Origin of the sequence: Clostridium tunisiense TJ, assembly GCF_000300195.1 — a bacterium.
GTDB classification, from domain to species: domain Bacteria; phylum Bacillota; class Clostridia; order Clostridiales; family Clostridiaceae; genus Clostridium_J; species Clostridium_J tunisiense.
Map to the genome: position 1 here is coordinate 173,014 of NZ_AMQH01000004.1, position 47,617 is coordinate 220,630.

53 protein-coding genes (1 of these 53 cut by a window edge) are annotated in these 47,617 nt (G+C 30.5%); 41 read left to right on the top strand and 12 right to left on the bottom strand.

The genetic code is table 11. The annotated features are described in order from the left end of the window. The 11 genes from C661_RS0103550 to C661_RS0103600 form a co-directional block, all read left to right on the top strand. A protein-coding gene (locus C661_RS0103550; RefSeq protein WP_017413921.1) for an ATP-dependent helicase crosses the window boundary here: on the top strand, positions 1–193 show its end. 1,295 nt of this gene lie to the left of the window's left edge; only the last 193 of its 1,488 coding nucleotides appear in the window; the start codon falls outside the window, past its left edge; the stop codon is at positions 191–193. A 158-nt stretch (positions 194–351) separates the two neighbouring features. Then, complete coding sequence (locus C661_RS21240) at positions 352–789, top strand: helix-turn-helix domain-containing protein (protein WP_017413922.1); 438 nt, start codon at positions 352–354, stop codon at positions 787–789. A 118-nt stretch (positions 790–907) separates the two neighbouring features. Continuing rightward, positions 908–1,444, top strand: a complete 537-nt coding sequence (locus tag C661_RS0103560) for a hypothetical protein (RefSeq protein WP_017413923.1) — start codon at positions 908–910, stop codon at positions 1,442–1,444. A 37-nt stretch (positions 1,445–1,481) separates the two neighbouring features. Beyond that, positions 1,482–1,643, top strand: coding sequence for a hypothetical protein (locus C661_RS23550; protein ID WP_017413924.1), 162 nt, complete (start codon positions 1,482–1,484; stop codon positions 1,641–1,643). Continuing rightward, positions 1,594–3,102 carry a recombinase family protein gene (locus tag C661_RS0103570; RefSeq protein WP_157785673.1) on the top strand — a complete coding sequence of 503 codons (1,509 nt, stop codon included), beginning with the start codon at positions 1,594–1,596 and terminating at the stop codon, positions 3,100–3,102. Before C661_RS23550 ends, C661_RS0103570 begins: the two co-directional genes overlap by 50 nt. Further along, the gene (locus C661_RS0103575) at positions 3,071–4,696 is read left to right on the top strand and encodes a recombinase family protein (protein ID WP_017413926.1); all 1,626 of its coding nucleotides are present in this window, start codon (positions 3,071–3,073) and stop codon (positions 4,694–4,696) included. The genes C661_RS0103570 and C661_RS0103575 overlap by 32 nt, the downstream gene beginning before the upstream one ends. A gap of 152 nt (positions 4,697–4,848) precedes the next feature. Beyond that, positions 4,849–5,400 (top strand): hypothetical protein, encoded by a 552-nt coding sequence (locus tag C661_RS0103580; RefSeq protein WP_017413927.1) that lies wholly within the window; start codon positions 4,849–4,851, stop codon positions 5,398–5,400. A 131-nt stretch (positions 5,401–5,531) separates the two neighbouring features. Then, positions 5,532–5,996, top strand: coding sequence for a hypothetical protein (locus C661_RS0103585; protein ID WP_242825974.1), 465 nt, complete (start codon positions 5,532–5,534; stop codon positions 5,994–5,996). Further along, complete coding sequence (locus C661_RS0103590; RefSeq protein ID WP_017413929.1) at positions 5,989–6,807, top strand: BRCT domain-containing protein; 819 nt, start codon at positions 5,989–5,991, stop codon at positions 6,805–6,807. The genes C661_RS0103585 and C661_RS0103590 overlap by 8 nt, the downstream gene beginning before the upstream one ends. Positions 6,808–6,910: 103 nt before the next feature. Continuing rightward, positions 6,911–7,471 carry a histidine phosphatase family protein gene (locus C661_RS0103595; RefSeq protein WP_017413930.1) on the top strand — a complete coding sequence of 187 codons (561 nt, stop codon included), beginning with the start codon at positions 6,911–6,913 and terminating at the stop codon, positions 7,469–7,471. Between the two features lie 185 nt (positions 7,472–7,656). After that, a complete protein-coding gene (locus C661_RS0103600; protein WP_017413931.1) occupies positions 7,657–8,373 on the top strand; it encodes a hypothetical protein in 717 nt (238 codons plus the stop codon). A gap of 112 nt (positions 8,374–8,485) precedes the next feature. Here the strand turns inward: C661_RS0103600 and C661_RS23555 are convergent, their stop codons facing one another. Continuing rightward, positions 8,486–8,656 carry a hypothetical protein gene (locus C661_RS23555; protein WP_017413932.1) on the bottom strand — a complete coding sequence of 57 codons (171 nt, stop codon included), beginning with the start codon at positions 8,654–8,656 and terminating at the stop codon, positions 8,486–8,488. A gap of 194 nt (positions 8,657–8,850) precedes the next feature. On the opposite strand from C661_RS23555, the gene C661_RS0103610 reads away from it, so the two are divergent. From C661_RS0103610 to C661_RS0103625, 4 genes are all read left to right on the top strand, one after another. Continuing rightward, entirely contained in the window at positions 8,851–10,515 is a 1,665-nt protein-coding gene (locus C661_RS0103610) for a recombinase family protein (protein WP_017413933.1), read from the top strand. Then, the gene (locus C661_RS0103615; protein ID WP_242825970.1) at positions 10,496–11,317 is read left to right on the top strand and encodes an ABC transporter substrate-binding protein; all 822 of its coding nucleotides are present in this window, start codon (positions 10,496–10,498) and stop codon (positions 11,315–11,317) included. Before C661_RS0103610 ends, C661_RS0103615 begins: the two co-directional genes overlap by 20 nt. Positions 11,318–11,441: 124 nt before the next feature. Then, positions 11,442–11,597 (top strand): hypothetical protein, encoded by a 156-nt coding sequence (locus C661_RS23885; protein ID WP_017413935.1) that lies wholly within the window; start codon positions 11,442–11,444, stop codon positions 11,595–11,597. Positions 11,598–11,721: 124 nt separating this feature from the next. Further along, positions 11,722–12,504 carry a hypothetical protein gene (locus tag C661_RS0103625; protein ID WP_017413936.1) on the top strand — a complete coding sequence of 261 codons (783 nt, stop codon included), beginning with the start codon at positions 11,722–11,724 and terminating at the stop codon, positions 12,502–12,504. 294 nt (positions 12,505–12,798) lie between these two features. On the opposite strand, the gene C661_RS0103630 is transcribed toward C661_RS0103625, so the two are convergent. Next, on the bottom strand, positions 12,799–13,551 hold the full coding sequence (locus C661_RS0103630) for a hypothetical protein (protein WP_017413937.1): 753 nt from the start codon (positions 13,549–13,551) through the stop codon (positions 12,799–12,801). Positions 13,552–13,631: 80 nt separating this feature from the next. Continuing rightward, a complete protein-coding gene (locus C661_RS0103635) occupies positions 13,632–14,489 on the bottom strand; it encodes a fascin domain-containing protein (protein WP_017413938.1) in 858 nt (285 codons plus the stop codon). Between the two features lie 350 nt (positions 14,490–14,839). Here C661_RS0103635 and C661_RS0103640 point away from each other — a divergent pair, with 350 nt between their 5' ends. The 3 genes from C661_RS0103640 (at position 14,840) to C661_RS0103650 (ending at position 16,324) form a co-directional block, all read left to right on the top strand. Further along, positions 14,840–15,382, top strand: a complete 543-nt coding sequence (locus C661_RS0103640; RefSeq protein WP_017413939.1) for a GNAT family N-acetyltransferase — start codon at positions 14,840–14,842, stop codon at positions 15,380–15,382. Between the two features lie 95 nt (positions 15,383–15,477). Beyond that, complete coding sequence (locus tag C661_RS0103645) at positions 15,478–16,047, top strand: hypothetical protein (protein WP_017413940.1); 570 nt, start codon at positions 15,478–15,480, stop codon at positions 16,045–16,047. Positions 16,048–16,132: 85 nt separating this feature from the next. Next, on the top strand, positions 16,133–16,324 hold the full coding sequence (locus tag C661_RS0103650) for a hypothetical protein (protein ID WP_017413941.1): 192 nt from the start codon (positions 16,133–16,135) through the stop codon (positions 16,322–16,324). A gap of 151 nt (positions 16,325–16,475) precedes the next feature. Here the strand turns inward: C661_RS0103650 and C661_RS0103655 are convergent, their stop codons facing one another. Next, positions 16,476–17,057 carry a sigma-70 family RNA polymerase sigma factor gene (locus C661_RS0103655; protein ID WP_017413942.1) on the bottom strand — a complete coding sequence of 194 codons (582 nt, stop codon included), beginning with the start codon at positions 17,055–17,057 and terminating at the stop codon, positions 16,476–16,478. Here C661_RS0103655 and C661_RS0103660 point away from each other — a divergent pair. The 3 genes from C661_RS0103660 to C661_RS0103670 are packed head-to-tail and all read left to right on the top strand — an operon-like array spanning position 17,045 to position 17,619. Then, positions 17,045–17,224 (top strand): hypothetical protein, encoded by a 180-nt coding sequence (locus C661_RS0103660; protein WP_017413943.1) that lies wholly within the window; start codon positions 17,045–17,047, stop codon positions 17,222–17,224. The two genes, C661_RS0103655 and C661_RS0103660, sit on opposite strands and share 13 nt — an antisense overlap. Position 17,225: 1 nt before the next feature. Then, positions 17,226–17,381 carry a hypothetical protein gene (locus tag C661_RS23560; protein ID WP_017413944.1) on the top strand — a complete coding sequence of 52 codons (156 nt, stop codon included), beginning with the start codon at positions 17,226–17,228 and terminating at the stop codon, positions 17,379–17,381. A gap of 16 nt (positions 17,382–17,397) precedes the next feature. Further along, positions 17,398–17,619, top strand: a complete 222-nt coding sequence (locus C661_RS0103670; protein ID WP_017413945.1) for an N-acetylmuramoyl-L-alanine amidase CwlD — start codon at positions 17,398–17,400, stop codon at positions 17,617–17,619. A 948-nt stretch (positions 17,620–18,567) separates the two neighbouring features. Here C661_RS0103670 and C661_RS0103675 read toward each other — a convergent pair. Next, positions 18,568–19,785 (bottom strand): hypothetical protein, encoded by a 1,218-nt coding sequence (locus C661_RS0103675; RefSeq protein WP_017413946.1) that lies wholly within the window; start codon positions 19,783–19,785, stop codon positions 18,568–18,570. A gap of 261 nt (positions 19,786–20,046) precedes the next feature. Here C661_RS0103675 and C661_RS23565 point away from each other — a divergent pair, with 261 nt between their 5' ends. After that, positions 20,047–20,190 carry a hypothetical protein gene (locus C661_RS23565; RefSeq protein WP_017413947.1) on the top strand — a complete coding sequence of 48 codons (144 nt, stop codon included), beginning with the start codon at positions 20,047–20,049 and terminating at the stop codon, positions 20,188–20,190. Between the two features lie 441 nt (positions 20,191–20,631). On the opposite strand, the gene C661_RS0103685 is transcribed toward C661_RS23565, so the two are convergent. Next, positions 20,632–21,885, bottom strand: coding sequence for an MFS transporter (locus C661_RS0103685; protein WP_017413948.1), 1,254 nt, complete (start codon positions 21,883–21,885; stop codon positions 20,632–20,634). 574 nt (positions 21,886–22,459) lie between these two features. On the opposite strand from C661_RS0103685, the gene C661_RS0103690 reads away from it, so the two are divergent. The 3 genes from C661_RS0103690 (at position 22,460) to C661_RS0103700 (ending at position 25,026) form a co-directional block, all read left to right on the top strand. Continuing rightward, positions 22,460–23,413 carry a GNAT family N-acetyltransferase gene (locus C661_RS0103690; protein ID WP_017413949.1) on the top strand — a complete coding sequence of 318 codons (954 nt, stop codon included), beginning with the start codon at positions 22,460–22,462 and terminating at the stop codon, positions 23,411–23,413. A 399-nt stretch (positions 23,414–23,812) separates the two neighbouring features. After that, on the top strand, positions 23,813–24,574 hold the full coding sequence (locus tag C661_RS0103695) for a threonine/serine exporter family protein (protein WP_017413950.1): 762 nt from the start codon (positions 23,813–23,815) through the stop codon (positions 24,572–24,574). Beyond that, a complete protein-coding gene (locus C661_RS0103700) occupies positions 24,571–25,026 on the top strand; it encodes a threonine/serine exporter family protein (protein ID WP_017413951.1) in 456 nt (151 codons plus the stop codon). The genes C661_RS0103695 and C661_RS0103700 overlap by 4 nt, the downstream gene beginning before the upstream one ends. A 247-nt stretch (positions 25,027–25,273) precedes the next feature. Here the strand turns inward: C661_RS0103700 and C661_RS0103705 are convergent, their stop codons facing one another. Continuing rightward, positions 25,274–26,557 carry a M28 family metallopeptidase gene (locus C661_RS0103705; RefSeq protein ID WP_017413952.1) on the bottom strand — a complete coding sequence of 428 codons (1,284 nt, stop codon included), beginning with the start codon at positions 26,555–26,557 and terminating at the stop codon, positions 25,274–25,276. 139 nt (positions 26,558–26,696) lie between these two features. Between C661_RS0103705 and C661_RS0103710 the strand changes: the two genes are divergently transcribed. Together C661_RS0103710 and C661_RS0103715 are read left to right on the top strand one after the other, a co-directional pair. Next, on the top strand, positions 26,697–27,020 hold the full coding sequence (locus C661_RS0103710) for a hypothetical protein (RefSeq protein WP_017413953.1): 324 nt from the start codon (positions 26,697–26,699) through the stop codon (positions 27,018–27,020). Positions 27,021–27,089: 69 nt separating this feature from the next. Next, entirely contained in the window at positions 27,090–27,449 is a 360-nt protein-coding gene (locus tag C661_RS0103715; protein WP_017413954.1) for a cupin domain-containing protein, read from the top strand. Between the two features lie 72 nt (positions 27,450–27,521). Here the strand turns inward: C661_RS0103715 and C661_RS0103720 are convergent, their stop codons facing one another. Further along, entirely contained in the window at positions 27,522–28,838 is a 1,317-nt protein-coding gene (locus C661_RS0103720; protein WP_017413955.1) for a pyridoxal phosphate-dependent aminotransferase, read from the bottom strand. 333 nt (positions 28,839–29,171) lie between these two features. Here C661_RS0103720 and C661_RS0103725 point away from each other — a divergent pair, with 333 nt between their 5' ends. From C661_RS0103725 to C661_RS0103740, 4 genes are all read left to right on the top strand, one after another. Next, entirely contained in the window at positions 29,172–29,870 is a 699-nt protein-coding gene (locus C661_RS0103725; RefSeq protein ID WP_017413956.1) for a response regulator transcription factor, read from the top strand. Beyond that, positions 29,871–30,806, top strand: coding sequence for a sensor histidine kinase (locus C661_RS0103730; protein ID WP_017413957.1), 936 nt, complete (start codon positions 29,871–29,873; stop codon positions 30,804–30,806). It abuts the gene before it with no gap. A gap of 155 nt (positions 30,807–30,961) precedes the next feature. Beyond that, positions 30,962–31,885, top strand: coding sequence for an ABC transporter ATP-binding protein (locus C661_RS0103735; RefSeq protein ID WP_017413958.1), 924 nt, complete (start codon positions 30,962–30,964; stop codon positions 31,883–31,885). 4 nt (positions 31,886–31,889) lie between these two features. Further along, a complete protein-coding gene (locus tag C661_RS0103740; protein WP_278243990.1) occupies positions 31,890–32,573 on the top strand; it encodes an ABC transporter permease in 684 nt (227 codons plus the stop codon). A gap of 98 nt (positions 32,574–32,671) precedes the next feature. On the opposite strand, the gene C661_RS0103745 is transcribed toward C661_RS0103740, so the two are convergent. Beyond that, positions 32,672–33,916, bottom strand: coding sequence for an MFS transporter (locus C661_RS0103745; protein ID WP_017413960.1), 1,245 nt, complete (start codon positions 33,914–33,916; stop codon positions 32,672–32,674). A gap of 735 nt (positions 33,917–34,651) precedes the next feature. Between C661_RS0103745 and C661_RS0103750 the strand changes: the two genes are divergently transcribed. From C661_RS0103750 to C661_RS0103770, 5 genes are all read left to right on the top strand, one after another. Further along, on the top strand, positions 34,652–35,137 hold the full coding sequence (locus tag C661_RS0103750) for a cysteine hydrolase family protein (RefSeq protein ID WP_017413961.1): 486 nt from the start codon (positions 34,652–34,654) through the stop codon (positions 35,135–35,137). A 243-nt stretch (positions 35,138–35,380) separates the two neighbouring features. Continuing rightward, on the top strand, positions 35,381–36,343 hold the full coding sequence (locus C661_RS0103755; protein WP_017413962.1) for an alpha/beta hydrolase: 963 nt from the start codon (positions 35,381–35,383) through the stop codon (positions 36,341–36,343). A gap of 206 nt (positions 36,344–36,549) precedes the next feature. Beyond that, positions 36,550–37,104 carry an RNA polymerase sigma factor gene (locus tag C661_RS21245; RefSeq protein ID WP_017413963.1) on the top strand — a complete coding sequence of 185 codons (555 nt, stop codon included), beginning with the start codon at positions 36,550–36,552 and terminating at the stop codon, positions 37,102–37,104. Then, positions 37,097–38,488: a DUF4367 domain-containing protein gene (locus C661_RS0103765; RefSeq protein ID WP_017413964.1), complete on the top strand. Its 1,392-nt coding sequence runs from the start codon at positions 37,097–37,099 to the stop codon at positions 38,486–38,488. Before C661_RS21245 ends, C661_RS0103765 begins: the two co-directional genes overlap by 8 nt. Before the next feature lie 542 nt (positions 38,489–39,030). Continuing rightward, the gene (locus C661_RS0103770; RefSeq protein WP_157785674.1) at positions 39,031–39,288 is read left to right on the top strand and encodes a hypothetical protein; all 258 of its coding nucleotides are present in this window, start codon (positions 39,031–39,033) and stop codon (positions 39,286–39,288) included. Positions 39,289–39,461: 173 nt separating this feature from the next. Here the strand turns inward: C661_RS0103770 and murC are convergent, their stop codons facing one another. After that, positions 39,462–40,883, bottom strand: a complete 1,422-nt coding sequence (gene murC / locus C661_RS0103775) for a UDP-N-acetylmuramate--L-alanine ligase (protein WP_017413966.1) — start codon at positions 40,881–40,883, stop codon at positions 39,462–39,464. A gap of 476 nt (positions 40,884–41,359) precedes the next feature. On the opposite strand from murC, the gene C661_RS0103780 reads away from it, so the two are divergent. Beyond that, a complete protein-coding gene (locus tag C661_RS0103780) occupies positions 41,360–41,764 on the top strand; it encodes a MerR family transcriptional regulator (RefSeq protein WP_242825972.1) in 405 nt (134 codons plus the stop codon). 123 nt (positions 41,765–41,887) lie between these two features. Then, on the top strand, positions 41,888–42,688 hold the full coding sequence (locus tag C661_RS0103785) for an EFR1 family ferrodoxin (RefSeq protein WP_017413968.1): 801 nt from the start codon (positions 41,888–41,890) through the stop codon (positions 42,686–42,688). A 362-nt stretch (positions 42,689–43,050) separates the two neighbouring features. Here the strand turns inward: C661_RS0103785 and C661_RS0103790 are convergent, their stop codons facing one another. Further along, complete coding sequence (locus C661_RS0103790; protein ID WP_017413969.1) at positions 43,051–43,755, bottom strand: DUF421 domain-containing protein; 705 nt, start codon at positions 43,753–43,755, stop codon at positions 43,051–43,053. 185 nt (positions 43,756–43,940) lie between these two features. On the opposite strand from C661_RS0103790, the gene C661_RS0103795 reads away from it, so the two are divergent. The 3 genes from C661_RS0103795 (at position 43,941) to C661_RS23065 (ending at position 46,643) form a co-directional block, all read left to right on the top strand. Beyond that, the gene (locus C661_RS0103795) at positions 43,941–44,156 is read left to right on the top strand and encodes a FeoA family protein (protein ID WP_017413970.1); all 216 of its coding nucleotides are present in this window, start codon (positions 43,941–43,943) and stop codon (positions 44,154–44,156) included. Between the two features lie 395 nt (positions 44,157–44,551). Next, positions 44,552–46,498, top strand: coding sequence for a ferrous iron transport protein B (feoB, locus tag C661_RS0103800; RefSeq protein ID WP_017413971.1), 1,947 nt, complete (start codon positions 44,552–44,554; stop codon positions 46,496–46,498). A gap of 1 nt (position 46,499) precedes the next feature. Beyond that, positions 46,500–46,643, top strand: a complete 144-nt coding sequence (locus C661_RS23065; protein ID WP_017413972.1) for a FeoB-associated Cys-rich membrane protein — start codon at positions 46,500–46,502, stop codon at positions 46,641–46,643. A gap of 342 nt (positions 46,644–46,985) precedes the next feature. Here C661_RS23065 and C661_RS0103810 read toward each other — a convergent pair whose 3' ends face one another. After that, on the bottom strand, positions 46,986–47,303 hold the full coding sequence (locus tag C661_RS0103810; RefSeq protein ID WP_017413973.1) for a hypothetical protein: 318 nt from the start codon (positions 47,301–47,303) through the stop codon (positions 46,986–46,988). Between the last annotated feature and the right edge of the window lie 314 nt (positions 47,304–47,617).

Below are 47,617 nucleotides of genomic sequence, written 5' to 3' on the forward strand. Positions count from 1 at the left end.
ACAAGTGATTATCTTTTCAGATGACTTTAAATTACACTGGAATAGAGACAAAAATGAACATTATGTTGCAACGACGAGAGGAAAAGAAAAATTAATTATAATATTAAATAGTGAAGAATACATTCATAACTTAAAAGTGGTTGCCAAAAAATGTAATTTTGATACAATAGATAGAATAATAAAGATTATTTAAGAATAAATTTATATAGGTTTTTAAATATAGTATATAATAAGTAAGTTAGCTATGGATAATTTGCCAAATGTAATTTATAATGAAATAATTAATTTATGTGAGACTTTGTATATTAAAAAAATACTTGTCCATAATTTATTATGGAGGGGTGATCATCCATGATATACAAAGTCTTTGGAGAAAAGGTGCGAGAATATAGAAAGAAAAAAGATTTAACAACATTAGAATTATCTGATCAATTAAACATTTCTTCAGGATTATTAAATAACATCGAGAATGGGAAGTCGGATTCTTTTCAGCTTGAACTATTAAATAAAATGGTACAAGTTTTAAATATTCCACTAAATGAAGTACCTATATTTTATGATTATAATGGTGAGTTAACAGTAGTTCAAAATGATGATAATCTATGTATTAAGGCTAATCTAAGCAATATAAAAAGTAAGGAATCTTTCCAAAACTTCTTAGAAGAATTTATTAAGATGTATATAGAATTTTTACCTAGGGTGAAAGATGAAAAAGAATTTAATAAGTTAATGTTAAATCAAATAAAGCTAAATATAGAAACTTGCTTTAAAGTGAAGCAAATAAAGTAATTAAGATCTAGTTTTACTAGGTCTTTTTTTTATTGCTCATTATTCATTAATATGAATTCATTTTCATGAATAATATTATTTCTTTTGCACATGCTATTATCACAAGGCGGTGTTAAAAGTGAGTAAACCTATCAATAAATACCTATCTTTTGATATTACCCTTCACAAAACCTTATCTGAGTTCAATCAACTGCCTAGTGGTCAAGTCACATCTCTTGATAATTTACTAAGTATCTTACATGATAATTGGTTATCACTAGGCTACAACTCCAAAAAAGAAGAAGATATTTATAAAATGAGGGCAGTTACCACTTTAATTAAGTATTATTACAACCCTAAAGATAAAGGAGAAGAAAACATACTAATTGATAAATTTATAAAGGCAAGGGAGGATAAGAATATATATTTTGCTAAGATTGATAAACTTCACTTTTTAGATGAAGACACATTAGAAGTAATAGATTACAAGTCAGGTTGGCACATTCCCCCTAAATCACACATTTATAATTCCAATAAAGTTTACCAAACTCTTTTCTGCATATATTCAAAGTTTGGATGTTTCCCACAACAATATAGTTTTTATTATCTTCGGCACAACTTTAAATACACTATGACTATTAATGAAATATTTCTTAAAAGAAATTTTAAAACTTAATGACTTTTTATAACAACATAATTAAGGAGGATTAAACATGAAGCAAGAAATAGAGGTTATTTTTAAGGATAAGATTGATTTTCGTAATAGGTTTATGAAGTTCATAATAGATTTATTAGTGGAAAGCAATTATTTATTAGGTGAGGAATGTGGAGAGGATTCCAACAGAACAGGAGTTAATAAAGCAAATGATAAATGATCCTTACACTTATACTGCAATATATGCAAGACAGTCTAGTGCAAAACAAAGTGAGTCTTTAGAAACTCAAGTAGCACTTGGTAAAAACTATGCCTTTGAGAAAAATCTCTTAGTGTATAAAGTTTATGAGGAAGCTATATCTGCTACTAAAAATAAGATTAATCAACGTGAAAAGCTTCATAACTTACTTGAAGATGCTAAGGCTGGATATTTTAAGTATGTTATTGTTTATAGAAGAGATAGATTAGCAAGAATTTTTGAGGATTATTTAGAAATTAAAAACGCACTAGTAAAGTATGGTGTTACTATATTGTTTACAAATGATGTTAAAACTAAGGTAGATAATTCCCCATTATCTAGTTTTGTTGATAATATACTTATGGCAGTTGCTGAACTAGAACCCACTTATATTAGGGATAGAGTGAACAATGGAAAAAGAATGAAGAAAGAAGCTGGGGAATATGGTCAGAAACCACCATATGGATTAATGGTTTCTGAGAATGTAATTATAGAAGACAAAAGATTTGCAAAGGGATATAAAGCTGTACCTAGAGAAAAGAATGATATTGAACTTATATTTAAAACATTTCTAAGAGAGGATATACAATCTTTTAATGACTTACATGAGGCTTTAAAAGATGTAAAATTTAATGACATAAAAAATAAATCAGAAATTGAAAAGATTTTGAAGAGGCCCATATATGCAAAACGTGCTTTATTTGATACTGAAAACTATTCGTATAATGGATTTAATATAGTTGAAAAAGAAACAGGAGAAGAACTTCCAGTATCATTGGATTACTTTTACAAATGTGAAAATGTAGAAGGGATTATTGAAGAGGAGACATGGTTAAAAGCTGCTGAAAAGATGGCGACGATAGGAGACGAAAAAAGTATTCGAGTATACAATCCATTTAAAAGATTACTGTTAGAAAAAGTGTACTGTAAGAAGTGTAACAATAGAATGGAGCTTAAAGGAGATTATTATAAATGTAGCACATGTAACAATTCTATGAATTACAAAAGAGTTAATGCTGCAGCAAAAGAAAACTTATTAGTAATAAAGCTAAGAAATATTAACAATGAAATAAAGAAGAAAGCACAAGAGAAAATAAAAGATGAGATTAAAGAAAACAAGGCAAATCTAATTAAGAATATAAATCTGCAAAGGGAAAAGGTAGAAAAGTTTTTAGAGTATCCTAATGATAAGGATTTAAGAATAGAAATAGAGAGTCTATCTAATGAAGAAGTAATTATTAGTGAAAAACTTAGAGAGCTAGAGTCTAGATATAAATCTTTAATGGAGTTGAGTGAATCTAAAATTACTAACTTGATAAAGTATAAATTGGAAGTTTCAGAATCAAATTACACCACATTAAAAGATGTAATTGATTGCTTCGTTGAAAAAGTGGAGGTAGATAAATTTTATGGAAAGACATGTACAGTTAGACTATTGTAGTGAAAATATTGCAGCGATTTATGCAAGGGTGTCCACAAGGAAACAGGAGAGAGATGGATTTTCAATAGAAAATCAGATAAAAGAAGCTATGAGCTTTGCACAAGATAAATTTATTATTGAAGATAGATTGATTTTTGAGGAAAACTCTTCAGCATCTAAGTATTATAATAAAGAATTAAAATATGATTCAGAAGAGGAAAACTTTCATAACAGACCAGAACTTCGAAGACTTATAATATCTGCACAGAATGGTATGTTCAAACATCTTCTTGTTTATTCAAGAGATAGATTATCTAGGGTTACAGAGGAAGCTCTTTTAATTCAAGCCATATTTAAGAAATATGGAGTAGAAATTCATTACACTAAAAAGGGTGAAACTTTAAATACAGGTAATGAAAATATAAATAGATTCTTACATTTAATACTCTCATCAGTAGCAGAACTTGAAAGCTCTATATTGGCAACAAGAGTAAAAGAAGGGAATAAATCTTGTGTAGAAAAAGGGGTATGGGCTGGTGGAAGGATACCATTAGGTTATGTTAGCGAAAGTGCTCGTATAAAACAAGGAAAGGTAAATTCTATATTAATTAAGTCAGATTTTGAAAGAAAGGCTGTTGAGGATATATTTGAGTTATATCAAATGGGATTAGGCTATAAAAGAATAGCAGACGCTATGAATAATAGGCATCATTATTCAAGATGGACTAAAAGTAGAATTGAAGCAGTTATTAAAAATGAAACTTATACAGGCTGTATCACTTGGAATAGACGTGGAGGTAAGAGAAATCCAATAAAACATAAAGATGTATTTAAGGGTAAGCATAATGCAGATATTGAGATAATAGAAAAAGATGATTGGGACAAAACTGTGAAATATAGAAAGGTAAGAGAAGATAGTTCAGATCCATACATTCACTTTACTCCATTTATTCTTAAAGATAAGCTCTACTGTGATGAATGCAAAGAGGTGATGATTCCTAAAAATCCAGGAGCTAAAAAGACTTCTGTTTATTGTTGCAATAACAAAAATCATCACCAAAGCAAGGGCAATCATAGGATACCTAAGGAGCTGGTTGAAAATGAATTTCTAAATTTTATAGAAGAACTTACTTCTATGAAATTACAGAGTGCTAATAACCTCTACAAACAATATGAATTTAGTTTTCAAGAGAAGAAAGAGTCTTACAAGGCATATTTACAAGCATTAAATGAAAAAGTTAGTGAGTTAGAGAGTAAAAATAATATAATTGAGGAACTCATGAAAAGTGAAGAAAGTAGTAGCGTGAAAAGAGCACTTAAAAATCAAAGCATTTATAATAAAAACATACTAGTGAGGTATGATAATATAAAGAAAGAGTATGAAGATTTGATTGAAGAAGAGCCAATTAAATTTGAAGACTTTCATAAAGAAGTAAATAAATTTCTAGAAATAATATTTTCTAATGAAAAAAATGAGAAGGAAATTGAAGCTGAAGAAATAAGTAAATTGAAACTTTCGAAAAGAAACTTTGTAATTAATTTTATTGATAAATTATATGTCTCATATGATAAGAACACCAGTTATATAAAAATAACAAAAATACAATTTATATAAACATATAGCCTTAAATTTAGGTTATATGTTTTTGCTATATTATTAAGAGTATTTGAATATAGATTTATTAGTGGTAGGCTAACCCTCTGTTTCGGTATACCGAAACGGAGGGTTAACCTACCACTGCATTCATATGTTAATGGGGTGGAAAAATGGCTATTACTCAAAAAGAAATTGATATGGAAGAAATAAAAAAAGGTATATTAAAAGAAGTATTAAAAAAGTTAGTGGAAGAAAATTATACTCCAGAGGTGATTTTGGAAGTTATAGGAAGGAGAGCCTTATTAAATTGTACCTCTAAAAATATTCTGAATAAAATTAAAGAGTTAACTGAATTCCATTGGGATGAAGGTGAAAAAGTATGGTATACATATGATGGAAAGCTTATTGATTATAAGAGTAACTTAACACAAAAAAATACCAAAGAAATAGATGAGAAGGAAGTGGCAAAAGAAAGGATCTATGTTGGAAGCAATTTAAAATCAATAATTAAAGACTCCTCATTACAAAGAATAAATTTAATAGAATTAGAGGTGGCTGTAGATGAAAAAGTTAATACAATTGAAAATAAGAAGCCTGAAGAGATTGACAATAATATAAAAACAATAATGAAAGATATAAAAAGTTTAGATAGTAATATAAAACAAATAGCTAGAAACTTTAATAGGCTTATAAATTGTTTGGTTGAAGAAATAAATAAATAGCTGACAAATGCTATGTATAATTATAGGTTAAATGTATATATGTGGTATAATGCTGTTAATTGATATTTTATTGTTCAAGCTAATACTTATTATTATATATTATGGTTAAGGGGGAATGGATATTGGGAAATATGTTGCAAGAGATATTAGGTGATTTTGATTGTTCAGTTCTTAATTATTCTAATAATAAAATACATGTAGACCACTTTCTTAGTGAAGAAAGATATGGAGATTTTTTAAAAGGCATTAATTGTAGAGCTGGTCAAGGGCTATTTGATATTGATGAGAAACTTGAGTTGAATAAACTAAATAATAATGCATTAGTTATTATCCAAAAAGATGGTGTTGAGACTGCAAGGTATAAGTTCATGCCAATTTTTAAAGCAACTATGGAATATAAAGATATAGATATTAGTGGTAAAAAAATTAATAAGTCATTAACCTTCACAATAAGAAAAAGTATATTTGGTGGAAATGTTAACTTATTAATTGAGGATTCTTCCTTGGATTTTTATAATGTTGAGGCAGTAAAGTCATACATAAATGAAAAATTTGGCTCTAGTAAGTTAACAGAATGGAGTATTTATAATGGATAAGATGATTTTAATTGATTTAGAAACACAAGACTTTTCTGTTCATTCTGGAATATATGAAGTAGCTTGTTTGGTAGTTGAAGATTATGAAATTGTAGATCAGCTTTATTTAGGCAATGAAATACAAAATTATAAGGGTGAGAAACGTTATGGATTTGGATTTTATGACATAAGTGAAGATGAGAAATATATTAATTTATTCAAGAATTTTTTGAAAAAATACCCTTATCCTATAGTTGCACATAATTGTCCCTTTGATAAAAAGTTTTTAGTCCATTATGAATGGATACCAGAAGATTATCCAACTTATTGTTCAATGAGAGCTATAAGAATGGAAGATAATACACTTGGAAGTTATGCTCTGCAAAACTTAGTTAATCATTATAAGGTTTCTGCTGAAGTTCAACATACTGCAATGTCTGATATAAAAAATGTGTATGAAATTTTAAGAATAGTAAGACCTCAAACTTGGTTAACAGTTGGGGCAAAGTTTAAAAATAAAAATTATCCTAATCATATAAAAGCTAGAGCATTAGAGAATATTGACTTAGACATTGAAACAACAGATATACTTCATGACGAAGTTGTATGTTTTACTGGGAAAAGTGATTATCCAAGAAATACAATGCAAGAAATTGCAATTAAAAATGGAGCAGAAATATCTAATAATATAACTTCTAAAACAACTATGTTAGTTGTGGGATTAGATGCTGGGAGTAAATTAGATAAAGCTCAACAAAAAGACATTTCAATCATATCAGACGAAGAATTTATGAATATTTTAAATTTAAAAAATAAAAATATAGGTGCATAGGCAATTAAATAGCACTATATTTATCAAGTACTTTTTTCAGGATATATACACTAGAATTTGTATCGTTTTAGTAAATTATTGCGAATTAAATGGAGGATGTTATATGGCACAATTTTATTTAGTTAGACATGGACAACCGGATTATAGCCCATGTGATGAAAGAGGATATATAGGACATGGCAAAGATTTGGCGCCTTTATCAAAAGAAGGTATAGCACAAGCATTGACAACAGCAATAGACCCGAGATTAAAAAGTGCAGATATTATTGTATCTTCCCCATATACAAGGGCTTTACAGACTGCTGCAATTATTTCTCAAAAGACAAATATTGATATAACAGTAGAGATGGACTTACATGAATGGATGCCTGATTTAACCTTTCAATATCGTGTATTTGAAGAATGTTTAGACTTAACAAAAGATTTTAATAATCATAAAGGTATCTATCCTAACGGAGAGATAAGACGATGGGAAGACTTAAATTCATTAAGAAGTAGAGTTAAAAAGGTTGCTGATAAGTACGCAAATTATAATAAAGTGATAATGGTATGCCATGAAATGGTTATAAGAACATTGACATATGCAGAAAGAATTGCCCCTGGTGAAATAATTGAGTGTCATTATGAAATAGGAAAAAGTGATGAACTTTATTCTTTCGCATAATAAACAAGAATTAATTCACAACTTTCTTAAAATGTGACCAAAGAGTGATGTCTTATCACTCTTTTTATTTTGCTCAAAATCTTAATATTTTATTATAGTAAAGCATAAATTTAAAATTATTAAATTGAGAACACTACATTTATAATAACTAACTAAGAATTATAATTTAGGAAGGAGTAAATAAAATGAGAAGAAAACTAACATTGCTTACTTTTTTAATAGTGGCTTTATTTGCGATAACTTACAAGAATCACTTTATAGAAAATTTTATAAATGAGTCTAAAAGTATAGTTACTACAGCTCAAGTTTCAAGTTCAATCCATATCAATAACAAGAATGAGGAATATGAAGTTCAAGATTCGAGAATAATACTGAAAAAAGTTTATAAGAATATACGTGAATTAAAGGCAGATGCAGATATAATTATTGAAGGTAGGGTTATTAATGCAAAATCTGAAATGTATGATGAAAATATACCAATTACATACACTGAAGTAGAAATCTATGATGTGTTTAAGACTGGTAGTAATGATGTATTGAAAGGCAGTAAGGTATGTATTATAGATGAGGGGGGAATTATTCCAAAGGAGATTCTTATTAAAGAATATAAAAATAAATTTCCAGATAAGTTTTTTGACCCTAAAGAATTCAAAGATGTAAAATCCACAAATGATGGAATACCACCTATGGAAATGGGAGAACATTTTATAGTTTTTGCTCAAAGATTTCAAGGGAAATCTAGCAAAGATAATTGTTACATAGTTTTAGGATCATATCAAGGAAAGTTTAAAATAGAGGAGGATAAAGTAACACATCAAGTCCCTATGTTACTAGAGGAAAAATTTGAGGATAAGGTTAAAACTAAAGAAGAATTAATTAATTTAATAAATACAATAAAGTAAACCAAGGTTAGCAGCCTTGGTTTTGTTTGTAGTGGATTTTTATAGGTTTAAATTCTTAATTTTGCATATACTATTTTCACCATTTATTAAAATTACATTTAAATTTGCCTATTTAAATAGACTTATTCCTTTTAAGAGCATCGCCTAACAGTTTTAACCCATCCTTATTAAGCATATCCTTTAAAATCTTATAAAAATTTTCTACCTTAATTTCCTCATACTTTTTCATTCCTTCTTCTGTTTCGGGATGATTTACCTTAACCTTTATATTTGTTTTAGTCATGGTTGCTCCACATTAAAATTGCTTCTATTAATACATTATTACCCCTATTTTAAATTATTCCTATTTTAAACCCATATTTAATCAAGTCTCAGTGCTTAATTTCATAAACTTAAAGTAAGTAGATTTTATGCTCATGTAGAAATTAATTTTCGATATGATGAAGTCTTTATTTTCACATGGTTATGGAGGTGTCTATGAAAGCTGCTATATACGCAAGAAAATCCGTTGCAACAGAAAAGGGAGAATCAATAGATAACCAAATACAATTATGTAAGGAGTATGGCTCAAGGCTAGGAATTAAGGAATTTATTATTTACAAGGATGAAGGTTTTAGTGGAGGAAATATTAATAGACCTAGCTTTAAGAATATGATGAAAGATGCTAAGGAGAAAAAGTTTAATGTTCTTATTTGTTATAGGCTGGATAGAATTTCACGTAGTGTCGCTGATTTTTCTTCTACCCTTGAGGAATTACAAGGTAAGAACATTGATTTTATATCCATAAAAGAGCAGTTTGATACTTCAACTCCCATAGGTAGAGCCATGGTATATATATCCTCTGTTTTTGCACAGTTAGAAAGGGAAACCATAGCAGAAAGAATCAGAGATAATATGATGGAACTTGCTAAGACAGGTAGATGGCTTGGGGGAACTACTCCCCTGGGATATAAGTCAGAAGCAGTAGAGTATGTTGATGAAAATGGGAAAAATAAAAAGATGTATAAGCTTATTGAAGTTCCTGAGGAAATTGAAATAGTAAAACTAATTTATGATCTTTACCTTAAAAAGAAAGGTTTTCCGTCCGTTGCAACCTACCTTTGTAAAAATAATTATAAGGGTAAAACTGGTGGAGAGTTTTCTAGAACGTCTGTGGAACAAATTATTAAAAATCCAGTGTATGCTATTGCAGATGGGAGGATTGAAAAGTTTTTTCAAAATCATGGAGCTATTACTTATGGGGATTTTAATGGGACTAATGGTGTGATGCCTTACAACAAACGAGAAAATGGTAAAAAGGATAAACCAATCAATCAGTGGATTGTGGCTGTGGGAACTCACAAGGGGATTATTCCAAGTAAACTGTGGATAAAATGCCAAGCAATTAATAATGAAAATGTGGAGAAGTCTTCACCAAGGTCAGGCACAGGCAATAAGTTTTTATTATCAGGAATGATGGTTTGTGGAACTTGTGGAAGTGGTATGAGTTCCTGGAGCAAGAAAAATCCCAAAACAGGTGATATAGCTAGATATTATAGGTGTAATCTAAAAGCCAGAGCTGCCAGTAGGTGTGATAGTAAAATGCTTAATGCTGAAATAGCCGAAGATTTAATTCTTTCAAAAATTACAGCTATTGATATTAATCAGCTAATTGCAAAGATAGAGGAAGATAATAGTGAGGTAGCAGCTCATTCAGAAATAGATGAAAATATTTTAAAAATAAATAAGACTATTGATGATAATAAGAAATCTATTCAAGGATTAATTAGAAAACTAGCATTGTTAGAAGATTTACCAATAATTAATTTAATTCAAGATGAGATTAATAAATTAAATGTGGAAAACAAGAAGTTAGAGGAAGAACTATTAGGTTTAAAGTCACAAAAGGAACCTATGGAAACCCTAAATGAGTATATAGAATATATAAATGAAAGTCTTAAAATCTTTAAAGCGTCCATGAATTTAATTAAGGAAACAGCTAAAAAGAGAGAAGTTTTAAAAGCTATAGTAGAAAGCATTGTTTGGGATAGTAAAAATGAAGAGCTTATAGTAAACATCAGTGGATCTTCATCGAAGCTACCTGAAGGTGTTGTTAGAAGACGAAATAACAATAAACTGTGCTTTGGAGAAGGGTTTCGATAAAACCATGCAACAACTACTTAGTGGAAACGCAGACATAGGTTTTTCAGGCCCAGAACAAGTGCTATATATTTATAATCAAAAGAGAGATGATTATCCAATAGTATTTGCGCAGCTTACACAAAAAGATGGTTCTTTCCTAGTTTCAAGGAAAGAAGAAAAAGATTTTAAATGGGAATCCTTAAAAGGAAAAGATGTTATAGGTGGAAGACCAGGTGGAATGCCACAAATGGCTTTTGAATATGTGCTTAGAAATCGTGGGATTAATGTTAAGACAGATATGAACATGATAACTAACATTGCTTTTGGTGTTGTGCCAGCAGCTTTTAAAGGTGGAACTGGTGAATATGCAGCAATTTTTGAACCTACAGCTAGTATGATAGTTAAAGAGCAAGGTGGTTCAATTCATTCAATTGGTGAAGCAGCAGGAACTCTTCCTTACACTTGCTTCTATGCTACAAAATCTTATATGGAAAAAAATCCTCAAATTATTGAGAAGTTCACAAGAGCTATATATAAAGGACAACTTTGGGTTGAGAAAAACTCTGATGAAGAAGTTATAAAAGCAATTAAATCCTTCTTCCCAGATACAGATGAAGCTATAATGATTCAAGTTGTTAAAAACTACAGACAAATTGAAGCTTTCTCAAAAACTCCAGTGGTTAATAAGGAAGATATGACAAGATTAATGGATATTATTCAATCCTATAACCCTGAGCTTTTAAAAGAAAGACCACCATATGAAAAGGTAGTTGATAATCAATTTGGAGATAAGGCAATTAAGGAAGTTAAAGAGATTAAATAAATAAATCATCCCAGGGACATTAATAAATTGGAACAGAATTAGTTTCTTAAAAGGGTATGTAACTTTGAAGTACACCCCAAATGCTGAACAAATATAAAGTCAGTATTTGGAGGTGTACTTTTTAATGCGGAATCATCCAAGTGGTATTAACAGTGCAGAGTTTGTGGTGAAGAAATTACTGTGCTTTGATGAAGCTGTGGGGTCAAGGGCCTATGAAGTGTGTAAGGATTATGTAGTGGAGATTGAAGGGGGGAGGGAGTGGAACTTTAGGCTTAATTGAATACTCTCACTCCAACATTGGCAGATAGCCAAAAACTCACTAGATTTTAAGGAACAAGGGTTAACTTCTTAACATATTATATATTAGAGAGTAAAGTCTCTAATAAAAGTAAAAGGTGACTAATATGAAAAATTTAGATTCTATTAGAAACACTTCAATAGACTATTTTCGAGGTAGACAAGAAAAATTACAAGCTTTGTCTGTTAATACCTGTACAGGAAATGAAACTGTATTATTAATTCAAGATAATCCTTCTTGGGGATTTAATTCCATGAATGAAGAACTTGAAGCACAAGGAGTAAATTTTTGCACAATAAGCTCAGATCAAATTGACTCCGTTAATTTATCTAGATTTAAAGAAATAATAATTCCCTCTGCACAATTTGATAATTACTATGCAAATATAATGCCAAATGAAGTAATTCTACCTTCCATTGAAGCTTTTGTAAGAAGTGGTGGTATATTATCTGCAAATTTAGCTTGGGTTCAGTATTATTCTACAGTTGCTACCTTTGTAGGTGGACTTAAGTATCAAGAAAGTTACACTGAAAACAACAATATAGCAAATAGCTCTCACCCAATAATTACTGCAGCACTTCCTTGCTTTGGTGGTAATTGTGGACAAATCATAGATAATGGTTATCGAAATGATTTAGATGGATGGAACGCATCATCCCACGGATATTTCACTAACTTACCAATAGGAACTGGAGTAATTCTTACTGATGAAAATAATAACCCAGTTATGATAGAATATCCTTATGGTAGAGGTAGAGTTATCGTAACCTTTACAACTCCTGAATGGGATTATTACTTTGGTGGAAGGAAACTATTAGCAAATGAACTTGCTTATCAAAGTTATTTAGTAAGACGAGGATCTAGAGGACTCTTTGTTGGAGTAGAATAAAGTGTTATACCCTAGAGGATATAATAAAATAGAATTGTTCGTTATTTAACTAGCCAACGTCTGCAAAGGGCAGACGTTGGTTTTTGATGTGCGCCCAGCATGGGGAAATAAATTGTGGGCACAAATTATTATATTACAAGTGAAAGGCATGGTTTATTACTCCATGGCTCCAAAGCACGCCAAGCTTCAAACGTAAAACATGTCTATAGATTGCCAAGTAAAAATCCTTTAATAATCTACAAACTTTCAAATAGTAAGCATCTTTAATATGTAATTACTATTTAGTACAGAAATTTATTTTATAATTTTCATATTATCTATAAGGCAACAAACTCCCTCTGGAATATCTAAACTTCCATTTTCATTTAATTTATATTCTTTTCCCTCAATTATAAATACTGAGTCTTTAGTGAAACCAGATTTAAATAAATTAGCTTTGGTAAAATACCGCCTTTCAGCTTCCGCTTGATATTCAGGATATATTAGTCCATTGTCCACTAAATAGAACTTGTTAGTTTTTGACTCAGATTTCACTTCAAACCAACCTGGCTTAATTCCTACTTTACCTAGCATATCTAAAATTTCATTATGCTTAAACCCTCCAGTTCGAACTTCAAAGGCACTTCCATCTTCTGCAAGAGAAGTAATTAATCTTCTAATTTTATTTATTTCACCATAGTCTGAGGGGGGCAACGTAAAATTATCACCAAGTCCTAGTTCAGAAAATGGCATGTATACATTACCTCCATCCCCAACGGTAAGTATAGCTGTTGTATTAGAACTTGTTTTCAACTTATAATAAGTTCCCTTTCTTAAATCCAAAACATTGTCTTTAGCAACAAATTCCTCTGCATTTTTCCCTATTGAAGCTAGTTTTTTCTGACTTTCAAGAATTAACTTCCCAGATTCAATTGATAAGCTATCTAAAGATAAACTATTTGGCTTCTTATAAACTGACTTGTTTATTGACTCTATTAATCTAGATTGTTTATTTCTAAAATCATCATATATAACTTTATTTAAAGCTGAATAATTATTAACTCTCAATTTAAAATCACTTCCTCTATAATCTTTAAATTAAATTTTGGTGTATAGTTATTAAACTTATTTTCTAAATTATATTAATACTATTGTGGTAGTACAGGATAAATATAGCTAAACTTAATCTGAGGAGTTAATTTAAAATATCCTGTTGAAGTTGATACTGTACCGTCAAGTTTAAAGGTCCATCTATTTCTTAAAGTTTTATTACTAATAACAGGTACATTTGCAACATATGTGTAAGAAGATGTACTAATCCATGAAGAATCACCCTCTATTTTTATGCTTCTATATTGATTGGTTGCACTGTTAACTTTTGTTCCTTGTAAAGAAACATAATAAACAATTGCGTTACTTGGAAGTGAAGTAATATTGCTAAGGTCATAAGTAGCTTGTGCAGTTTTTATTGTTGGCGTTAATGTAACAGGACTTGTTGCATTATAAGTGTAACTATTTAATGCATAGTCTGGTCCGCCTATATAAAATCTATATTCTCCAGTAAGTAGCGTAGAGGATACTTTAACATAATAATACCCTGATGTTGGTATATTTACATAAAATGGAGTAGCCCCAAAATAAGCTGGATTGGTCACATAAGGTATACCTCTTACAAGATTTAAATTTTCATCATATACTTCAAATTGACTTGAACCACTAAGTGCTGAACTATTTATGCCTAGTATAGTATCACTATTAGCAGGCAGGTAAACTTTATACCAGTCTTCATCAGTAGTACTAGTAATATTACCAACAACAACGTTTTGACCATCATAGTTTCCTGAAATAATTTTGGAAGGATCCTCATTGTTTGCTTGAATTAGCTGAGCTGTGCTTGATGAATCATTTGCCTCTGTTTCATCAATTGCAGCAGCATATGCTGTAGTAGAGAATAAGAAAACAAAACATAAACTTAAACTCAATATAGTTGTATAAATTTTTCTCATTAAAACCATCCCTTTCATACTTTAACTAAAATAACTATACACCTAATAACTTTCTCGTACATTTATGGAAATACTTTATAAAAATTTACTTTATTATACATATAAAGTAAATAGATATATTTATTTTATTGCTTTCAACTAAAAAGAGTTAATTTTAGGGGCAGTCAAATGTCATAGGTATATTATTACAGTAATAATATGGTAGAATAGAATTGTAAAGATAGCATAATATATTTAGACATTATGAACCTTGAGAAGAAATAATTATAAATTTGCTTAAAGTAGGGGTAGCATTTATAGAAAAGATTGATATTTTTAATTACAATTTAATTAAAAAAGGAGAGAACTATATGAATATAGGAACCGCAACAATTAATACAAAAGGATTAACATTAAGAAAGATTTCACTTGATGATGTTCAAGCTATCTACACTTATCTTAAATCAGATGAAAGAGTTACTGATAACTTGATTAAAGGTATACACAAAAATTCAGAAGAAACCGTTTATATGGTTAAGGAAATCATTGATCAATATGAAAATCCCTCTTTCTATTACTGGGGAATGGAGTTAACTGAAACTAAAGAACTAATAGGATTAATAGATCTTTTTGATTTTGATTTTAATGAAACGAAATGCAAAGTAGGATACTCAATAGGATATAATTGGTGGAATAAAGGCTACGGAACAGAAGCATTAAGAGCAGTAATAGACTTTGCATTTAATTATATAAAAGTTAGTGAAATTAGTGCTACACATAACACAGATAATCTAGCTTCAGGAAGGATTATGGAAAAGGCAGGAATGGAAAAAGAATATATAGTTAAAGATATGATAATAAATGCAAAGGGTCAATCAAAAGATTGTGTTATCTATAGCATAAAGAATAACTAGTACGTAGGATAATTTATCGCGCTCATTCTTATATAGTTGAAGAACTATATAATTTGTTGAGTAAGTATTATTTATTTTAGGAGTAGTGAGTAAGTATGAAAAAAATATATATAATTATGGCAATTATTGTATTGATGCTGAGTTTTACTGGCTGTAGCAAGTCAAGTACAAACATTAAGAAGTATCTTAATAGTGGGACTAAGATTGATGCATATGCGAAAAACTTTATGCCTGCTCTTGAGGATTTACCTAAAAGCCTTGATATAGCATATAAATACAATCATATACCAACAATACTATCTGATACAGACACAATGGTACTTGTTGTTGAATATGATGAGGCAACCTATAAGAGTGAAAAGGAGAAATTAACAAGTAATTATAACTTTTTAACTAAGAAAGTCCCCTCTACTTATAATGAGGATAAATATTTAATACCTGAATATGAATTTTCCATAAATAGTTACGAATTTAAAGTCGTAGAGGGAAATGACAAAAGTAAAGCGGAATACCCAAAATCTTTCGGCATGATTGGGACATCTGATAAGAAGAAAAGTATAGCATATTTATATTTCTATGATCATGAGTTAGATTATATAGGGGAAAAAGACGAAAAAAGACCTATGGCTAACTTTGTAAATAAGTATTTTAGGTATGTCTTTTAAAAATAAATCTTTAATACTATGAATGTATTAAAGTGGTATTAAGGCACAATCGCATATTATAGAGAATTAGAATGGAAGTGATTATATGGAAGAGGGTAAGAAATGCCCAATTTGTGGGTGTAAAGAGATTGGTAAAGGAAGACATTACGCACAAGGCTCAATGTTCCCACTTAAAGGTATCTTTAATACTGGTTCTCAAGTTATAGCAGATATATGTACAAAATGTGGTCATATTTTATCAATGAGAGTAAAGAATCCAGAAAAGTTCAAGCTATAATATGTAGCTCGCAATCTTATACTGTTTATAGCAATTATTTATATGGTTAAAAGCATGTTAATCTCCATAGAGTTAACATGCTTTTTCTACGTTCTATACTGCTAGAAAACATCTGTAAGTTTACATTGTTCTCCTTTAAAATGCCAAGTTACTATATAATATAATCTTCTTTTGAAAGACTATTTCTCAGTTTCTTAAGCATATTATTCCTCTTAGTAATAGCTTTTACATAAGAAATACCTTTACAGTCAGAATACTGCTTTAGAGAAAGTTTTCGTATATATATAAGGTCTATAAGTTCCAGTTCATCTCTGTTTAGAGTTTTAAGTGAAGCTTTTAATTCTTTATTAAGAGTAGCTTTATATATTTGATCCTCTACAAAGTCCATATCATAGAATAAAGCGTGCTCTAAATTATCATCTAAAATCAAGGTTTTAGGACCTTCTCTATTGTCTCTTCTTTTGGAAATTCTAATTAAGTTATTTATAGAATTTTTTATTGCATTGGTGGCGTAGGCTACAAATCTGTGCTTGCTTAAGTCATACACTTTTACACATTTAAACAGTGTTTGGTAACATTCATTTTTAAGGTCTTCAAATTCAAAGCCATTTACATGAGATTTTTTACATAAGTTTAAAATAAAGGGTTTAAAATCCCCTATTAGCTCTTCTTTAGCTTTTTCGCTGCCAGCTTTTGAAAGTAGTACTAGGTTCTCGATTTTTGAAAAGTTCATTTTTATTCTCCTCTCAATATGAAATTTATGCTCTAGTGGCATATATCTTCGCTGAGGAGATTCATAGGATTAATAAAAGAGTGACATTAGCTATTGATATAGGCTATAATGCACCTTTTGATAGTGGAGCGGTGGGAATAGAAAGTGAAGGCAAGTTAAAATCTTGAAGTGGGTTCAAGATTTATTAGAAAATGTATTATAGCTGGAATTAGAGTTGTGGATTGCAATCCTAAAGGGGTTACTAGTCATGGAGAATCCTTAAGAAAGATGCTTTTAGAAGCTAATAATGAGGGTGATTACTATCTTTATACCTATTCATCATAATAAATGCCTAGGGGGGATGGTACTGGGGGATTTTGATATCCTGAGGAAAAGGGAAAACTTTGTAAGGGCTATTATTTCTGAATTTATGAGCCGTGGATTTAGAAATAGGGGAGTGAAATGCAGAGAGGATTTATATGTGTTTAATAAAACTAAGATGATTGCAATACTTGTTGAACATCTATTTTGTCATAGTGAAATTCATAGGCTCTTGAAGAAATGGGAGCACAATGTGATTTAGAGGTTTGTGAGGATAATTATATACAAATCTATATTTATAATTATAGAGTAAAAACATGGAAGAATCAAACGAATGTTTATGTTTTTATGTGACAGCTAAGTACAGAAGTTTTATAAATAAGTAGAGTGTGGACTAATTTCACTAGTATATATGGACAAATGAGATAAATGTATTGCGATACAGTGCTCATTATATTCAACAGTGAAGTAATAAATCACAGTTATATGATTTTATAATCATTGTTTTTCACTTGCTATAAATTGTTTAAAGTGAAATAGTATAAAGCGGTGATTGTAGTAAATAAATATAATAATATTTTATTTATATTATAATTAATTGCTAAAGTGGTGGTTAAGCAAGATATGACGGTGCTTTTCACAGGATTTTAGAGTTTTAAGAGGAATTCATGAACTATGTTGAGAAAAAACTAGGATATATTTATTCTTAGCTCAGAAACTAACTGTTATACTTAAGGTTTCAGTGGTTACTTTCATCATAACTGTTTCATCACAAAGGGTTAAGGTGAATATGTAAGTTATATAGTTATACATATAAAGAAGGTAAAACAGGAATTCACTAATGAAAAATTACTATAAATAAATCCACAAATATACATTATAATAGCATGTTATGTGTATGTAATATATTACGATTTAAACCGCAAAATTGAAAATAGCTTATAAAATCCGGATTTATAGATTTTTTTAGTTTTGTATATTATAAAAGTGAATGAAATTCATCCTTAATAAGTTGAAATTCCATCATGGAACCCTATACCCGCAGTTATTATGAAGAAGTTCTTATAAGAAAGACCTATGCTAATTGAGTAATAATATGCTCTCCTATGGTGGAAGTTGAAGTAACAAACTGTTACTTTGAAGGGAGCATATCATATTCAGCATAGGTTTTTTCATTAAATTCTTTTGAGTTTCAGTAAAAAATCTGGTTCTACAATTGCTCAGAAATTAGTTTTACTAACTTGCTTGCGGTATCAGGATTAAGAGGCATAACTGTACCATGATATATATAATAAATTAAGTATGAGTGAAGAACCTCATAGCCGCCTTTATCATATTCTTCAGCAGTTGGTAAATAGCCATCACAGCCATTGGTATAACCACCTAAATATATAAGTTCATTATGACATGCCTGGACTACCTCCACAGCAATTTCACACATGATTTCATTAGAAACTCCACAAAGACATCCTTCATTGAGTTTAAAATACTGAATCTCAATATCTTTCGATTGCTGTTTTATGCCTTCACTATGCAAGCAATTAATTTCTTTAAGCCACTTTGAGCCATCTATGCTATTTTCATTCATAGCTTCATCTGAAATTTCTTTTGCTCGTTTTAATGTGGGAACATCTGCAAAGAAAGATTCACTTTTAGAGAACATAGACAAATTTTCAATTGTATGTGGCTTAAGATTTTCAATACATTTATCGATAGAGTTCTTAATCTCAATTGACATTTTATCTAAAGCTTCTAATGAGCCACTATACTTAGGTTTTACATTACCAGAAGCCCCTTGGGTTATCATTACCTTGCAACCATACTTTTCCTCAAGTAAATTCCTTGTAACACCAATAAAGTCTGAAGATAATAAATAATTATCTCTAAGCAAAACATTAGCATGAGCTGTAACTCTTAAAATAAGCAATCTTAGATGAGACTGTTCAGCATCACTAATTTTAAGAATAGCCACACGCCTATCTAAAACCCCATTTTCATCTCGTCTATTAATTCCTATATCTGCTTCTGCAATGCCCCAAGCAGCTTCAATGGGCTTTAAATTTTTTTCTGCTTCACTAACACCTAAAATAACTTGATTACAAAGAAAACTGAAATACTCTGTTTCAATGCTTACATTAGGTGCAGAGTGGGTATGGCTAAAGCAGAGCATAACCTTATCACGGGTAATGCCAAGTTCATTTCCAATTAAATCTCGAAGTAGATTTCCTTCCTGGCATGAAAATCCTATGTGATCTATAGCAACAAGACAACATTTTTCTTCCTTTGAATGCCATATTGAAATTTGTGCAATGAGTTTATGCAATATTCCTTTTGACATATTATCTTTTCGATTGAATCCAATAGTCTGAACATTAGAGAAGGGGGTAATATCCACTTCTGAAAATCCTAATAATACATTGTTTTTCATAGCTTTGCTCCTTTAATTTATTAATATATTTAAGAAAGGCAAAGTCTAATTTCGGACAGTAGGATTTATTGCTCCATGCAATTACTGTCCTTCATCAGACTATGCATGGAGCGAAAACAATACAAAGTGGTTGTATTAGCATAATAACACCTCAAATTTATTTTATTACCACATAATATAATGTGAAAGTACTATTTTAGAATATATATAAATTGTAGCATATATTCCATAAAATGCATTAATTGTTTGGGTGCTATTGAGATGGAGGACTTTTTAATAATTTCCTTTGAAAAGCTAATGTTTTTAAAGGTATTGTCTCTCATAAATTCTAAAAGCCTAAGAGATTTAGAACTTATGAGAGATAGAATGGCTGAAATAAACACATTGCTACAGTATTATTTCTAGAGTTCCATATGCTAATTTCGGAAATGATAATTAATAAGCTAAGGGAAATTGATTAGATAATACTTAATATTAATGATAGCATAGTGGACTATTTAAGCAATTAAGAAGGTGTATCCGTAAAGGGTACTCCTTCTTAATCTATTAGGAATAATTGATAACTGAAGAGGCGGCCATGATATTTTTTAAAAAAATTTATATGAGATAAGTAAGAAAAGCTTAGTGCTACCAACACTAAGCTTTTCTTAGAACATTTATTTTGTTTTAGGGCTATTTGATAAAATTAATTGATTATTAATTAAGATAAAGTGCTAATCTTTCTAGGATGTAGCACTTTTTTCTTTGCTTTTAACTTCTATATGAAGACCAAGAAACTTAATGTTAATTTTCAAGTAATGTATAAAAAGATTATGATTTCTTATATTACAAACTATGTTTTGAGGTTTAAAGATTTCTTAAATGCTTATTGAATATTTGAGCGATAAACAGTAGTATTACTAATATTCCACATCCAGCATACAAATACATAATGGATGTAAAAGGTGCAATTGAAGCCACGATCATAGATGCAATAGGAGTTGAGCACATAGCCATGGAATTGAATAACCCAGCAACTCTTCCAAGGTATTCTTGATTTATATTAGTCATAAAAGCTACATTAATAATCATCATGAATAGCGAAGCAACAAAACCACCAAATAAACAAGTTATAGTTATAATAGGAAGCAGTAGAGTCTGGTTTACAATAGGAAGTATAGAGAAAATGATATACACAATACCAAAAAGTATCCCAGAGGTTAAAAACAGATATAGTCCTTTAATTTTTTTTGCAATCCTAGGATAGAAAAGAGAGCCTAGAATTAGTCCCATTGTCATAGCAATGTTAATAAGGGATATAATTTCAGGACCTTGACTTAAGCCTTCTCCTACATATGCAGCTTGAAGTGAGTTGAAAGGTACTAATAAAGCACTGAATACGGCTCCAAACAAGCAAATGTTTGCTATAAGCTTATCATTTTTAAAATATTTTAGACCGTCTTTTAAATCAGTAAAGTATTGTTTATATTCTACAGCTTTCTTTTTAACAATTTCTCCTTCATACCTAATATTTACAATTATAGTGGCGCAGATTAAGAAGGTTACACCATCGATTATAATAGCACCACTTATACCTAAAATACCAATTATTATTCCAGCTGCTGCGAAGCCTATAATTTCTACAAATCTGCTTGTGCTTTGAGAAAAAGCTGTTCCTAAAGAGTATTTTTCTTTACTTAATATATAAGGGAACATAGCCATACTTGCGGGTCCTCTAAAGGATTCCAAGGTTGAATTGCAAAATGTTATTACAATTAAGTGCCAAGGTCTTAAATTTTCTGTGAAAAATAAAAATGCCGTTAGTAGGACTAATAATCCTCTGCCTAAATCACAGAGAGCTATAATTCTCTTCTTTTTAAAATAATCTACAAATACTCCGGCTATAGGTTGAAAGATAATATTAGGTATTGCATTAATTCCAAATAATACTGCTAATAATGCCTTTGAGCCTGTAAGTTCATAAATCATCCAGCCATAAGCTATAGAGTCAATAGAGTCACCAAATCTAGATATTAAGTTAGCAGTTAAGTTCATAAGGTATGCTTTTTCACTTAATAAAGACTTATATCCAATTTTTACATTAGGTGCAGTTTGTGTCATAAAAATCCCCCCAAGATTTTATTTTAATATATTAATTCTATAAGTGCACAAATTAAAGCTAAGCCCCATGTTAATAAGCTTTAAATTTGTAAATCCGTAATATAAATTCAATACACTATTATATTAAGTTGGTAAAAATATGTGATAACTATATTTAATAATAAAGTACACTTGAATAATATATCTAAGATTTATTGATTAGTTAAAAAATAACTTTACTGAATTTATTTTACATATTAAGTTTAGTTGTGATAATTATTAGTGTCAATAATTGGATTGAAAGAAGTTTTCAGGTGTTAAAAAATAAATTCAAATTTATAATTTAATAAAGTGAAAGTTTCATAATAATTCCACATTAAGAATAAACCTTATTTTCAATAAAAATGCTAACTAAAATATATGACATTTTAGGAATATTATGTATAATTAGAGGTGCATAGTATATATTCTTTGATTAGTCTTAGTGGTGATATGTAGTAGAAAAAATCTTGGGGTAAGGAATTATGAGTGAAGAAATTAAAATAGTTATAAAGTAAGAAAGTTATAAAATAAACTAATAAAGTGAGGTAGGGGAATGTTATTTGAGAAATTAAATGAAAAGTATATAGAAGATGCAGTTAACATTGCACAAGCACAATATGATAGGGAGCGAAAGTATATAGAGGCCTTATATGAAAAAGACTATAAGGTTGTTCTTACTGATTTGTTGACTGAAATGTTTAAGGGGAATTATGGGGTAGTAGCACTAGAAAAAGGAAAGCTGTTAGGATATCTAAGCTTCTGGGCAAGTATTAATGGTCATTTTGGAAATGTAAAAGGTTCCTTCTCGCCATTATTTGCTAATGGCTATAGAGGTGAAGATAGAGGTAGGCTCGCTTCACTTTTATTTCAACATACTTCGGAAGAAATGGTTAAGGAAGAAATTTTAAGCTATGGAATTTGTGCATATAGTCATGATGCTGAAGTTATGACATCTTTATCAATGAATGGCTTTGGTATAAGGTGCAGTGATGCTATAAGAAGTGTTGACAAGCCTTTAAATATTCAAGTAAATAAAGAGTACACTTATGAGGAAATTCATTATAGTGAGGCAAGTTGTTTGCTGTCATTAAAAAATAGTTTGGCTAGACATATGATAAAGAGTCCTACCTATTTCCCTAATGAAGAGTTTTCAGAAGAGAAATTTATCGCTATGTGTAATAGGCGAAAGTCAAGGTTCTTTGTTGCAAAGGATAAATCTGATATTATTGGATACTTTGAAATTATGAAGGATGGAGAAACCTTTATTTCTGAGGAACCAGATGTTTTAAATATTTGCGGTGCCTATTTAAAAGAAGATTATAGAGGGAAAAATATATATCAAAGTTTACTTGCCTTTGTACTTGAAACCTTAAAGAAGGATGGTATAAAAAGGTTAGGAGTAGACTGCGAAACTATTAATCCTACTGCTTTAAGATTTTGGAACAAGTATTTTGATCCTTATACTTATGGCTTTGTAAGAAGGCTTGATGAAAGAATTCTTAGGTAAAAGCTATTGGTATAAAATAATAAAATTACCTTAGGGGTGATTAATATAGAGGCATAAAGGGCTATTTTCAAAGTGGATAAAGTCTCCCTTTGAAAATAGCCCAGTTACTTTTTGAATAAATTTTTCTAGAGGTAGCAATAGGGCTTAAGGATGGAATTTTAACTTGTTTAGTATGAATTTCATTAATATTAATAACCCCTTGTGGGAACCTGGCTAGAGCTCACGCATAACTTAAGTTTCAACTCTGGTTCCCTAAAACAAAAAAATGCGTTGAACAAATTGACTAATGCAAATTTACCTCATTAGGATTTAATAAATTATGAACAGAATATGTTATAGATTACAGTGACATTATTAGTTATAATATTGATGATTAAATACTTAAAGGAGATATTTATAATGTTAACTGAGGAATTATTATACTGTGTAATGGATATCGGAGAGCAAATGCTAGTTAGTGGTGCTGAAATTAATAGGGTTGAGGATTCTATTAGACGTATTTGTAAGGCTTATAATGCAAAGCGGATTGATGTTTTTACAATAACCTCAAGTATTGTGGTCACCGTGCAGAGAGAGGACGGGAGTATTCTTACTCAAACCAGAAGAATTTATAAATACTCTACTAATTTAGATAAGGTGGATAAGCTCAACAGCCTTTCGAGATATATATGTAGTAACAGGCCAGAGCCTGAATATATTATTGATGAATTGAAGGAAATAAATAAAGAGAAGGTTTATAGTTCTACTATTGAATATTTTGCTTATGCCATAATTGCTGGTGGTTTTACTATCTTTTTTGGGGGAACCTTAATGGATGCCCTAGTATCCTCTTTAATAGCTATACTTTTGAAGTTATTCATTATTGTAGTTCAGAAGGTGGATAAGAACGTGATATTTTCTAATATAATCTGCTCTTTTATTATTGGAATACTTGCAATAGTATCTGTTAATGTTGGTGTTGGGGATAATTTAGATAAGATTATCATAGGAAATATAATGCTGATGATTCCAGGAATTGCTCTTACAAATTCCATCAGGGATATAATCAGTGGAGATACCATATCAGGGTTATTTCGACTTTGTGAAGCAGTTGTTGTAGCATTATCTATTGCTGTAGGCTTTGGTATTGCTTCAATTTTTTTCGGAGGTAGTTTTAAATGATTTATATAACTCAAATTGCCACAGCTTTTATAGGTTCCTTGGGATTCTCAATTCTTTTTAATATAAAAGGAAGAAGATTATGGCTTGCGGCTATAGGTGGCATGCTTTCTTGGATAGTCTATCTTTTATTAGGTAATTGGATTGTAAGTGAAATGTCTAGGTATTTTATATCTACTATGATAGTTACTATATATTCAGAGGTTTTAGCACGAATTGAGAAAACACCAACTACTACTTTTTTGACTTCTTCAGTGGTTCCCTTAATTCCTGGACGTGCACTTTATTTTACTATGAATTATGCTGTTAACGGCATGATGGATGAGTTTCTTCGTAATGGTTCACATACTGTAGGTTATGCAGCAGCTATAGCAGCAGGGATTATGGCAGGCTCCTCCTTGTTTAGAATATCAAGAGCAGTGGAGCAGAAACTAAAAAACCTACCGTTGGAATAAATACCACCAATGTTATTAATAAATTATGGACAGACTTTGCTTTAACAACATCTTGGAAGCTTTAAGTCTGACAGCTTCTTTAAGTGGCAGTTGCTCAGTATAGGTAAGTTCCTTTGGCGGCAATTTAAATCTGCTTCCAAAGCAGCTTTATAAAATGAACTTGTTCATTATTTAAAAAGTTATTAAAAAAAATAGGGCTATTTTCAAGGAGCTTTAGCTGTTCAACTTGAAATAGCCCTGTTTATAATTATTTTTTATTCTCAGATGACTCTTCTTTCTTAGGTTCTTTATCAAAGTACTCATCTAATTTCTTTCTCATATTCTCAGGAATTTTCCTATCAACTGGGAATACCACTGAATTTATAACTGCTTCACTGAATTCCTTAGTTATTATAGTAGTTTTTTCTAAAGCTTCAGCACTTAAGTAATCCATAACATCATCTCTAGTATGAATGAATGCTCCACCATGAGGTGCAAAGCGGCAGAAGGTAACTGATGGAATTCCAGCATCAGCAAAAGCTGTAGAATCACTTGAGTATATGCTCTGTTCTACTTTAAGTGGGAATCCTTTAACTTTAGCTGTATGATCAATATAATCAACTAAGCTTTGCTCAGCAGTAACTAGAGCCATTTCTTTTCCAAGAATAGAACCAGCAACGTCTACATTAATCATTAGAAGATGTTTTTTAAGCTCTTCTTCATGGTCTTTTAAGTATGCTTTACTTCCAAGAAGTCCAACTTCCTCAGAACCATACCATACAAATTTTACAGTTCTCATTGGTGGATTTTCTTTGAAATGTCTTAAAAGCTCCATTATAATAACGGAACCAGCTCCATTGTCATATACTCCTGTACTATAAGGAACACTGTCATAGTGAGCACCGAAGGAAATTATCTCCTCAGGGTATTTTGTTCCTTCTAAGGTTACAACCACATTTTGAGAAGGAAGTTCTATATCCTCCATGATTATTTCCACATGTACTTTAGAAGCCTTGTCCCTAACTATTTCAAAGCAGTCCTTCATGCGCATATTTACAGCAGGTATTTTTCCATGTTGTGTATTTTTTTCACGGATTCTAGCAATAGAAATATCAGTTTTATCTTCCTCATCCATGGCAGTACCAGACATAGTTATATAACCAGCAATACCAGCATCAATAAGTTTTTTATAAAGCTTAGGGTTTGGACGAGTATTCATAAGTACAAATTTTCCTTTAAGGTTAACTAAATTTACATCAAGTCCATCCTCAATATATATAAAATCTGTAGTTATTCCACCTTCAGGCGTGCCAATTGCACAGTTATATGGTGCAATCTCATATTCCTTCTCATAGGGCTCCACTACTTTTAGCGTAGCTTTTGTAATTTTAGAAGTTGGAGCTTTAAAAGCTTCTAAGTGTCCTTCACATCCTATGGAAGCAATTTCTTCTAGTAGCATGTTTGCAGCTTTAAATTCTTCTTCTGAGCCGCTAGTTCTTACAAAACCAATTTTCTTTAAAAGTTCAAATTCTCTTTGGCAATTAATTGACATAACATTTTCCCCCTAATTATCTATTTATATACATTATACTAGAATTGAAGGAAAAGATGTATAATAAAAGAAGTGAAGAGTTGTAAATCAAAACCACATATTAGTAAGATATTATGAAATACTTATAGAGGGGTGCGTTATGGAAAGATTAAAACATTCAAAACTGGGAATTATATCTTTTTTATTAGCATTGATTCCTATCATCTATGTTGTTGTTCAAACAATCATAGACTTGTCGGCGCCAATGGGTACAGGCTTAAATAAGAGTTTGGCTATTTCTTATTTTATAATGAACTTTATGTTTGCTATATCTTTAGTTAGTTTTGTGATTGGCATTATTGCAATTACTGGAAAAGGTTATAAGAAAAGTCTACCAATAAGTGCAATGATAATAAGCGGATTATTTTTATTGATACCAATTATTAGTTCTATAAAAAGCGTAATAAAAATATTAAACATGTAAGATTTTTAATCAAGAAACTGCAATTTAGTTTACAACATTCTTATTAGGTATAGCGAAGGAGATATAAAGATGGATAAAATTAACATTTACGAGAAGTTAAATCTTTTTAATGAGCATTGGAGTCCTAAAATTTTAGGTGAGGTTAATGAATCATATGTGAAAGTTGCCAAATTCAAGGGTGAATTTTTATGGCACATTCATGAGAATGAAGATGAGATGTTTTATGTTCTAAAAGGACTATTGATTATTAGGTTTAGGGATAAAGACGTTTATTTAAAAGAAGGAGAATTTCTTATTATTCCAAAAGGAGTTGAACATATGCCAGTTGCTGAAGAAGAAGTACATGTGATGTTGATTGAAGCAAAAACAACATTGAACACTGGAGATGTAAGAAATGAAAGAACAGTAGAGGAACTTAAAAAAATTTAGCGCAGATTCTTCTTAAAATATAAATTAAGGGAAGCCATTTTTGGCTTCCCTTAAAACTATATGATTTTTAAATTATCTTTGAGCTTCAAATTGTCTTAAAAGCTTAACAAATAACTCAGGAACTTTTGCCATGTTTTCTGGAGTTTCAACGAAGGAAATTCTAAATTGAGTATTTCCTGGGTTTACTGCATCTTTAGCTACATTGTAGAAGCCTTTCATTGGTGCTACAAGTAGAGTTGTTTCAACTCCATCAATGTTAACAGATCCTTCTTGAGCACAGTATAAAATGAAGTCAATTCCGTTAAAGCCAGGTTTTACTACGTTTCTAACATCGATTACAGTGTAGATAGATGCATCTGGGCTAGAAACAATTAAGCCAGGCTCTTGTTTTTTAAGACCATTATATACGTTGAAGATTTGCTCTTTGTAGTATTCTCTAATGCTAGTGCACCACTGAGCAATTTCTTCTTTAGTTTGGTGAGCAAGAGCACCGAAGATGTACTGACCAATTACGTTAGCACAAAGGTTTGCAGTATACTCAGCAACAGAACGGTTGTTGAATTCAGCACTATCTGTAATTAGAGCACCTATTCTTAAACCACAAGCATTCCATACTTTTGATGTAGTTTCGATACTGATTCTTCTTCCTTCAATACCAGGAACCTCAGCATCAGTAACTCCCCAAATACTTACAAGCTTACTGTTTACATCATAGAATAATTCACGATAAGCTTCATCACTTACCATCCACATGTTGTACTTAACGCAAAGCTTAGCTAATTCTTTAAGAGTTTCAAAATCAAAGTATTGTCCAGTTGGGTTGTCATAAGGGATCACAAGAAGTGCTCCTGGATTATGCTCTTTTATTGATTCTTCTATTTTATTTAATTCTGGAAGACTAAACTTACCATTTTCATTTAAATCACGAGATACTGTAACAATTTTACGTCCAATTCTTTCTGCAAAAGAAATATAATTTGTGTATGCTGGGTCAATAACCATAAGTGGCTTGTCCCCAGTGCCTGCAGCACCACAAACTCCTAGTAAAAGCAATTCCATAGCAGCAGATCCGCCGTCAGTTACTTGAACAAATAATTTGCTTGTATCAAAACCTTCACACTTAAGGATGTTTTTGAAAGCATCTTGGCACTCTTGAACACCAGCAGTAGTTGAATATCTAACAACACCCTTTGCAAATGGGCTTTCAGGTGCACCTAGTTCAAACATTCTTTTCATCATAGCTGGGTTTGTAGGAAGAGAAACGTTACCTATACCTACGTTGATTACAGCTTCAGGTTTAACTTTACGCTCTTCATATTTCATTTGAGCTAGTCTTACATCTGATGGCATTCTTGACTCGAAGTGAGCTGATAAAATTGGCTTATTCATATTAATGCTCCTTTTCTAAAAAAATATTTTTTCTCAAGAAATACTCCTTGAGGGATTTTTATAATTAGGCACTTGAAAATGCCTTATACTGACATAAATATTCTAACATTAATTCAACTGGTTTTCACTTCTTTTTTTAAACCTTTACAAAAATTATATAAAAGGGCTTATAAGTCATTTAATAACAGCTTATAAAAGAGAGATTTAGGGGAGCACTCCTTGTTTTATGCAGTTAAGTAGAGTAATAATTATAAAAGTGAAGGATTTGGTATGTATTGGGATACTATGGTATAATATTGAAATAATTGTTATGTAAGAATGAGGTTATGTTTTATGGAAAATAGAATTCTACTTATTGAAGATGATGTGTCTATAAGTGAAATGGTAGTGAATTATTTAAAAAAAGAAGGTTTTACCCTAACTGCAGCTTTTAATGGAGAAGAAGGTCTAGGTAAGTTTTTTAGCAATTCCTTTGATTTAATTCTTCTTGATATAATGCTGCCAAACCTTGATGGAATGGAAGTTTTGAAAATTATAAGGGAAAAAAGCTCAATACCAATTTTAATTATGTCAGCAAAGGATAGAGATTTTGATAAGGCTATTGGTCTTGGCTTAGGTGCTGATGATTATATAGCTAAGCCTTTTTCTATGGTTGAGCTTTCAGCAAGAATTAAGGCAGCAATAAGACGAGCAACTAAATACTCACAAAGCGAGCAGAAGAAAGAAGATGAAGTTATTAACTTTGGCAATCTTTCTATTGAACTTAAAAATTATACCGTTACTAAAAATGGTGTAAACTTGCAGCTCACTTCAAAGGAATTTGATATTTTAAAGCTATTTATTTCAAATCCTAACAGAGTTTTCACTAAGGGAGAAATCTATAGTTTTGTTTGGAAAGATGATTATTTTGGAGATGAGAATGTAATAAGTGTTCATATGAGAAGATTAAGAGAAAAAATAGAGGATAATCCTTCAAAACCTGAATACATCAAAACCTTATGGGGCATAGGCTATAAGTTAGGAGAACTTTAAATGATATATTTTTTATCAATAGTTATTTTCATTTTATTAGGGGTAATTTGTTTTCAATATATGTCACAAAAGAAAAGAAGTGCTGATTTAAAGTACACTTATGAGAAGCTAGATAACATCATTGATAATTGCACCAATGAGAAACTTTTAGTTTTCACTGATGATAAAGAGCTTATTTCAGTGTTAACAAGAATTAATAAACTCTTAGAGAATAATCAAAAGGTACAGGCAGATTATTCAAAGACAGAAATAGCAATGAAAAAAATGCTATCAAACATTTCTCATGACTTAAAAACGCCTCTTACAGTGGTACTTGGATACATTGAAACAATAAAGCTGGATAAGGATATAAGTAAAGAAGAAAGAGATACTTTGCTGTGTAAGGTAGAAGGTAAAGCAAGGGAAGTTTTAGAGCTAATTAATAAGTTCTTTGATTTAGCAAAGCTTGAAGCAGGGGACAAGGATATTCCTTTAACAAGAGTTAATATAAAAGAACTTTGCTTAAAAACCCTCTTAGGTTTTTATGATGTCCTAACAAGTAATGGCATTGAAGTTCATATAGATGTTCCAGAAGAAAACATTTTTTCTATGGGAAATGAAGAAGCTATAGATAGAATTTTAAACAATTTAATTTCAAATGCTATTAAATATGGAGCTGCAGGAAAGTTTCTAGGCTTATCCTTAAAAAGTCATGAGGACTATGTATATTTAGAAATTTGGGATAAAGGTAAGGGAATTAGCGAAATATATAAAGACAGGATTTTTGAAAGAATGTATACTCTTGAGGACTCAAGAAACAAGCAGTATCAAGGCAGTGGTCTTGGACTCACCATAACTAAAAGACTTGTTGAAACCTTAGGAGGAGAAATTTTTCTAGAAAGTAAGCCTTATGAGAAGACGGCATTTATCGTTAAGTTAAAGAAAATAACCTACTAGTCAATAAGGTGCTTAGTAAAATTGAGCATCTTTTTATTTTGGATGCAAACTTAAGAATTTTGTAAGATTTAAGTAAAAAAAAAGATAAGTTCAGTTGCTACAATATAAATATAGACAGTTCATTAATATAGACAATTTGGAATGGGGAGATAGATATGTTATATGTATTAAAAACTAACAATTTGACAAAAGCTTATAATGGAAAAGAAGTTGTATCTAACGTGAATATGAGTGTTAAAAAGGGAGAAGTTTATGGGTTTTTAGGACCAAATGGGGCTGGTAAAACAACCCTTATGAGGATGATTACAAACCTAGTTAAGCCTACCAGTGGGGAAATTGAAATCTTTGGTGAAAAACTAAAGGATACCTCCTATGAGGTGTTAAAAAGGTTAGGAACCATCATTGAATATCCTGTATTTTATGAAAAACTTTCAGCAAGAGAAAATTTAGAACTTCACTGTGAGTATATGGGATACTTTGATAAGAAGGCTATAGATAAAGCCTTAGATCTTGTAGGGTTAAACAATATTGATAATAAATCAGTGAAGGATTTTTCCCTTGGGATGAAGCAAAGGCTGGGCATTGCTAGAGCTATAACTACAAAGCCAGAATTGTTAATCCTAGATGAGCCTATAAATGGTCTTGATCCCATAGGCATTAAGGAATTTAGAGATTTATTCAAAATGCTTAGCAAAGAGTATGGCATAACCATATTAATTTCTAGCCACATCTTAGCAGAAATTGAACAAATAGCAGATACCATAGGGGTAATTAATAATGGTAGATTAATTGAAGAGGTTTCTATGGAGAGTATTAGAGCAGGTAATACGGAATATATAGAGCTAATTGTAAGTGATGCTGAAAAGGTAGCTTATGTTCTGTCAAACAACCTAAATATATCTAATTTTAAGGTTCTGGATAGCAAAACAATTAGAATATATGATGGCAGTATATCTCAAAATCAAATAACTAAAACACTAATTAACAGTGATATATCCATAGAGGGGATAACAAAGAAAAATGGATCCTTGGAAGAATATTTCTTAAATTTATTAAATGGGGGTAGTAGAAATGTTTAAGCTTATGAAATTAGAAATGAAAAAGTTTAAAGTTGCAGGATATATTAAAGGTGCTATTATTGCTAATTTAGTGATAATAGGAATAATGATAGCTGGGATTTTAATATCTAAAAGTGAAGGAGAGCTAATATTAAATAATTATAACTTTGCTTTTCAAATGGTTGATTCTTCAGTAAAAGCTACCTTTATAATATTTGCATCAGTACTACTTTCCAAACTAATTATTGAAGAATATAAAAATGGCACAATGACACTGCTCTTTATGTATCCAATAAACCGAAAAAAGCTCATTGTAGCAAAACTCATCATTGTGCTCATATTCACTTTTGTAGCTATATTTTTGTCTAATATTTTTATAGATGGTATTTTAATTGCAATTAATAGCTTTACTAACTTTATACCAGATGAAATTACTAAAGAAATTTTATCAAACGCAATAATTTCAATTAATACTAGCGCAGTAACTTCTGCTTTTATGTCACTAATACCACTATACTTTGGAATGAGAAAAAAATCAGTGCCAACTACAATAATATCCTCCATATTAATTGTAACTGTTATGTGCTCAAATGCTAATGGGTTTTCATTAAGTTCTATAGTTATAATACCCATTATATTTTCATTTGTAGGAGCATTTATTGCTTACTTATCTATTAGGAATATAGAACATGTGGATGTAAGTAAATAAGCTACCTTGGCCCATTGATATTTATCGCCTGTAGTAAATAATCTTATTGAATGTACAGCTGGCAATATTATTTCATATGGAGGATTTTAATTTAGATTTTAACTCTTAATTTTTATAGAAATTATTTTTTTCAAATTATAAATAATTAATTTATAGATTAATAGAACGGGTGATAAAAGAATAGCTGATATAAGCAAGGCAGTTCTAATTGAATAAATAATTCCAAATGAACCTACAATAGGGCCACCTAAAATTTGACCAATTGAATCAACTTGGCCTCTGATTGAAAAAATAGTTGCTCTAATGTTATTATCAGTAATAATATTGCTTAACATAGTATCTAATAATGGGCTTGTAATGCTCCTCGCTATAATGATAATCCAAAATAGGATTAGTGCCATATATAAGTTCTTTGTCATGCTAAAGCCAATTAGGGAAAGCATGATTATTAGTGAACTTATTAGCAGTACTTTAATAAGTAAAGCTAATTTATTAAAATGTAACCTTCTATTTAATATTTCTAAGGCAACTATTGATAATAAAATAGAGATGCCTCTAATTATGCCAAAAGAAGTAACAGAGTTTAAAGTCTTCATTAAATCCCAATTGAAATTTTTTATTAGATGTGCAGTCCATAATCTATCAAAGCCTTCACTATATAAACCATAAGCTAAACCTAGAGCAAGCAATAGAATTAAGAGGTGATTAAGTTTAATATATTGCTTAGTGGTTTTTAATGTGTCTAATATTTGAGTCCAGTGGGTGTGATTTTTATGAGGCCTTGGTGTATAGCCATCTTCTGTCATTACAATTATTAAAAAAATAGCTAGAAGAATCATGCCAGCTCCACCTAGCACAATTGGTAGACTAAGACTTATTAAGCCTACTATTATGCTAATTGGGATTGCAATTAATTCCCCAAGTTGTCCCAATTGAGATCCTTTTACAAAAATATTTCCTGAGTTTTCTTCTCCTAATTCATCAATAATCCATGCTTGAGTAGCGCCACTTATAAAGGTATAACCAATTCCAAAAAATAACTGAGATATAATTATAGAAAAGAAAAAGGGAAAAAAACCTTCTATAATAAAACCAGTGCCCATTAAGGTATAACCAATTATAATAGACAACTTCCTGCTTTTAATATCAGCAACAATTCCAGTGGGTATTTCAAATAAAAATATAGTTATTTCCAATACTGTACCTACTAAAACTAATTGCAGTGGATTTAATTTAGCTGTATTTATATGATATAAAATGTTAACAGTGAAAATAAGAGAAAAAAGTATCTGGGATATTAAAGTAATAATAAGATATAAATTGTAAGGTTTAATTTTCTTCATATATTTTTCCTCCAAGAAAAAGTAGTAAGTATTAGATACATATTAACACGTATGGAAATGTGGTACTTTTCCTATTTTGCTAATATGATTAGGTTTTTCTTTATATTAAACCAATGTAAAAGGAAGGTTATTATCAATGAATTGATTTAACTTTTATGTTTTCATTTATAGATTTACCACTTGAAAAGTTAAAGTGTTTTGTCATTGAAGTAGTGAAATGCTTAGTCTAATTTACAGTATGACAAGGCATAGCTATATATTAAATTAATGTGAAAGTGGAATTATAAGGTGTGATTATAGGAGCTTCAAGTTTTTTTCTCTTAAAGTAATGTGATGAAACCATTGATGTGAGTGAATTCTAGAGTTGATATAAAAAAACAGTTTAGTGCTCCTTATAGGGTTGACTGGATATATATGTAAGTGTATAATTATGGTATAAATTGTAGGAAGGGAGCGATGTATTATGATGAATTTAAATAGCATAGTAAAAATAAGCATAGTTCCCGGCACATTTTATTAAAAATCTGTGAAAATGCTTTGAAATTGCTGCCCGGGAGAAGTAATTATTTCATCCGGGCATTTTTATGCCCAATTTTAACTAGATTTTAGAAGGATAATTAGCCTATCCTCATTATTTCTTTAACAAGTTTAAGGTGAAAGGTATATTTTCTTCTAAAGTCACTATTCAAAATGAATTTTTTCATTAGTTAAAATAAAATTCAGGAGGCGTGCAAAATGAATATTGCGTTATTAATAATTGATGTACAGGAAGCTTTTATAGGACATAGAAAAGAAGAACAGGAATACCATAATACTTTCGAATATATAAATGAAACTGCTAAATTGTTTAGAGAGGCTGGTAAACCTGTCATAGTGATTAGAGATATTGAAGGTGGCAATGATAGCACCTTTGAAAATGTAGAGAAATTGGTTAGTGAGGATAGTGATATAGAGGTTTTAAAGACTTTTAGCAATAGTTTTTGGAAGACAAATTTAGAAGAAATATTAAAAGAAAAAGAAGTTGATTTTGTTGTACTTTGTGGAAATGCAGCAGAGTACTGTGTACTAGCTACTTATAATGGTGCACTAGAAAGAGACTTTGGTGCAGCTATGCTTCAGCATGGAATCTTTGCTTGTCACCAAGGGGGCTTAATGGACATCTACAATAATAGAGCATTGATTTCTTATGAGGTTATAGAATATATGATTAATAACTGTTAATATAACTGGTTTTGCAAGTAAAGCAACTAGGGTTATTTAAAAGTAGAACAACTATTCTGATGAAACAAAAATATTATTAGTACAATGGGGTTAATTTATAGAGAACCAGAGTTAAAACTTAACTCATACATGAGTACTACTCTGGTTCCTTTAGGGGGCTATGAAGATGAATGAAATTCATACCGAATAAGTTAAAATTCCATCATAGAAACCTATAAATAAATATTAATTAGGGGGATATTTATGAATTATAAAAACTTTTATGAATTTGAACAATACTATTCGATACCCTTCTCTGAAGAAAAGTATGATGAGGTTTTAAATATACTTCTTCAGGCAAAGGAACTTTTACCAAAGGAGGAATATGAAGAAAATCTGTTTGAACTTATGGTAGATGAATCTAGAATATATACTAGAACCAATAATAGTGACAGTTGTATTAAGCTTATAAAAAGAGCACTTGAAAAAGATTATCCATTTCCACTACATTGGCCAAACTTTGATTTAATAAGAAATCATCCTGAATATGAGTCTCTTAATAATTTAAATGCACAGCTACTTCAAAAAGCTAAAGAAAATTCTAAGCTAAAATATGGAGTTCACCTTCCAAAATCCTATGACCCAACAAAAAAACATCCATTATTCTTTTGCCTACATGGTGATGGATTTCATTGCAATATGAGAAATAATAGCTGGTATTGGAAACCTGATGCACTTTTAGAAGAAGGGTACATAGTTGTATATCCTCAATCATCACAAATGTATTTCCATAACAGCTTTGGCTGGCTTAGGGATCCAGCTCTATCAAGAGAAGAACTAAAAGCTTGCTATAAACAGTTATTATTAAACTATTCCATAGATGAAACTTGTGTAATAATTGGAGGTTTCTCTGGTGGTGCAACTACTTCTATTAATATTGCTTTTGAAAATACTATGCCAATAAAAGGGGTTATTGCATTATGTCCTGGTGATTACTTAGATAGCATGGGACTTGAGGACACAAAAAAATTAGCAGAAAGAAAAACAAAAATAGTTATTCTTGAAGGGGAACAGGACACTGACCCAACTGTTCAGCATCTTTTAAAATTATTTAAAGAAGTTGGACTTGCCCATGAATATCATATTAATAAAGGAATTGGTCACTGGTACCCAGAAGATTTAGCTGAAAGAACTTTGAAGGCTGTGGAGTTTATAACTAGTAACTAATTGAGGGCGTGTCAATGTCCTAGGGCGTTAATTATATTTTTACATTGAAAAAAGACTTCTAGCTTTATAGTAGAAAAAAAGCTTAAATAGAATGGGAATATCTATAGATTAAAATAATTTATAGATATTCCCATTATTACTGTCGCAAAATTGAATTTCATTCGTTATATAGGGTGAGAGTATTCTCAAATGGAAGGAGTGATTAAGTGAAGACTTTGGCAGTTGAAGATTTTCAAAATAGCATATTAGAGCAACTTTATAGTATTTATGAACATAAAATGTATGGTATTGCATATTCAATTCTAAATAATTCTGGACAAGCAGAAGATGCAGTTCAAGATGCATTTATAAAGTTAATTCCACATTTAGGACATATTAGTGAAGTATCCAGTATGGAGACGAAACGATTAATAACATATACCATAAAAAATATTGCCATTGATAAATATCGTAAAAATAAGAAAGAATCTGAGTTATTCGATAAAGGTATAGATGAACCTATGATAAGTGAAAATCAACATAAATTTGACTCAATAAAAGCTATAGAGGACAGGCAAATTGTTTTGCAACTGATTTCTAGGCTACCGGCAAAGTACCGTGAGATAATTAGGTATCATTGCTATTATGATCTTAGTTATAAAGAGATATCAGTATTATTAAATATCAGTGAAAAAGTAGCTACTAAGAGATATGAACGTGCAAGAAAATGGTTAAAAAAAGTCATAGAAAAAGAAATGATTGGAGATGAATTGCATGGATAATAAAATTGAAATTGATATAATGACCTATCTTATAGGTGAGGAAGATGCTGTTATGGAGCTAGATAAAGTTACAGAAGTGCATGAGTTCTCAGAAAAGTATAAAGATGAAAAGATAGACATAATTAAAAGACAAAATAACATAGAACCTATTAACCTTACTAATAGAAAGGGCACAAGGATGAAAAGGAAAAAGATTATAGTTCTTATTGCCGCTGCAGTAGCTACTCTAGCTTTTTCTGTAACTGCTTATGGAATATGCAAAAAATTTCTTGTTACAACAAGTAGAGATGAAGATTTGGGAGTGGTTAATTATGAGGTTAAATCAGAGAAGAAGATTAATAAAATACCGTTAATTAATATAACCCCTGAATATCTTCCTGAGGGTTATTTACCTATTGCAAATGCCCCAGGAAAATATGGCCCTAATAGAGATGCTGGTTCTGAAAAAGGAATAATTATGTATCAAAATGATTATATATATCAGAATACAAAGGGGTGTATAAGTAGTATAGAAGAAGGTGCAATTGGTGGTGTAAAGGCAAATATTTATACAAGTGAAGGTATGCCTTATAAATATTCAATAGACTTAATTTATGAAGAGGATGGTCAAATTATTACAGTTGGTGGTGGGATTTCCTTAGAGGAACTTAAAAAAGTAGCAGAAAATATAAAATATGAAGTAGTTCCTGGAGAATTTTTAAAACTATATAATCCAACAGTTGAAACAAGCAACGACGATGTATATATCGCTCCTCCCGTTCCTGCTGATCATGTTTTCAATATGAACGAAAAAATCAATATGGATGTTAGAGTAAGGGAAAAATTGGAATTCACTGTAGATAAAGTTGAGATTATGGATAAGTTACCTAAGTTAGATGAAAATTCTTTTTTTGAGTATAATGAATATGTTGAACAGTTAAATGAGGATGGAACATTGAAGGATTATGAAAGAAGTGTCTCTATTAAATGGGAAAACAACAAGTTAAATCAAGTTACTGAAACTGCAAGAAGAAAATTTGCCTATGTAACTTTAACATTTAAAAATCCCCTTAATAAAGAGGTAAAAGACGTGGGTGTATATCCAACGATTCAATATAGAATGAAAGAATCAGATGGTACCCTTAAAGCATTTGCTAATGATATTAGAAGTGGTAATGATATCGCAAATAGCAAGGAGCCAATATATTTTGATCAATCGGATTATCCAGGAGGACATTTCTTCTTCTGTGACTTAAAGCCAAATGAAACTAAGCAGGTTCATTTAATTTACTTGCTAGATGAGGATTACCTTGATTATGCATACATTACTGAAAAAGGAATGAGTAGACAGGGAAATGGGAATGAGTATATAAATAACTTTGGTAGTTATGTTAAGATAAAGTAAGAAAATAATAGTTTACAGTATAAAAGAGAAGTAATCTTGATTTAGGTTACTTAATAGTTCCTAAAGGCTCACTTTCAATGGTATTTTGAGTGTTAGGTAAATTTTAATATTGTGAAACAGAATTAAAATTTAACTTATATATGAGGCCTACCCTGGTTCTCTTAAGGGTTTATAAAGATGAATAAGTTAAAATTCTATCAATGAACCGTGTATAAAGCTATAATACTAGCAATTTTTCAGATGCGGTATAATTATATAACTCAAGTGTTAATTGTTAGAAATATGGAGGGATTAGTATAAATAGAAAAAGTTTATTTAAGACTATAGTTAGGATTTATATAATTATTGTAATAGTCACTATAATCCTCAGGCTGTTTTTTCAATTATCACCAATTGGCAATTATACAGATGCTGGATTAATTATAGCAGGTTTATATTTATTTACTTCCTATGTTGTTAGAGAGGAACTATGGAATAAAACAATTGCTTATATTGGTCTTACTTTAGTTTCAATTGCTGTTATATTGTATCCACTAATTTTTTTGGAACAAAAAGAAGTATACTTTACATCACCAGAAAAAACTAACACAGTGGTGATTGTTGAAAGGTCCTTCTTTCTTGGAGGATACAGCACCGTATATGAAAAAAAGCTCTGTTTATTTAAAAAGCCAGTGAATTGGAATAGAATTGATGGGCTAAATAATTTTTCCAGTGGGTATTTTACAGTCCATTGGATTAGTGAGAAGGCAGCTATTATGAAACGTAATGGGGAACATTATGGACAAATAAATTTAGATTAAATGAGGTTTTTATAAAGTTAGAGTTGGATGCTGGTGGAGATTAATACCACCGATATCCAACTCTAATTTCATTAAAAAACTATTATTCAAGGTTTGAAGTTCTGTTTAGGACATGCTTAAAAGACGAAGTTCATTTTATTCACCTTCAATATTGATAGGAAAACAAGTATGGACTATGATTTTTTATTTAATGCATTAATTATTTCTCTAGATAATTTATAGGATTCACCTGCTCCAAAAACTATGATAATGTCTCCACTTTTAGCTTCACTAAGGATTTTACTGCAGATTTCATCAGAAGTTTTTATATGCTCTGCTTTATGATTACCTATTTTAGCACATAGTAGTTCAAAATCTACAGGCTCTAGATTCTTGTTTGCTTCTCTTCCTAAAAAGGGTTTTGTAATAATTACTCTGTCAGCTTTTTCTAGTGCTAGAGCAAACTCATTGAAAAATAGCTTTGCTCTTGAAAGTTGATGAGGCTCAAAAACAGCAAACACCTTCTTGTCAGGATAACTAAGTTTAATTGAAGCTAAGGTAGTGGCAACTGCAGTAGGATGATGTGCATAGTCATCAAAAATCCTAATTTCATGAACTTCTCCTATTAATTCTAGTCTTCTACCTATTCCCTTGAAATTTTCAAAGGAATCCTTTATAGAATCCACAGTAACACCTAGTTCTAAGGCTGCAATTAGTACCCCTAAAGAATTTTCTACATTATGTTTACCTATCAAGCCAAGATTAAAATTATATTCCTTATGATTACTTAGGACTTTAAATGAAGAGTGGTCAGGAGCATTTAAAGTTAATTCTGCTTTATACTCTGAGTGGAAGGGGAAGTCTATCTTGTTATCTATATAATAGCCAATGACCTTTACTTCTTCATCCTTTAGCCACTGCTTTAATTCAAATAATATTTCACCAATAGCAAAGCTATCTTCATTAACAATTAAAATTTTAGGACCCTTAAGTTTCTTTATAAAATTTTTGAAGGAAGTCTTAACTTCAGTTATATCTTTAAAAAACTCAGGATGATCCATTTCCACATTGTTTATTATGGCTATTGAAGAACTATAATTTAAAAAATTATTATTGAATTCATCAGCTTCACATACAAAGTAATCAGATTTTCCAAGCCTGTAGCCGCCACCCCATTTCTTAAAGGTAGTTCCAGCTTCCACAATTGGATCTAGTCCTCCATTTTCTAAAACAAGTCCCATTAAAACTGTAGTTGTAGATTTGCCATGGGTACCTGCAATGGAAATAAGAAACTTTTCATTTTGAATATATTTTGAAGAAAACTCCTGCCAGGTCATTAAAATTCCTCTTTTTCTAGCTTCCACTATTTCAGGATGATTAGGTGAAAGGTCTAAAATGGCTGGTGATATTGCTAAGATATCAATATCTTCAATATGGCTTAAATCATGACCCTGTAAAATTTCTATACCATTTTCTGAAAGAGCATCTTTATAATACCCTGACGCATTTAAATCACATCCAGAAACCTGAAATCCACTATTCTTTGCTATGATTGCTATGGGTGCAGCACCGCTTCCGCATATGCCCATGAAGTGTACTTTAATTTTATTATCCAATATAATTCACTCCCGTTATCATATTACTTAAACTAAGACTATGATTTATAAACTCTTTAAGCTACTACCTATGAGAAATAAAGTAGCTTAATGTGAAATTACAATTATAAATTAATTATAACATTATTTTACTATTTTTTCCACAAATCACATATATAGATGGTATTTAGTAGTGATATGTTGAACCGTACCTGTGGAGAATCAAAACAAGTAGAGTCTGATTTGAAATTTGAAAATAGTCCTAGGATATTAAAAAGTGTGATTAGATTATGTTATAATTACTTGGATAAAGTATATGTTTAAATGAGAAATGTAGATAAGTTGTTTATAATAGTTTATATTAAAGATTTATTAGAAAAAGTTATGCATGAGGTGGTGCCATATTCTAAGAATAGGTGAGGAATTTATTTCAATTGATGTGTTTTGAGTATATATTATTTTATAACAAGCTGACTTTATTGAAATAGTAATGGAGGATGTATGTGAAAGATATTTATAATATTGGAGATTTGGTGAAGGAATTAAAGGTAAATAAGGAAACTATAAGGCATTATGAAAAAATTGGTTTGCTTTCTCAACCTAAAAGGGATGAGAATGGATATAGAATTTATTCAAAAAAAGATATAGAACTAATTAGGTTTATTCTTATAATTAAAGGCTTTGGATTCTCATTGAGAGAAATAAGTATATTGATACATGATGAAATATTATGTGGAAATATTGAAGATATCAAAACAATTGTTGAAAGTAAAACAAATGAAATAAGTGCAAAAATAAATGAATTAGAGAAAATAAAAAAACTACTTGAAAAAGTTAAAGAAACTATATTATTAAAGAATATAGAATGCTGTGATGACATAGAAATTTATTTAAAAAAATAAGTCTTGACTGTGTACCGTAGTACCTGGTCTATAATACCAATAGAAATCAAAATATTCATTGGGAAAAGTAATTTTATAAGTAAAATAAAAATTACTTGAAAGTTGATAAAAGGAGTGGTTTTTATGGTAATAGCTGAGGATACAATAATATATTTTTCAGGAACGGGAAACAGTCTACAGGTAGCTAAGGATATTAATAGTGAACTTAGAGACTTTAAATTATGCAATATATCTTCAATTATAGCAGAAGAGAAAATTAAAGTTGAAGGGAAAGCACTTGGAATAGTTTTTCCAACAATTTATGCACGATTACCATTAATCTTAGAAAAAATCTTAAAAAAACTAGAAATTAATAAGGATACCTACGTTTTTGCAATAGCAACTCATGGAGGAGCTCCTGCTGAGGTATTAATAAAATTGAGAAAAATATTAAAAAGCAAGGGTGTAATATTAAATTCTGGTTTTTTAATTCATATGCCAGGAAACAATATTTTCGCATATGGTGCAAGTTCTATTGAAAAACAAAACAAGACTTTTAAAAGAGAAAAGAAAAAAATAAGGAAGATAACTCAACTAATTAGAGAAAGAAAAAACTACAAATGTGAATTGAGTAAACTAATGATTGATACATTAATTGATAGAGCTTTTATTAAGGCAACAGACAAAATAATGGGAAATCTTCATTTAAGAGATAAAGATTTTTGGGTTAATGATAATTGTAATGGATGCAAATTATGTGAAAGAATCTGTCCAGTCAATAACATCCAATTTAATATTGATAAACCAATATGGGAACATAATTGTGAGCAATGTGCAGCTTGTATTCAATATTGTCCTAGACAAGCAATTCAATGGGGGGAGAAGACTTGTAAAAGAAAGCGATATAGAAATCCAAATATTGATGTAATTGAGCTGATAAGATAAATAAGGGGTTTTAACTTCAACTATTAACTTATACATCCTGATTCTCTGCTCTAGACTCAGAGATAACAGAATGTATAAGCTGAGTTTTAGTAGAAAAATACTATAGTTATTTGAAAATAAAGCCTACGTTATACTCCTTAAGGTGAATCGTATCAGAAGTAAGATATTTTTCCTTAAATAAGTAAAACAATTTGGAAGGTTGATACCTGATATTTTCATATCACATATAGGTCTAATTATAAAAAATCAAAGCCAAGAGTTAAATTATACAGGGAACCTATATTGGTTCCCTTAAGGCTTTTTGAAAATGAATAATATAAATTATACGAAGTAAGTCTATATTGTTTCCAATAACCAACCCCTCACTTATATAAAAAAATCTTCATAGTAGACTTTTTATCAAGGGTAGCCAGTAGAACATTTTTCACTTCAGTATGGTATATGTTTTTTACATTGGAAACAACCCAGTCTTCATCTTTGTTAAGTTGTTTTAACTCTTTAAGATTTATTATACCCTCCTTAATAATTATCTTTGGGTAATCAAAGGGAGTGGTCTCTATCTGCAAAGATGAATTTGTTACAGGTTCATATTTTGGATCAAGGAAAAACGAAATTTTTCCGTCTGCTTCCCAAAAGGCTAATGCTACGGTATCAATATCCTTCACTTTTCCTTCTCGCAATTCCTCTAATAAAATATCAATGGATATCCTTGCTTTTTTCAAACCTTTATAAAGGATTTCTCCATCCTTAACAAGGAGAACTGGTTTACTATTAAGTAGCCTCCTAAACCCTGGCCATCTAAGTAGCATAAATACACCACCAATATATAGGACTACTAATGTAATTGTGGTGGTAATGGAGCCTTTCATTCCTAGGTTTTCATCTGATAATGGATGGGCAATAACATTTCCAATAACCAAAGCAATAACAAAATCAATAAGCCTTAATTGAGAAATGCTGCGTTGACCTAAGGCTTTAGCAACAATCATTAAAAAGAAAAAAGCAACAACAGCCCTAAGAATCCATTGGAGGGTAGTTAATGTTTCCTGACTTTGAAGAAATTCCATATATGACACATCCTTTATTTATATAAACTAATACATAGTTTTCCACAAATAATATTTTAATAATACATAGATACTGATTATTTATTAAAATATGGTAGGATTATATTGACAAACCCCTTGAGTAAATGATATTATTTATCAATAGAGAATAAAATTCAATATTATTAAAAGTAGGTGAAAAAATTATGTTATTATCAAAAGCAGGAATCGGTGAAACATTTAATATTAAACAGGTGGAAGGAAAGGAAAAAATACAAAAGTTTCTTTTTACCTTAGGTTGCTTTCAAGGGGAAGAAATTACTCTTATCTCTAAGCTAGCAGGGAATTATATTGTTAATATTAAAGATAGTAGATATGCACTTGATGAAAACATGGCAAAATCAATTGTGCTTGAGGCGTAGTTCAAGTTCTTTGAAGCACGGTCAACACTTAGAGCCCAGCTCTATTACTAGACCTATAAATTTAGTTTTAGAATCCTGGTTCTATTATTAAAAACATTGCCTTTGTGATAATGCATAATCTATAAGATAAAACTTTGTACTTAAGATTTTAATGTGCTATAGGGGGTGAATAACTTTAACTCTGAAATTTTGGTGTTAAAGTTATTGCTCTGAAATAGATATTTTAGGCTATTTTATTAAATTAAGTTCAACCACCTTTTAGAAGAGGTAAATTTAAACAAAATGAACTTATTCATTATTTGGCCTGAATATCCATGAAAGTAGCACCTTTTATTTTACATATACAGTGATAATGAGTATCAATATCGAATATAAATTTTTGAGGGGGAATTAAGATGAAAATTGCATTAGCGGGAAATCCTAACTGTGGTAAAACCACCTTGTATAATGCTATTACAGGAAAGACAGAGGCAGTAGGTAACTGGGCCGGTGTTACTGTAGCTAAAAAAGAGGCGGAACTCAAGAAAAAATATAATTCAAAGGGTAGAAACATAAAAATTGTTGATCTTCCAGGAGCTTATTCTATTTCACCTTTTAGTGGTGAGGAGAAGATCACAAGGGATTTCATTTTAGAAGAAGCACCAGATGTAATTATTAACATAGTAGATGGAGCTAATTTTAGTAGAAGCTTATTTTTTACAACTCAACTTTTGGAACTTGGAATTCCAGTGGTTATCGCTGTAAATAAAAATGATGTTCTTTCTAAAAGAGGGGACATAATCGATTTAAAAGCTTTAAGTAAATTACTAGGCTGTTCAGTAGTTAATACAACTGCTACTTCAGAGGAAGGCTTATTAGATTTAATTAATGAAGCAATAAAGGTTGGAGAAGAAAAGAAACCACAAGGTATACTAGAGCTTGCGGATAAAGACTCGGACATTGCTAGACAAAAGCTAGTAGATGGTATTGTTAATAAGAGCTTAGATAAAAAAAGAGATGCGAAAAAGGTTAACTTTTCAGATAAAGTAGATAGAGTTGTGGCTCACAAGTGGTTTGGAATACCAATTTTCTTTGCAATAATGTGGGCTGTATTCTCTTTCTCAATTAATGGGCTAGGAGGATTCTTATCAGACTACTTTAATGAAGTAGTATTTGCAGAAATTGTTCCAAATGCAGCCAATGGATTTTTAGAAAGCTTAGGAGTTGCTCCATTATTACAAGCCCTTATAGTTGATGGTGTTATTGGTGGAGTTGGAGCGGTTATAGGATTCTTACCTCTAGTTATGGTATTATTTTTCTGCTTATCACTACTTGAAGATTGTGGATATATGGCTAGAGTTGCCATAGTAATGGATAGATTCTTTAAGAAAATTGGACTTTCAGGAAAGTCCATTATACCTATGATTGTTGGTTCTGGCTGTGCAATCCCAGGGGTTATGGCAACTAGAACTATAGAAGATATTAATGAGAGAAGAATGACTACAATTCTTACTCCTTTTGTACCTTGTGGTGCAAAACTTCCAATTATTGCACTTTTTACAGCGGTGTTCTTCCCAGGTAATTCTTGGGTTGGAGCAAGTATATATTTACTAGCTATAGTTATGATTGTAATTGGGGGACTTTTACTTAAGAAAATTTTTGTTTGGGAGAGTTCTTCTTACTTCATAATGGAACTACCAGAATACAAAATGCCAAGTTTAAAATATGCTTTCCTACAAATGGTAGACAAAGCAAAAGGCTTTATTTATAAAGCTACTACTATTATTCTTGTTTGCAATACTTTTGTATGGTTTGCCCAAGCTTATGGTTGGAATCTTCAGCCTGTGGAGGATCAAAGCTTAAGCATTCTTGCTTCCCTTGGAACAATAATTGCTCCAATACTAATTCCATTAGGAATGGTAGGATGGCAACTTGCAGCAGCTGCAATAACAGGCTTTATAGCAAAAGAAAATGTAGTTGCTACCATTGCAGTATTATTAGCTGTAGCTTCTGAGGAAGCATTACATTTACCAGGAGGAGTTTTAACAGAATTCTTTACTCCAGTAACGGCTTTTGCATACCTAGCCTTTAACTTATTTACACCACCTTGCTTTGCAGCTATTGGAGCTATGAACTCAGAAATGGGATCAAAGAAATGGTTATTTAGAGCTTTAGGTTTCCAATTCAGTGTGGGTTATCTTTTAGCAATGGTCATAGCTCAAGTAGGAACTTTAATAGTTTATGGAAAACCTGCAACAGGACTTGTACCTGCTATAATAATAGCTATTGTAGCGGCAGTGTATATTTTCATAACAATTAAAAAATCTGATTCAAAACGAATTCAGTTAGGAGTTGAAGCGTAATATGGGAAATATAATAGTTGGATTAGTTTTTCTTGCCATCTTTGGATTTGCCTTTAAAAAAGTTTATAGTGATACTAAAAATAACAAGTGCAGCTGTGGAAGTAGCTGCTCAGATAAAAGTAAGTGTAGTAGGGTTAAGCAATAAATTTAGAGAGCAGATCAAGATTGAAAGTTTAGTTGAGACATAGGAATATAACATTTAATTTCTTAGTTTACACATAGAATTTACTGATTTGAATATAGGATTTATAAATAAAGAGATGAAAGTAATAATCTACAGGATTAGGATTTTCACCTCTTATTTTTTTTTGGAAAGGCTGTGAAAATTGCTGGAACCCGCATGAACACTAAATCTTCTTATAAATATAACAATATACAAATAAGTATTTATAATAAGATAAATTTTTACGCCTATATAAGTTTTATCAAAGAGAAGAAGTAAACGCCAAGGATATAAATTAAAAAAGGACACCAATTTTAGTGTCCATTAAGATATGTATACTTCACCATTGCCTACTATAACTATTCTATAGGTTGGCTTTAGAGAAATTAGATTAAACTTTTCAGACTTAGGAGACAATCTTATAGATTGTATTATTAGTTGATTTTCATCGAATAATTGTAAGTAAACATCATCTGTGGCAGAAATGTTTTGAACAGAATAAAGATTTTCTGAGGAAAAGTTAAAATCAGCTGCTTTATAAACCCCTTCTTTAAAGGTATTAGCTGCGGACACAGGTATAACATTAATTGTATTAAGTGATAAAGAAAGTAGAATTACGAATATGGTAAAAAACTTCTTCATGTAGACTCACCACCTCTCAACATTATTATGAGGAGAAAGATGGGTTAATATGCAAAATTTAAGTGAAGTAGAAGCCTATAGGCTTCCTTAGTGAAAGTTTAATTTATTCAGGTTCAAAAAGCCTTAAGTGAACCAGGGTAGGACTGATGTATAAGGTAAGTTTTAACTCTGGTTCCTTATAGATATACTACGTCATAGCTTTAAATAAAATTAAGTTTTTCAATACTTGGATAGCAAAATACTTTAAGGTTTCAAGTAGTAAATCTATATAGATAAAATGTAAAAGTAATTTTAATAAAAACCTATTTTTAAGG

Bases quoted from the DNA above. Each gene is read 5' to 3' on its own strand.
- C661_RS21240 (WP_017413922.1), top strand. From the start codon at position 352: ATGATATACAAAGTCTTTGGAGAAAAGGTGCGAGAATATAGAAAGAAA.
- C661_RS23550 (WP_017413924.1), top strand. From the start codon at position 1,482: ATGAAGCAAGAAATAGAGGTTATTTTTAAGGATAAGATTGATTTTCGT.
- C661_RS0103575 (WP_017413926.1), top strand. From the start codon at position 3,071: ATGGAAAGACATGTACAGTTAGACTATTGTAGTGAAAATATTGCAGCG.
- C661_RS0103580 (WP_017413927.1), top strand. From the start codon at position 4,849: ATGGCTATTACTCAAAAAGAAATTGATATGGAAGAAATAAAAAAAGGT.
- C661_RS0103585 (WP_242825974.1), top strand. From the start codon at position 5,532: ATGTTGCAAGAGATATTAGGTGATTTTGATTGTTCAGTTCTTAATTAT.
- C661_RS0103590 (WP_017413929.1), top strand. From the start codon at position 5,989: ATGGATAAGATGATTTTAATTGATTTAGAAACACAAGACTTTTCTGTT.
- C661_RS0103595 (WP_017413930.1), top strand. From the start codon at position 6,911: ATGGCACAATTTTATTTAGTTAGACATGGACAACCGGATTATAGCCCA.
- C661_RS0103600 (WP_017413931.1), top strand. From the start codon at position 7,657: ATGAGAAGAAAACTAACATTGCTTACTTTTTTAATAGTGGCTTTATTT.
- C661_RS23555 (WP_017413932.1), bottom strand. From the start codon at position 8,656: ATGACTAAAACAAATATAAAGGTTAAGGTAAATCATCCCGAAACAGAA.
- C661_RS0103610 (WP_017413933.1), top strand. From the start codon at position 8,851: ATGAAAGCTGCTATATACGCAAGAAAATCCGTTGCAACAGAAAAGGGA.
- C661_RS23885 (WP_017413935.1), top strand. From the start codon at position 11,442: ATGCGGAATCATCCAAGTGGTATTAACAGTGCAGAGTTTGTGGTGAAG.
- C661_RS0103625 (WP_017413936.1), top strand. From the start codon at position 11,722: ATGAAAAATTTAGATTCTATTAGAAACACTTCAATAGACTATTTTCGA.
- C661_RS0103635 (WP_017413938.1), bottom strand. From the start codon at position 14,489: ATGAGAAAAATTTATACAACTATATTGAGTTTAAGTTTATGTTTTGTT.
- C661_RS0103640 (WP_017413939.1), top strand. From the start codon at position 14,840: ATGAATATAGGAACCGCAACAATTAATACAAAAGGATTAACATTAAGA.
- C661_RS0103645 (WP_017413940.1), top strand. From the start codon at position 15,478: ATGAAAAAAATATATATAATTATGGCAATTATTGTATTGATGCTGAGT.
- C661_RS0103650 (WP_017413941.1), top strand. From the start codon at position 16,133: ATGGAAGAGGGTAAGAAATGCCCAATTTGTGGGTGTAAAGAGATTGGT.
- C661_RS0103655 (WP_017413942.1), bottom strand. From the start codon at position 17,057: ATGAACTTTTCAAAAATCGAGAACCTAGTACTACTTTCAAAAGCTGGC.
- C661_RS0103670 (WP_017413945.1), top strand. From the start codon at position 17,398: ATGGTACTGGGGGATTTTGATATCCTGAGGAAAAGGGAAAACTTTGTA.
- C661_RS0103675 (WP_017413946.1), bottom strand. From the start codon at position 19,785: ATGAAAAACAATGTATTATTAGGATTTTCAGAAGTGGATATTACCCCC.
- C661_RS23565 (WP_017413947.1), top strand. From the start codon at position 20,047: ATGGAGGACTTTTTAATAATTTCCTTTGAAAAGCTAATGTTTTTAAAG.
- C661_RS0103685 (WP_017413948.1), bottom strand. From the start codon at position 21,885: ATGACACAAACTGCACCTAATGTAAAAATTGGATATAAGTCTTTATTA.
- C661_RS0103690 (WP_017413949.1), top strand. From the start codon at position 22,460: ATGTTATTTGAGAAATTAAATGAAAAGTATATAGAAGATGCAGTTAAC.
- C661_RS0103695 (WP_017413950.1), top strand. From the start codon at position 23,813: ATGTTAACTGAGGAATTATTATACTGTGTAATGGATATCGGAGAGCAA.
- C661_RS0103700 (WP_017413951.1), top strand. From the start codon at position 24,571: ATGATTTATATAACTCAAATTGCCACAGCTTTTATAGGTTCCTTGGGA.
- C661_RS0103705 (WP_017413952.1), bottom strand. From the start codon at position 26,557: ATGTCAATTAATTGCCAAAGAGAATTTGAACTTTTAAAGAAAATTGGT.
- C661_RS0103710 (WP_017413953.1), top strand. From the start codon at position 26,697: ATGGAAAGATTAAAACATTCAAAACTGGGAATTATATCTTTTTTATTA.
- C661_RS0103715 (WP_017413954.1), top strand. From the start codon at position 27,090: ATGGATAAAATTAACATTTACGAGAAGTTAAATCTTTTTAATGAGCAT.
- C661_RS0103720 (WP_017413955.1), bottom strand. From the start codon at position 28,838: ATGAATAAGCCAATTTTATCAGCTCACTTCGAGTCAAGAATGCCATCA.
- C661_RS0103725 (WP_017413956.1), top strand. From the start codon at position 29,172: ATGGAAAATAGAATTCTACTTATTGAAGATGATGTGTCTATAAGTGAA.
- C661_RS0103730 (WP_017413957.1), top strand. From the start codon at position 29,871: ATGATATATTTTTTATCAATAGTTATTTTCATTTTATTAGGGGTAATT.
- C661_RS0103735 (WP_017413958.1), top strand. From the start codon at position 30,962: ATGTTATATGTATTAAAAACTAACAATTTGACAAAAGCTTATAATGGA.
- C661_RS0103740 (WP_278243990.1), top strand. From the start codon at position 31,890: ATGAAATTAGAAATGAAAAAGTTTAAAGTTGCAGGATATATTAAAGGT.
- C661_RS0103745 (WP_017413960.1), bottom strand. From the start codon at position 33,916: ATGAAGAAAATTAAACCTTACAATTTATATCTTATTATTACTTTAATA.
- C661_RS0103750 (WP_017413961.1), top strand. From the start codon at position 34,652: ATGAATATTGCGTTATTAATAATTGATGTACAGGAAGCTTTTATAGGA.
- C661_RS0103755 (WP_017413962.1), top strand. From the start codon at position 35,381: ATGAATTATAAAAACTTTTATGAATTTGAACAATACTATTCGATACCC.
- C661_RS0103765 (WP_017413964.1), top strand. From the start codon at position 37,097: ATGGATAATAAAATTGAAATTGATATAATGACCTATCTTATAGGTGAG.
- C661_RS0103780 (WP_242825972.1), top strand. From the start codon at position 41,360: ATGTATGTGAAAGATATTTATAATATTGGAGATTTGGTGAAGGAATTA.
- C661_RS0103785 (WP_017413968.1), top strand. From the start codon at position 41,888: ATGGTAATAGCTGAGGATACAATAATATATTTTTCAGGAACGGGAAAC.
- C661_RS0103790 (WP_017413969.1), bottom strand. From the start codon at position 43,755: ATGGAATTTCTTCAAAGTCAGGAAACATTAACTACCCTCCAATGGATT.
- C661_RS0103795 (WP_017413970.1), top strand. From the start codon at position 43,941: ATGTTATTATCAAAAGCAGGAATCGGTGAAACATTTAATATTAAACAG.
- feoB (WP_017413971.1), top strand. From the start codon at position 44,552: ATGAAAATTGCATTAGCGGGAAATCCTAACTGTGGTAAAACCACCTTG.
- C661_RS23065 (WP_017413972.1), top strand. From the start codon at position 46,500: ATGGGAAATATAATAGTTGGATTAGTTTTTCTTGCCATCTTTGGATTT.
- C661_RS0103810 (WP_017413973.1), bottom strand. From the start codon at position 47,303: ATGAAGAAGTTTTTTACCATATTCGTAATTCTACTTTCTTTATCACTT.